General features: G+C 67.2%; 70 protein-coding genes, 2 tRNA genes and 1 pseudogene (1 of these 73 only partly in view). 5 read left to right on the top strand and 68 right to left on the bottom strand.

Annotated elements, in window-relative coordinates:
* From hpaB to QN163_08175, 54 genes and pseudogenes are all read right to left on the bottom strand, one after another.
* Positions 1–1,093, bottom strand: the 5' portion of a protein-coding gene (hpaB, locus tag QN163_08440; GenBank protein ID MDR5684037.1) for a 4-hydroxyphenylacetate 3-monooxygenase, oxygenase component. It extends 398 nt beyond the left edge of the window; 1,093 of the gene's 1,491 nt are visible here — the first part of the coding sequence; it begins with the start codon at positions 1,091–1,093; its stop codon lies beyond the left edge, outside the window.
* Between the two features lie 23 nt (positions 1,094–1,116).
* A complete protein-coding gene (gene hpaE, locus QN163_08435) occupies positions 1,117–2,637 on the bottom strand; it encodes a 5-carboxymethyl-2-hydroxymuconate semialdehyde dehydrogenase (GenBank protein MDR5684036.1) in 1,521 nt (506 codons plus the stop codon).
* Between the two features lie 2 nt (positions 2,638–2,639).
* Positions 2,640–3,410, bottom strand: a complete 771-nt coding sequence (locus QN163_08430; GenBank protein MDR5684035.1) for a fumarylacetoacetate hydrolase family protein — start codon at positions 3,408–3,410, stop codon at positions 2,640–2,642.
* Positions 3,407–4,348 (bottom strand): 2,4-dihydroxyhept-2-ene-1,7-dioic acid aldolase, encoded by a 942-nt coding sequence (hpaI, locus tag QN163_08425; GenBank protein ID MDR5684034.1) that lies wholly within the window; start codon positions 4,346–4,348, stop codon positions 3,407–3,409. The genes QN163_08430 and hpaI overlap by 4 nt, the downstream gene beginning before the upstream one ends.
* A 95-nt stretch (positions 4,349–4,443) precedes the next feature.
* The gene (locus QN163_08420; protein ID MDR5684033.1) at positions 4,444–6,111 is read right to left on the bottom strand and encodes a molybdopterin-dependent oxidoreductase; all 1,668 of its coding nucleotides are present in this window, start codon (positions 6,109–6,111) and stop codon (positions 4,444–4,446) included.
* A gap of 265 nt (positions 6,112–6,376) precedes the next feature.
* A complete protein-coding gene (locus tag QN163_08415; GenBank protein ID MDR5684032.1) occupies positions 6,377–7,069 on the bottom strand; it encodes an NADH-quinone oxidoreductase subunit C in 693 nt (230 codons plus the stop codon).
* A complete protein-coding gene (locus tag QN163_08410) occupies positions 7,066–7,530 on the bottom strand; it encodes an NADH-quinone oxidoreductase subunit I (GenBank protein MDR5684031.1) in 465 nt (154 codons plus the stop codon). The genes QN163_08415 and QN163_08410 overlap by 4 nt, the downstream gene beginning before the upstream one ends.
* A 40-nt stretch (positions 7,531–7,570) precedes the next feature.
* Positions 7,571–8,683: an NADH-quinone oxidoreductase subunit D gene (locus tag QN163_08405; GenBank protein MDR5684030.1), complete on the bottom strand. Its 1,113-nt coding sequence runs from the start codon at positions 8,681–8,683 to the stop codon at positions 7,571–7,573.
* A 5-nt stretch (positions 8,684–8,688) separates the two neighbouring features.
* On the bottom strand, positions 8,689–9,195 hold the full coding sequence (locus QN163_08400) for an NADH-quinone oxidoreductase subunit B family protein (GenBank protein ID MDR5684029.1): 507 nt from the start codon (positions 9,193–9,195) through the stop codon (positions 8,689–8,691).
* Positions 9,196–9,465: 270 nt separating this feature from the next.
* Positions 9,466–10,749: a UDP-N-acetylglucosamine 1-carboxyvinyltransferase gene (gene murA / locus QN163_08395; protein ID MDR5684028.1), complete on the bottom strand. Its 1,284-nt coding sequence runs from the start codon at positions 10,747–10,749 to the stop codon at positions 9,466–9,468.
* Positions 10,750–10,751: 2 nt separating this feature from the next.
* Positions 10,752–11,024, bottom strand: a complete 273-nt coding sequence (locus QN163_08390; GenBank protein MDR5684027.1) for an IreB family regulatory phosphoprotein — start codon at positions 11,022–11,024, stop codon at positions 10,752–10,754.
* Positions 11,021–11,830, bottom strand: coding sequence for a bifunctional demethylmenaquinone methyltransferase/2-methoxy-6-polyprenyl-1,4-benzoquinol methylase UbiE (ubiE, locus tag QN163_08385; protein ID MDR5684026.1), 810 nt, complete (start codon positions 11,828–11,830; stop codon positions 11,021–11,023). The genes QN163_08390 and ubiE overlap by 4 nt, the downstream gene beginning before the upstream one ends.
* A 10-nt stretch (positions 11,831–11,840) precedes the next feature.
* On the bottom strand, positions 11,841–12,143 hold the full coding sequence (locus QN163_08380; protein ID MDR5684025.1) for a LuxR C-terminal-related transcriptional regulator: 303 nt from the start codon (positions 12,141–12,143) through the stop codon (positions 11,841–11,843).
* A gap of 336 nt (positions 12,144–12,479) precedes the next feature.
* Positions 12,480–12,554 (bottom strand) — tRNA-Ile (locus QN163_08375).
* 70 nt (positions 12,555–12,624) lie between these two features.
* The gene (truA, locus tag QN163_08370) at positions 12,625–13,386 is read right to left on the bottom strand and encodes a tRNA pseudouridine(38-40) synthase TruA (GenBank protein ID MDR5684024.1); all 762 of its coding nucleotides are present in this window, start codon (positions 13,384–13,386) and stop codon (positions 12,625–12,627) included.
* An 85-nt stretch (positions 13,387–13,471) separates the two neighbouring features.
* A complete protein-coding gene (locus tag QN163_08365; protein ID MDR5684023.1) occupies positions 13,472–14,284 on the bottom strand; it encodes an energy-coupling factor transporter transmembrane component T in 813 nt (270 codons plus the stop codon).
* On the bottom strand, positions 14,268–15,263 hold the full coding sequence (locus QN163_08360) for an energy-coupling factor transporter ATPase (GenBank protein MDR5684022.1): 996 nt from the start codon (positions 15,261–15,263) through the stop codon (positions 14,268–14,270). The genes QN163_08365 and QN163_08360 overlap by 17 nt, the downstream gene beginning before the upstream one ends.
* Positions 15,260–16,093, bottom strand: coding sequence for an energy-coupling factor transporter ATPase (locus QN163_08355; GenBank protein MDR5684021.1), 834 nt, complete (start codon positions 16,091–16,093; stop codon positions 15,260–15,262). Before QN163_08355 ends, QN163_08360 begins: the two co-directional genes overlap by 4 nt.
* 66 nt (positions 16,094–16,159) lie before the next feature.
* Positions 16,160–16,516, bottom strand: a complete 357-nt coding sequence (rplQ, locus tag QN163_08350; protein MDR5684020.1) for a 50S ribosomal protein L17 — start codon at positions 16,514–16,516, stop codon at positions 16,160–16,162.
* Positions 16,517–16,526: 10 nt separating this feature from the next.
* Positions 16,527–17,462 carry a DNA-directed RNA polymerase subunit alpha gene (locus QN163_08345; GenBank protein ID MDR5684019.1) on the bottom strand — a complete coding sequence of 312 codons (936 nt, stop codon included), beginning with the start codon at positions 17,460–17,462 and terminating at the stop codon, positions 16,527–16,529.
* 72 nt (positions 17,463–17,534) lie between these two features.
* The gene (gene rpsD / locus QN163_08340) at positions 17,535–18,158 is read right to left on the bottom strand and encodes a 30S ribosomal protein S4 (protein MDR5684018.1); all 624 of its coding nucleotides are present in this window, start codon (positions 18,156–18,158) and stop codon (positions 17,535–17,537) included.
* Positions 18,159–18,283: 125 nt separating this feature from the next.
* Positions 18,284–18,673, bottom strand: a complete 390-nt coding sequence (gene rpsK / locus QN163_08335) for a 30S ribosomal protein S11 (GenBank protein MDR5684017.1) — start codon at positions 18,671–18,673, stop codon at positions 18,284–18,286.
* Between the two features lie 17 nt (positions 18,674–18,690).
* Positions 18,691–19,074 carry a 30S ribosomal protein S13 gene (rpsM, locus tag QN163_08330; GenBank protein MDR5684016.1) on the bottom strand — a complete coding sequence of 128 codons (384 nt, stop codon included), beginning with the start codon at positions 19,072–19,074 and terminating at the stop codon, positions 18,691–18,693.
* Between the two features lie 24 nt (positions 19,075–19,098).
* On the bottom strand, positions 19,099–19,212 hold the full coding sequence (gene rpmJ, locus QN163_08325) for a 50S ribosomal protein L36 (GenBank protein ID MDR5684015.1): 114 nt from the start codon (positions 19,210–19,212) through the stop codon (positions 19,099–19,101).
* Positions 19,213–19,271: 59 nt separating this feature from the next.
* A complete protein-coding gene (gene infA, locus QN163_08320) occupies positions 19,272–19,493 on the bottom strand; it encodes a translation initiation factor IF-1 (protein ID MDR5684014.1) in 222 nt (73 codons plus the stop codon).
* Positions 19,494–19,538: 45 nt separating this feature from the next.
* On the bottom strand, positions 19,539–20,321 hold the full coding sequence (gene map / locus QN163_08315; protein MDR5684013.1) for a type I methionyl aminopeptidase: 783 nt from the start codon (positions 20,319–20,321) through the stop codon (positions 19,539–19,541).
* Positions 20,322–20,323: 2 nt separating this feature from the next.
* Entirely contained in the window at positions 20,324–20,983 is a 660-nt protein-coding gene (locus QN163_08310) for an adenylate kinase (protein ID MDR5684012.1), read from the bottom strand.
* Positions 20,984–21,065: 82 nt separating this feature from the next.
* Positions 21,066–22,349, bottom strand: coding sequence for a preprotein translocase subunit SecY (gene secY / locus QN163_08305; GenBank protein ID MDR5684011.1), 1,284 nt, complete (start codon positions 22,347–22,349; stop codon positions 21,066–21,068).
* Positions 22,346–22,813 carry a 50S ribosomal protein L15 gene (rplO, locus tag QN163_08300; GenBank protein MDR5684010.1) on the bottom strand — a complete coding sequence of 156 codons (468 nt, stop codon included), beginning with the start codon at positions 22,811–22,813 and terminating at the stop codon, positions 22,346–22,348. Before rplO ends, secY begins: the two co-directional genes overlap by 4 nt.
* A 232-nt stretch (positions 22,814–23,045) precedes the next feature.
* Positions 23,046–23,210: pseudogene (gene rpmD / locus QN163_08295) on the bottom strand (50S ribosomal protein L30).
* 13 nt (positions 23,211–23,223) lie between these two features.
* On the bottom strand, positions 23,224–23,754 hold the full coding sequence (gene rpsE / locus QN163_08290) for a 30S ribosomal protein S5 (GenBank protein ID MDR5684009.1): 531 nt from the start codon (positions 23,752–23,754) through the stop codon (positions 23,224–23,226).
* A 39-nt stretch (positions 23,755–23,793) separates the two neighbouring features.
* The gene (rplR, locus tag QN163_08285) at positions 23,794–24,162 is read right to left on the bottom strand and encodes a 50S ribosomal protein L18 (GenBank protein MDR5684008.1); all 369 of its coding nucleotides are present in this window, start codon (positions 24,160–24,162) and stop codon (positions 23,794–23,796) included.
* 24 nt (positions 24,163–24,186) lie between these two features.
* Complete coding sequence (rplF, locus tag QN163_08280) at positions 24,187–24,738, bottom strand: 50S ribosomal protein L6 (protein ID MDR5684007.1); 552 nt, start codon at positions 24,736–24,738, stop codon at positions 24,187–24,189.
* 29 nt (positions 24,739–24,767) lie between these two features.
* Positions 24,768–25,169 (bottom strand): 30S ribosomal protein S8, encoded by a 402-nt coding sequence (gene rpsH, locus QN163_08275; GenBank protein ID MDR5684006.1) that lies wholly within the window; start codon positions 25,167–25,169, stop codon positions 24,768–24,770.
* 14 nt (positions 25,170–25,183) lie between these two features.
* Entirely contained in the window at positions 25,184–25,369 is a 186-nt protein-coding gene (locus QN163_08270) for a type Z 30S ribosomal protein S14 (protein ID MDR5684005.1), read from the bottom strand.
* A gap of 40 nt (positions 25,370–25,409) precedes the next feature.
* Positions 25,410–25,967, bottom strand: coding sequence for a 50S ribosomal protein L5 (rplE, locus tag QN163_08265; GenBank protein ID MDR5684004.1), 558 nt, complete (start codon positions 25,965–25,967; stop codon positions 25,410–25,412).
* 7 nt (positions 25,968–25,974) lie between these two features.
* The gene (gene rplX / locus QN163_08260) at positions 25,975–26,292 is read right to left on the bottom strand and encodes a 50S ribosomal protein L24 (protein ID MDR5684003.1); all 318 of its coding nucleotides are present in this window, start codon (positions 26,290–26,292) and stop codon (positions 25,975–25,977) included.
* 46 nt (positions 26,293–26,338) lie between these two features.
* Positions 26,339–26,707: a 50S ribosomal protein L14 gene (rplN, locus tag QN163_08255; GenBank protein MDR5684002.1), complete on the bottom strand. Its 369-nt coding sequence runs from the start codon at positions 26,705–26,707 to the stop codon at positions 26,339–26,341.
* Positions 26,708–26,725: 18 nt separating this feature from the next.
* Positions 26,726–26,980, bottom strand: a complete 255-nt coding sequence (rpsQ, locus tag QN163_08250) for a 30S ribosomal protein S17 (GenBank protein ID MDR5684001.1) — start codon at positions 26,978–26,980, stop codon at positions 26,726–26,728.
* A 12-nt stretch (positions 26,981–26,992) separates the two neighbouring features.
* Positions 26,993–27,187: a 50S ribosomal protein L29 gene (gene rpmC, locus QN163_08245; GenBank protein MDR5684000.1), complete on the bottom strand. Its 195-nt coding sequence runs from the start codon at positions 27,185–27,187 to the stop codon at positions 26,993–26,995.
* Positions 27,184–27,612: a 50S ribosomal protein L16 gene (gene rplP / locus QN163_08240; GenBank protein MDR5683999.1), complete on the bottom strand. Its 429-nt coding sequence runs from the start codon at positions 27,610–27,612 to the stop codon at positions 27,184–27,186. Before rplP ends, rpmC begins: the two co-directional genes overlap by 4 nt.
* 20 nt (positions 27,613–27,632) lie before the next feature.
* Positions 27,633–28,298: a 30S ribosomal protein S3 gene (rpsC, locus tag QN163_08235; protein ID MDR5683998.1), complete on the bottom strand. Its 666-nt coding sequence runs from the start codon at positions 28,296–28,298 to the stop codon at positions 27,633–27,635.
* A gap of 40 nt (positions 28,299–28,338) precedes the next feature.
* A complete protein-coding gene (gene rplV / locus QN163_08230) occupies positions 28,339–28,686 on the bottom strand; it encodes a 50S ribosomal protein L22 (protein ID MDR5683997.1) in 348 nt (115 codons plus the stop codon).
* Positions 28,687–28,741: 55 nt separating this feature from the next.
* Positions 28,742–29,026: a 30S ribosomal protein S19 gene (gene rpsS / locus QN163_08225; protein ID MDR5683996.1), complete on the bottom strand. Its 285-nt coding sequence runs from the start codon at positions 29,024–29,026 to the stop codon at positions 28,742–28,744.
* 28 nt (positions 29,027–29,054) lie between these two features.
* Positions 29,055–29,882 (bottom strand): 50S ribosomal protein L2, encoded by an 828-nt coding sequence (gene rplB, locus QN163_08220; protein ID MDR5683995.1) that lies wholly within the window; start codon positions 29,880–29,882, stop codon positions 29,055–29,057.
* A 34-nt stretch (positions 29,883–29,916) separates the two neighbouring features.
* A complete protein-coding gene (gene rplW, locus QN163_08215) occupies positions 29,917–30,204 on the bottom strand; it encodes a 50S ribosomal protein L23 (protein ID MDR5683994.1) in 288 nt (95 codons plus the stop codon).
* Positions 30,201–30,824 carry a 50S ribosomal protein L4 gene (rplD, locus tag QN163_08210; GenBank protein MDR5683993.1) on the bottom strand — a complete coding sequence of 208 codons (624 nt, stop codon included), beginning with the start codon at positions 30,822–30,824 and terminating at the stop codon, positions 30,201–30,203. The genes rplW and rplD overlap by 4 nt, the downstream gene beginning before the upstream one ends.
* A 41-nt stretch (positions 30,825–30,865) precedes the next feature.
* Complete coding sequence (rplC, locus tag QN163_08205; protein MDR5683992.1) at positions 30,866–31,486, bottom strand: 50S ribosomal protein L3; 621 nt, start codon at positions 31,484–31,486, stop codon at positions 30,866–30,868.
* Between the two features lie 26 nt (positions 31,487–31,512).
* Positions 31,513–31,818, bottom strand: coding sequence for a 30S ribosomal protein S10 (gene rpsJ, locus QN163_08200; protein ID MDR5683991.1), 306 nt, complete (start codon positions 31,816–31,818; stop codon positions 31,513–31,515).
* Positions 31,819–31,831: 13 nt separating this feature from the next.
* Entirely contained in the window at positions 31,832–33,049 is a 1,218-nt protein-coding gene (gene tuf / locus QN163_08195) for an elongation factor Tu (protein ID MDR5683990.1), read from the bottom strand.
* An 18-nt stretch (positions 33,050–33,067) separates the two neighbouring features.
* Complete coding sequence (gene fusA, locus QN163_08190; protein ID MDR5683989.1) at positions 33,068–35,155, bottom strand: elongation factor G; 2,088 nt, start codon at positions 35,153–35,155, stop codon at positions 33,068–33,070.
* A gap of 25 nt (positions 35,156–35,180) precedes the next feature.
* The gene (gene rpsG / locus QN163_08185) at positions 35,181–35,651 is read right to left on the bottom strand and encodes a 30S ribosomal protein S7 (GenBank protein MDR5683988.1); all 471 of its coding nucleotides are present in this window, start codon (positions 35,649–35,651) and stop codon (positions 35,181–35,183) included.
* Positions 35,652–35,666: 15 nt separating this feature from the next.
* On the bottom strand, positions 35,667–36,038 hold the full coding sequence (rpsL, locus tag QN163_08180) for a 30S ribosomal protein S12 (GenBank protein MDR5683987.1): 372 nt from the start codon (positions 36,036–36,038) through the stop codon (positions 35,667–35,669).
* A gap of 419 nt (positions 36,039–36,457) precedes the next feature.
* Positions 36,458–36,709, bottom strand: a complete 252-nt coding sequence (locus tag QN163_08175) for a ribosomal L7Ae/L30e/S12e/Gadd45 family protein (GenBank protein ID MDR5683986.1) — start codon at positions 36,707–36,709, stop codon at positions 36,458–36,460.
* A 298-nt stretch (positions 36,710–37,007) separates the two neighbouring features.
* Here QN163_08175 and QN163_08170 point away from each other — a divergent pair, with 298 nt between their 5' ends.
* From QN163_08170 to QN163_08150, 5 genes are all read left to right on the top strand, one after another.
* Positions 37,008–37,832, top strand: a complete 825-nt coding sequence (locus QN163_08170; GenBank protein ID MDR5683985.1) for a cytochrome c oxidase subunit II — start codon at positions 37,008–37,010, stop codon at positions 37,830–37,832.
* Positions 37,833–37,837: 5 nt separating this feature from the next.
* Positions 37,838–39,586 carry a cbb3-type cytochrome c oxidase subunit I gene (locus QN163_08165; protein MDR5683984.1) on the top strand — a complete coding sequence of 583 codons (1,749 nt, stop codon included), beginning with the start codon at positions 37,838–37,840 and terminating at the stop codon, positions 39,584–39,586.
* Between the two features lie 53 nt (positions 39,587–39,639).
* Positions 39,640–40,263, top strand: coding sequence for a cytochrome c oxidase subunit 3 (locus QN163_08160; protein MDR5683983.1), 624 nt, complete (start codon positions 39,640–39,642; stop codon positions 40,261–40,263).
* Between the two features lie 62 nt (positions 40,264–40,325).
* On the top strand, positions 40,326–41,189 hold the full coding sequence (locus tag QN163_08155) for a cytochrome c oxidase subunit 3 (protein ID MDR5683982.1): 864 nt from the start codon (positions 40,326–40,328) through the stop codon (positions 41,187–41,189).
* Positions 41,190–41,218: 29 nt separating this feature from the next.
* Positions 41,219–41,527, top strand: coding sequence for a cytochrome C oxidase subunit IV family protein (locus QN163_08150; protein MDR5683981.1), 309 nt, complete (start codon positions 41,219–41,221; stop codon positions 41,525–41,527).
* 46 nt (positions 41,528–41,573) lie between these two features.
* On the opposite strand, the gene QN163_08145 is transcribed toward QN163_08150, so the two are convergent.
* The 14 genes from QN163_08145 to tuf (QN163_08080) form a co-directional block, all read right to left on the bottom strand.
* Complete coding sequence (locus QN163_08145) at positions 41,574–42,374, bottom strand: cytochrome c oxidase assembly protein (protein ID MDR5683980.1); 801 nt, start codon at positions 42,372–42,374, stop codon at positions 41,574–41,576.
* A 97-nt stretch (positions 42,375–42,471) separates the two neighbouring features.
* Entirely contained in the window at positions 42,472–45,906 is a 3,435-nt protein-coding gene (gene rpoC, locus QN163_08140; GenBank protein ID MDR5683979.1) for a DNA-directed RNA polymerase subunit beta', read from the bottom strand.
* Positions 45,907–45,930: 24 nt separating this feature from the next.
* Positions 45,931–49,323, bottom strand: coding sequence for a DNA-directed RNA polymerase subunit beta (gene rpoB / locus QN163_08135; protein ID MDR5683978.1), 3,393 nt, complete (start codon positions 49,321–49,323; stop codon positions 45,931–45,933).
* Positions 49,324–49,803: 480 nt separating this feature from the next.
* The gene (gene rplL, locus QN163_08130) at positions 49,804–50,184 is read right to left on the bottom strand and encodes a 50S ribosomal protein L7/L12 (protein MDR5683977.1); all 381 of its coding nucleotides are present in this window, start codon (positions 50,182–50,184) and stop codon (positions 49,804–49,806) included.
* A 54-nt stretch (positions 50,185–50,238) separates the two neighbouring features.
* On the bottom strand, positions 50,239–50,766 hold the full coding sequence (gene rplJ / locus QN163_08125; GenBank protein ID MDR5683976.1) for a 50S ribosomal protein L10: 528 nt from the start codon (positions 50,764–50,766) through the stop codon (positions 50,239–50,241).
* A gap of 307 nt (positions 50,767–51,073) precedes the next feature.
* Positions 51,074–51,790, bottom strand: a complete 717-nt coding sequence (gene rplA, locus QN163_08120) for a 50S ribosomal protein L1 (protein MDR5683975.1) — start codon at positions 51,788–51,790, stop codon at positions 51,074–51,076.
* A 50-nt stretch (positions 51,791–51,840) separates the two neighbouring features.
* Positions 51,841–52,266 carry a 50S ribosomal protein L11 gene (rplK, locus tag QN163_08115; GenBank protein MDR5683974.1) on the bottom strand — a complete coding sequence of 142 codons (426 nt, stop codon included), beginning with the start codon at positions 52,264–52,266 and terminating at the stop codon, positions 51,841–51,843.
* A 48-nt stretch (positions 52,267–52,314) separates the two neighbouring features.
* A complete protein-coding gene (gene nusG / locus QN163_08110) occupies positions 52,315–52,818 on the bottom strand; it encodes a transcription termination/antitermination protein NusG (GenBank protein ID MDR5683973.1) in 504 nt (167 codons plus the stop codon).
* A gap of 114 nt (positions 52,819–52,932) precedes the next feature.
* Positions 52,933–53,196, bottom strand: a complete 264-nt coding sequence (secE, locus tag QN163_08105) for a preprotein translocase subunit SecE (protein ID MDR5683972.1) — start codon at positions 53,194–53,196, stop codon at positions 52,933–52,935.
* Positions 53,197–53,320: 124 nt separating this feature from the next.
* Entirely contained in the window at positions 53,321–53,950 is a 630-nt protein-coding gene (locus QN163_08100; GenBank protein ID MDR5683971.1) for a hypothetical protein, read from the bottom strand.
* A gap of 45 nt (positions 53,951–53,995) precedes the next feature.
* Positions 53,996–54,072, bottom strand: a tRNA-Trp gene (locus tag QN163_08095).
* 39 nt (positions 54,073–54,111) lie between these two features.
* Complete coding sequence (locus tag QN163_08090; protein MDR5683970.1) at positions 54,112–54,282, bottom strand: hypothetical protein; 171 nt, start codon at positions 54,280–54,282, stop codon at positions 54,112–54,114.
* Positions 54,283–54,291: 9 nt separating this feature from the next.
* Positions 54,292–54,444 (bottom strand): 50S ribosomal protein L33, encoded by a 153-nt coding sequence (gene rpmG, locus QN163_08085; GenBank protein ID MDR5683969.1) that lies wholly within the window; start codon positions 54,442–54,444, stop codon positions 54,292–54,294.
* 58 nt (positions 54,445–54,502) lie between these two features.
* Positions 54,503–54,630, bottom strand: a 128-nt coding sequence (gene tuf / locus QN163_08080) for an elongation factor Tu (GenBank protein ID MDR5683968.1), incomplete at its 5' end; no start/stop codon positions are given.

The following is a 54,630-nucleotide window of genomic DNA, read 5'->3' as shown; positions in this document are numbered from 1 at the left end:
GCCACGCCGGCTGCACGACGCCCCAGCGATTGACCTGCGCCTCGACCTCGCTCGTGCGCAGGAACGCCCGCATCGCCTCCAAATTGATGATGATCTCCGCGATCTTCTCCTGCACGTGCTGGTACTGCTCGATTGCGATCGTGTCCACGATCAGCGAGGCGACGCCGAGCAGGAACTCGGTCTTGGCGACGTTCTTCGTGACCACCTGGTGCGCCATGTGGGCGACCGCCCCCGTCATGGCGAACGCGCGGTTGCACTTGTCGACGTCGCGCAGCAGGAACACACGTTCCCACGGCACCTGTACGTCGTCGAAGATCACGACCGCGTCCATTTCCTCGAAACGCGATCCGAGGGGGTGATCGAAGGGCGACTTGCCGTAGTCGAACGTCTCCCGACACAGGAAGCGCAGGCCCGGCGTGTCGTTGGGAATTGCGATCGCGAACGCGTACGGCGCGTCCTCCTCGCCGACCTTCAGCAGCGTAGACGGGAAGACCATGATCTCGTCGGACACAGGCAGCGTCGCCAGCATCCGAGCGCCGCGCACCACCAGCCCTCGGGCATTCTCCTCAACGATCCGCGCTGCCAGGAACGGGTCCGCCTGGCGGGCGGGGCCGACGGACCGGTTCGCCTGCGGGTTGATCAGCGTGTGGGTCAGACACAAATCGTTCTCTCGGACGTACTCGTAGTACCTGAGGATGTTCTCACCGAACCGCGGATCGTTCTCGGCGCAGTAGTCGGCCGCCGATGCGTAGCCGACCAGCGCGCGGTTCAGGTAGTCGGGTGTCCGTCCCATGAACCCGCCGGAGTAGTCGGCCCAGTGCTTCATCATCCGCCGCACGCGGACGAGGTCGTCCGGGGTCTGCGGCATCAGGAACGACAGCCCCACCGGATGGCCGCTGGACGGCGACGTGTAGGTCATCTCGTCGCGCAGCTTCGGGTCGTGCTGCATGTCGTACAAAGCGGCGATGCTGCGGACGATGTTTCGGAACGCTGGGTGCTCGACCGGATCGGAGACCCGCTGCCCTTCGATCCACAGCTCGCGCGGCCGGTTGCGGATGCCGTCGAGGAACTGCGCGCCCGTCCTTGCGCCCATGTTCGATTCCCTCCCGTGGTCCGTCACGGTCGCGGCGGACCCGCCGGCCGGCCGAGGCCCATCCGCGGGATGCCGTGTCGCCCCAACGCCACGTGAACCGTCTGATACTCAGTGTAAAACTCGAACGAGAACACTCCACCCTCGCGCCCGATCCCGCTGTGCTTCATGCCCCCGAAGGGGGTGCGGAGGTCCCGCACATTGTGTGAGTTCACCCACACCATCCCCGCTTCAATGGCCTGGGCTACGGTGTGCGCACGCCGGTTGTCCCGGGTCCAAAGGTACGCTGCGAGACCGTACCGCACACCGTTGGCGATTCGGATGGCCTCCTCCTCCGTCCCGAACGGCAGCACCGCGAGTACGGGGCCGAAGATTTCCTCCTGTTCGATTCGGGTGCCGGGTCGCACGTCAGTGATCAAGGTCGGCTCGAAGTAGTTGCCCCGCTCCAGACCCGGCGGGCGGTCGCCGCCCAAGAGGATCCGCGCGCCCTCCTCTCGTGCCACGTCTATGTAGCCGCGCACCCGCTCCCAGTGGTCGGGATGGATCAGGGGGCCGACCTCCGTCTCGGGGTCGAACGGATCGCCCACCCGGAGGCTTGCCACGCGCTCTCGCAACTGCGACAGGAAGATGTCGTAGATCGGCCGCTCCAGCAGCAGCCTCGACCCTGCCGTGCACCGTTCCCCGTTCAAAGAGAAGATCATGAAGATGGCCGCGTCCAGCGCGCGCTCCAGATCGGCGTCCGCGAAGACAATCGTGGGGTTCTTCCCACCCAGTTCCATCGAAAACCGCTTCAGCGTCGCAGCACCGTTGCGCATGATCTCCATGCCGGTCCGGGTCTCGCCGGTGAACGAGATCAGCTGGACCATGGGATGGGCCACGAGAGCGGCACCCGCCGTCTCCCCGAAACCATGGACGACGTTGAACACACCGGGTGGAAGATCTGCCTGCTGGATGATCCGGGCGAGTTTCGTCGCCGAAAGCGGCGACCATTCGGCCGGCTTCAAAACGCAGGTGTTGCCGGCGGCCAGGCACGGTGCGACCTTCCAAGTCTCGAGCATGAACGGCGTGTTCCACGGCGTGATCAGCCCCGCCACCCCCACCGGGTGCCGGACGGTGTAGTTCAAGAACTCCCCGTCTTTCGGATAGGACTCGCCCTGGATGCGGGTGGCCATCTCGGCGAAAAAGTAGAAGTTCTCCGCCGCGCGCGGGATCTGCGCACCTCCGGACTGGGAGATCGGCAACCCGGTGTCCAAGGTCTCCAGCCACCCGATCTCCTCGACGTGGGCGTTGATGAGGTCGCCGATGCGCCGCAGGTACTTGGCCCGCTCAGCGGCCCGCATCCGTGGCCAGGGGCCCTCGTCGAACGCCGTCCGCGCCGCGCGCACCGCTCGATCGATGTCCTCCGCCGTCCCCTCGGTCACCTCCGTGATCGGTTCGTTCGTCGCGGGGTTCAGCGTCTCGAACACCCGCCCCGCGACGCCGTCGACGAACTCTCCGGCGATAAAGTGTCTGGCAGGTTCGAGCGACGCCGATGGCTGCCTGCGCACCGTCAAGCGGTCCTCCTCACTGGGCCCTGCGCGTCTTCCTCGGAGATCACGCGGTTCTCGAGGACCCCGATCCCCTCGATCTCCATCCGCATCACGTCCCCTGGACGGACGTGCGAGATCCCCTTCGGTGTACCCGTCAGGATGAGGTCGTCCGGTTCGAGCGTCATGATCGAGGAGATGAACTCCACCAGATCGGGAACGCGGTGGATCAGTTGGGCGGTCGTGCCCTCCTGGCGCAGCTCACCGTTCACGTACGCCCGCAGCGTCAAGCGGTGCGGATCCCCGATCTCCCCCTCGACGACCCACGGGCCGACCGGTCCGAAGGTATCGTATCCCTTCGCGCGCACCGGGGGGCGGTAGAAGTTCCGGACGAAATCCCTCGCGGTCACGTCGTTGAAGATCGTGTACCCGCGGACGACCTCGTACGCGTCGGCGGCCCGGACGCGCCGGCACGTGCGGCCGATCACGACTGCCAGCTCGACCTCGTAGTGCAGGTACTCGACCCCAGACGGGTAGACGACGGGCGCGCGATGCCCGATCAGCGCCGAGAGCGGCTTGAAGAACAGTGCCGGCTCTTCGGGCGGAGTCATCCCGAGTTCGACCGCGTGGTCGGCGTAGTTCAGTGCCAGCCCGACCACCTTCGTCGGCACCACCGGCGGCAGCCACACCACCGCGTCCGGGTCGTAGGCGCGGCCTCCACGGTCGAACAGCAACCCGTCGCGCAACTCCCCGACGTGAACCGTGCCCTCGGTCGCGAAGCGGACCTGCTTCATGACGATCGGTGTTGCGCGGCGGATGGCCAGTGGGGGGCTACAGGATCCCCCAGCAGCCCGTAAGCGCGCAGCGCATCCCGAATCCTCCCGCGGTTCTCCTCTGAGGGCATGACCAGCGGGAGCCGGATCTCGGGCGCGATGCGGCCGAGCAGGCTCAGAGCGTACTTCACGGGACCGGGGTTGGTCTCGACGAACAGCACGTCATTGAGCGGCATCAATTCGTAGTGCAGATCCAAAGCGGCCCGCCAGTCACCTTCCTGCCACAGCTCGTACATCCGGGCGACGCGATCCGGCACCAGATTCGCCGTCGCGCTGATGAACCCGGAGCCGCCGATCGTCAGCATCGGATAGCAGAGCAGCTCGATGCCGCTGAAAAGGAGGAAGTCACGCCCGCAGCGCAGCAGGACGCGGTTGACGTGCTCGAAATCCTTGTTCGACTCCTTCACCCCGACGATGTTGTCGCAATCCCGTCGCAGGCGCGCCAGCGTCTCGACCTCCAGGTTGACGGCCGTACGGCCCGGGATGTTGTAGACGATCACCGGCAGCCGGGTGGACCTGGCCACGGTCCGGAAATGCTCGTACAGTCCACGTTGGGTCGGGCGCACGTGGTAGGGGACGATGACGAGGACGGCATCGGCTCCGAGGCGCTCGGCGTGGGCGGTCAATCGCAGCGTCTCCTCGTGGTTGTTCGAACCCGTTCCCGGCACGACGGGAACCCGCCCTGCCGACGTCCGCACCGCGATCTCGATCACCCGTTCGCGTTCTTCGACCACCAGCGATGTCGGCTCCCCGGTCGTGCCCGTGACTGAGATCCCGTGGCTGCCGGACGCGATCTGCCACTCGATGAGAGCGCGCAACGCCTCCTCGTCTACACGCCCGTCTCGGAAGGGCGTCACGAGGGGGACGATCGAACCCCGCAACCGACTCAGATCCGCCATCGCCTGTCCACCGCAGCGACCCAGCCAGGGGCGCCAATCTAGCGTATCACGTACCCGAAGCACGATATCGGGCCGGCGCCTCCCCTCGGTACTCCCTAGCGAACCGTCACGCGGATCGTGTGGTAGCCCGTGGCCCCGTCGGGCAACGGCGGAGAGACCTTCGCTTCCTGGAGGGTGCCGACGCCGTCGCGTGCGCGAACCTTCAACGTGTAGCGGCCCGGCTTCGCGTCCCAGAACACTCCCCACAGTACCCAGGAGTGCTTGCCCATGGCCGGCTTCACCTCGGCGCGCCGCCACGTCCTGCCGTCGTCGAAGCTTACCTCCACCATCGAGATTCCGCGGTCGCCCGCGTACGCGACCCCGCCGACACCGATCGGACCCGCCGGGAGGGATGCCCCGTGGGTCGGGGTCGTGAACTTGGACATGGTCTTCACGACGGCTTCGTCCGACCAGCCCTGCGCCTCCCAATACCCGACATGGTCCTTGTCGGTCAGTTCCAGTTTCGTGATCCACTTGGGATTCTTCATCCCGAACAGTCCCGGAATCACCGCGCGTAGCGGAAACCCGTGCTTGCGGGGCAAGATCCCGCCGTTCATCTCGTACGCCAAGAACGCGTCGGGTTCCATCAGGTCCGCGAGCGGCACGGCCGTGTGGTAGCCGTCTGCGGATCGAAAGACCACCTTGTGCGCCTCCCGCTTGGGCCTCGCGCGAGAGAGGAGATCGCGAACCCGAACGCCCTTCCAGATCGTGTTGCCGATCAGGTCGCCGCCAACGGGGTTGCTGATGCACGCAAACGTATGGGGGCGAGAAAACGTCGGAAGGCTCTTGAGGTCGTCGATCGTCAGGCGCAGCGGGTTTTCTACCAGCCCGGAGACCTCCAGTGTCCAGTTCCGGATGTTGACGTCGGGGTCGAAGAAGTTCTTGCTCACCGTGTAGAAGCGGTCGTTCGGTGTGATCTCGGGTGGGATCCCCTGGATCCGTGAGATCACCGACTGCGCCCACGCCGCCGTGTGCGAGACGAGATGGGACAACCACGTCGCGAGCGCCGACCCGGCGGCCAGCCCACCGACGATAGCAAGGCATCGGGTCAGGATTTCACGCCGGCTCACGCGCTCGTCGCCGTCCGCGGTTGCTGCGCGGAACGGTGGCTGTCCCCCCTGTCCACCGGCCCTTCCCTGTTGGAGGCCACGACCCGGCGGCGTTGGCTCCGTCGGAGGGGCGCGCCGAGGTGAGGGCTTTCCCGCCACCAGATAGCCGATGCCGATACCGTACAGCGCGCTCCCGGCCAGCAGCATCGCCCACACCGACGGTACGGGTCCTGCACCCGTGCCCATCCAACCGCCTCCGAACAGCGGTACCAGGACGACGCCCCACGCGAGCCATGCGGCTGCCGCGACGAGCGCACCGGCCCGCAGACCCCGCAAGCCCCGCGCCGCGAGCACGCCGTGCGCCGCAAGCGCGCCGGCTCCTGCGATCCCCGCGATGACCAGGTTCGCCGACATCAGCGCGAAGAGCTTGCCGAAGTGCTCGATGCCGAAGTGGCGGCGGCCGAAATCCTCGAACGCATTCACGAGGATCGAGAACCACACGGGGGGCAGCATGCGAAACATCCGCTCGCCCAGCAATTCCACCGGGATGCGAACCCCCAGCGCGTCGCGCAGCCACAAGGGGACTCCCCACGGTGCGGATCCGATCGTGAATCCGCCGAAACCTGTCAGGCCCAGGACCACGCCGTAAACGAACCTCACCCCGGACGGGCGCATGCGACGGCCTCCTACCGCAAGCTTACTCCTACCGTGCGGCAACTGTGTAAAGATCCGGCTTCGACTTCTCAGCCGAGGACTTCGGGGTTACGTCGCCGCACGCGTCCGGGGTGGGGTGCGCAGCGAGCGTGCGCCGAGGACTGCGGAACGCAGGGTTCGTCGTCCGTCGAGCAACCCAGAGGGGACCGAAAACGAACCGATGCCCAGGAGGTGAACGTCTCAATCTTGTCGGAGGGGCTGGGCGATGCGGCGCCGAGGCCGTGCGTCAGGCGCGCTCGCCGATAGGCGTCTCGATGCCGGCGACCTCGCCCTGCCGGATCTTGGCGATCTGGACCAGCCACTCCGGCTCTTCGTAGACGTAATCCTTGCGCAGCGGGTGACCCTTCCAGTCGTCCGTCATCATGATGCGGCGCAGATCCGGATGGCCTTCGTAGACGACGCCAAACAGGTCGTAGGTCTCCCGCTCGTGCCACTCCGCAGTGATCCACAGGTCGCTGACCGTGGGGATACGCGGTTCGTCCCGATCCACCGGAACCTTGATCAGCACCTCGTGGTTGTGCTCCGTGGACCACAGGTGGTAGGTGCACTCCATCCGGTCCTTCCAGTCGATGGCGCTTGCGAAGGAAAGGTAGTCCATGCGGGACGCGGGGTCGTCCCGCAAGAAACGCATGATCTCCTTGAAGATCTCACGTGGGACTTCGAGCGTCGGTGTCTTGTAACGCGGGACCTGCGGCTCCTCCCTGCGCGGCGGGCGGGGAGCGGGTTTCCCCTCCGCCTTGGCCCGCTCGACCTCCTCCTGGTACTGCCGCTGCTTTTCCGCTTGCTCACGCTCGAACGCTTCCAGCGCTTCCCTAGCCGCCTGGGCGGCGTCGCGGACCTGTGGGAACCGTTCCCGCAGCCTGTTGACGAGTTCGTCGGGGAAGTGACCGCCTGCGGGGTTCCTGCTCGTCCCGATCATCCCACGATTCCCCTCGCGACCGGTTCCTTGGGCGCGGCGCGGTGCAGGTCTTCGAGGTCGTAGAGCAAGTTCGCCCGGTTGTAGGTGCTCCCCTCGTAGTGCGGGATGAAAACGATGGCCTCGGTCGGACAGACCTCCACGCACAACCCGCAGTACTGGCACTTGTCCATCTCGATGTCGAACCGTGTCAGTACCCGGTCCCTGCCCTTGCCCTGCGCCTCGATGTGGATGCAGCGACTGGGGCAGATACGCTCACACTGGAAGCAGATGATGCACTTGTCGTTGCCCGTCTCGGTGTCGATCGGCAGAGCCAGCAGCCCGTGCCACCGCGGCGACACGTTCGACTTCTCGATCGGGTACATCACCGTGACCTTGGGGCGCACGATGTTCTGCAGCGTGACCCCCAATCCGGTCACCAGACCGGTAACGGCCGCGGCCGCTTTCCTCACCAGTTGCGCCATCGAGACCTCCGAGAAACCGTCGACGTCGTGAGCGGATGCCTCAGCGATCCACGTCCGCAAGCACGATGTCGATGCTGCCAAGAATCGAGATGATGTCGGCCACCTTCCATCCGCGCATCATCTCGGTGAGCGCGTGCAGGTTCACGAACGACGGAGCGCGGATCTTCACCCGCCACGGGAACTCGCCCCCGGTGCTGACCAGGTAGATGCCCAGGTCGCCGCGCGGTGACTCCACGCGCGTGTAGACTTCGCCCGGCGGCGCCTTAAGATTCAACGACACGCGGGGAGCCCGAAAGTCCCCGTCGGGGAGTTGGTCGAGACACTGTAGGATGATCTTCGTCGCCTCCCGCATCTCGTCCATGCGAACCAGATAGCGCGCGTAGCAGTCGCCCTCGGTGTACACGGGCACCTGGAACTCGACCCGATCGTACATCTCATAGGGGTGACTCTTGCGAACGTCCCACTGCAGCCCGGAGGCGCGGGCCACCGGGCCACACGCACCGAACGCGATGGCCTGCTCGCGGGTCAGCACACCGATCCCCTGGGTCCGCATCTGCCAGATCGGGTTGCCGGTCAGCAGTTTGTGGTACTCGTCGAGGCGGTTGAGGAAGTACTGACAGAACTCCCGGCACCGGTCCGTCCACCCCGTGGGCAGGTCCTCGTTCACCCCACCCGGCCGGAAATAGACGTGGTGCAACCTTCCCCCGGTCACCGACTCGAAGAGATCCATGACGATCTCCCGCTCACGCATGCACCACAAGAACGCGGTGAACGCGCCCAGGTCGATCCCGTAAGTCCCTAGCCACAGCAGGTGGCTGGCCAGACGCTGCAGCTCCATGAAGATCGTGCGGATGTAGCGCGCCCGGTCCGGCACCGGGACGTCCGCAAGCGTCTCCACCGCCCGTAGGATGGCCATCTCGTTCACCAAGGCGGCCAGGTAGTCCATGCCACGGTCAGCCAGCGCGATGTTCTGTGTGTAGTTGCGGTGCTCCATCATCTTCTCGACGGACGAGTGCAGGTAGCCGATGTCGGGTACCGCCTCGACAATGTTCTCGCCGTCGAGGGTCACAATGAGCCGCAGCACGCCGTGCGTGCTCGGGTGCTGGGGACCCATATTGAGGATCAGTTCCTCCGTACGTAGGGTCTTCGCCATCGCGCCTATGCGCCGGACGCCACCGTGCGGCGGAGGAGGCGGCGTTCCTTGCGGATCTTTTCTTGCAGTTTCAGCACGCCCTCGATGAGCGCCTCGGGCCGAGGTGGACACCCGGGCACGTAGACGTCTACTGGGATCACCGTGTCGATGCCCTTCACGATGGAGTAGTTGTCGTAATAGAAAGGCCCTCCGCAGGTCGCGCAGCTGCCCATGCTGATCACGTACTTGGGCTCAGGCATCTGCTCCCACAGCCGACGCACGACCGGCGCCATCTTGATTGTGCAGCGCCCGGCGACGATGATGAGATCCGCCTGACGCGGCGTCGCCCGCGGGATGACCCCCATCCGGTCCAGGTCGAACCGGGTGCCCATCGCCTGCATCATCTCCATCGCGCAGCATGCCAGCCCGAACGTCAGTGGCCAAAGCGACGCCGCACGCGCCCAGTTCAGAACGTTCTCGATCGTGGTCAGCAGGATCTCACCGCCGGGGAACTTCTGGATGACGTCCGCCACCTGTTCGATGGGAGCGATCTTGGTGCCCTCCACCGGGACGTGCGCTACCTGTGTGACTTCAGGACCGCCCGAAGACACGCCACGCTCCTGGATTGAAGGTTCCGGGAAGTCGCCGGACCGCCCGCTTCACGCGGGATCCTGCCACGGTGATTCTCTCACAGACGCTCAAACCGGCTCAAGTCGACGCCGAGTGCCTGGCACCGGGACGGCCGCCGGACCGGCCCGCCGCCGCCCCCATCCTTCCCCCGCCCGCGTGCCTGGCACCGGGGGTCAGCCGACGGCCACGGGCTCAGCCTCGGAAGGAGACACCCGGCGGACGTCCGCGCCGAGGGCCCGCAGTTTGTCCTCCAGCCCCTCGTACTTCCGGTCGATGTGCTCGAGCCCAGTGATCTCGGTCGTGCCCTCGGCGACCAGCCCCGCGATCACTACCGCCGCCCCCGCCCGGATGTCCAGTGCCTGCAAGGGCGCCCCGGAGAGCCTGTCGACGCCGCGCAGGTAGGCGGTGTTCCCCTCGACCCGGATGTCGGCCCCCATCTTCTGGAGTTCGTAGGCGTAACCCATCCGGCCGTCGTAGATCGTCTCCCGGATGACGGCCTCACCCTCGGCGGTCGTCAGCATCGCAACGAACGGCGGGTGGAGGTCGGTGGCGAACCCGGGAAACGGAGCCGTGTCGATATCGACCGCCCGCAGTCGCCGGGGAGCCCGGACCCGGACGCTGTCGGTGTTGGCTTCGACCTCGCAGCCGGCTTCGCTCAGTTTGCTCAACAGTGCCGTGACGTGCTCGGGGATCAACCCGTCCACCTCGACGTCCCCCCCGGTCGCGGCTCCGGCGATCAGATAGGTCCCGGCCTCGATCCGGTCGGGGATGACCGTGTATCGGGCGCCGCGCAACCCCCGCACGCCCTCGACCGTGATCGTCGGCGTGCCGGCTCCCCGCACGCGGGCTCCCATCAGGTTCAAGAACACCGCCGTGTCGGTGACTTCGGGTTCGAGTGCAGCGTTCTGCAGCACCGTGGTGCCGTGGGCCAACGACGCCGCCAACATCATGTTGATCGTGGTGCCCACGCTCTTGCGCGGGACGAAGAACTCGGTACCCTGCAGCTGGGGGGCGTGGCCGAGCATGTATCCGTGCTCGGTCTGGACCGCGGCCCCCAGGGACTGGAAGCCCTTGATGTGGAAGTCGACCGGACGTCCCCCGATGGAGTCGCCGCCCGGGAGTCCGACCTCGAACCGGCGGGCACGGGCGAGCAGGATCCCCGCGGCGTAGTAGGATCCGCGGATCCGGCCGCAGAGTTCGGCAGGAGCGGTGACCCCCTGCAGGTTCCGCGCGTCTACGGCCAGACGCCCGCCCGGCGTCAGCTCGATGCGGCAGCCCAGCGCCCGCAGGATGTCGGACATCACCTCCACGTCCAGACAGCGCGGTACGTTCTCGATCACCGACAGATCCGGCGCGAGGGCTGCGGCCGCCATGATCGGCAGCACCGTGTTGACCGCGCCCGCGACCTTCACCGCTCCGTGGAGGGGGCGGCTTCCGCGCACCACCAGCCGGTCCACGGTCAGGGCTCCACCGCCGGCCGCAGCCGGCTGTCGAGGTAGTATCGCACGAGTTCTTCGAGGATGCGGTCGCGTTCCACCTTGCGGATCAGCGACCGCGCGCCGCGGTGGCTGGTGATGTAGGTCGGGTCTCCGGAGATCAGGTAGCCGACGATCTGATCCTTGGGGCTGTAGCCCCGCTCCTGGAGTGCTCGGTAGACTTCCAGCAGGATCTCGAAGACCCCGGGCTGTTCTTCGCCGAGCTTGTAGACGCCGGTTTTCTCCGACTCATTCACGGTACACCTCGATCCGCCAAGCGGCCTTGGGTTTTGTTCTCGGGGTGCGCTTTCGTTTCCTGGACTTCCCCGGGGACGGTGCCCTTCTCGCCGACGTGTACGGCCACAGCCCCCCACAGGAGGTTCTCATACCGCACGTGGGTGAATCCCACGGCCGCGAGGATGCGCGCGAACGCCTCCTGGTTGGGCCAGTGCCGGATGGACGTCGGCAGGTAGAGGTAGGCGTCGGGGTGGTGGGACAGCCGGCGCCCGACCCACGGGATCGCGGTGTACGAGTAGAAATCGTACAGTGCCCGGAAGAGCGCATTCCGAGGGCGGCTGAACTCCAGGATCACCGCGCGGCCCCCCGGCCGCAGCACCCGGTGCAGTTCGCGCAGCGCCACGTCGAGCCGGGCGACGTTGCGGACGCCGAAGCCGACGGTGACCGCATCGAAGGCGGCGTCGGGAAGCGGCAGCGACTCCGCGTCGCCCTGTACGAACCAGATCCGGCCCCGGCCGCCCGACCGTTGCCGCGCGATCTGGACCATCGGTGCGGCGAAGTCGATGCCCACCGCCCTCCCCTCCGCACCGATCCGCTCGTGGAGCAGGACTGCCAGGTCGCCGGTGCCGCAGCAGACGTCCAGCGCCCGCCCGCCGGGCACCAACCGCGCGAGGCGCGCCGCGTGGCGCTTCCACCGCCTGTGCAGACCGAAGCTCAGGAGGTTGTTGAGCAGGTCGTAGTGCCGCGCGATCTCGCTGAACATCTCGCGCACGTACGCCCGCTTCCGCTCCGGAGGCAGGGCACCCTTGCCGGCGTCGAGGGCCACGCAGACTAGTCTACAGGGTCAGGGTCGGGGATGGGTGCCCACCGAGAACAGGGCGCACCGGTCCGCGGCGCGCATCCGACCGCCCGGGAGCGATCCCACGGATCATCCGCCCACCAGCCCGCGGCGGGTCGCCCTCGCGGACCGCTTCGGCACGGCTGCGGACGCCCAGTTTCGACAGCACCGACGACACGTGGTGTTCGACGGTCTTGAGCGACAGGTGCAGCCGGCGCGCGATCTCCGCGTAAGCGCTCGCCGCCAGCCCAGCGCCAGTAGGCGAGTTCGCCGGCAAACCAGGGGTGTGCGCGGCTCGCAACTTGGGGATTGTCCCCGAAAAGAGACCCGATGAAGCCGGCTTCATCGCTTGCGCGACCGGTCGACGACAACGAGGAGGGAGACGGATGCCGAGATACCCGGTGGAGAGCACATTCCGCGACAGGTTGCACACCCCGGCAACCGACGAAGGGGCTGCGACCTGCCTGACGGTTGTGGGCAGCAACGCGGATCTCGGGGTCACGTGGGTGCACTCCTATACGTCACTGAGGACAAGCGAAAGACGTACTGCATCTACGACGGGCCACACCCCGAGGCCAGCCGCCGTGCCGCCTCGGTCGGCCGCGTGTGAGCAACAACGAGTGTCGGCACGAGACGTTGGTGGGCCCGCCTGGGCTCGAACCAGGAACCCACCGGTTATGAGCCGGGCGCTCTACCCTTGAGCTACGGGCCCCAACGGCCATTATAAGCCCCACGGGGACAACGGACAGTCTGCCGCGAGGACGTCCACCCACCAGCAGACCTCACCCGTGGGGCGGACGCCGGTCCTCTGGATAGGCGACCCGCATCAGGTACAACCCACAGGCGGCGACGACCGGTCCCGCGCGCTGGCTGTCGCCCGATCCCAGCAGGTCGGGGATGCTGTCGGGTGGCCGCTTCCCGCTGCCGACTTCCAGCAATGTCCCCACCATGATGCGGACCATGTGCCGCAGGAAGCGGTCCGCCTCGACGTCGACTATGACCAGAGAGCCCTGCCGCCGCAGCTCGATGCGGCGCACCTCACATACCGTCGAGTGCGGCCGGCTGCCAGTCGCATGCAGCGCCGCGAAGTCGTGTTGCCCCATCATGTGCCGGGCGGCCGCGCGCATGCGGTCGAAGTCCAGATCCCCATCCCAGAACAATGCACGGTCGCGCAAGAGCGGATTGCGGCCCGGCCGGTTCCAGACCAGGTATCGGTAGCAGCGTGCGACGGCATCCCGGCGCGCGTGGAATCCATCTGCGGCGTCTGCGGCCGCACGGACAGCGATCTGCGGCGGCAGGAAGTGATTCAAGGCCGCCACGAAGCTGGCACCCGGCAGGTCGGAGGAAGTGAGGAAGTGGGCCACCTGGCCGATCGCGTGCACCCCCGCGTCCGTGCGGCCGGCCCCGATCACCCGGGCATGGGATCCGGTAACCGCCCGGACCGCCCTCTCCAGTTCGCCTTGGATCGACGGGCGGCGCGGCTGCAGCTGCCAGCCCGCGTAGTCTGTGCCGTCGTAGGCTACGGTGAGCCGGATCGTTCGCATCGGACACAGGCCGCAGCGCCCCCGTCCCGGCAACCCGGGAGGTCACGCCCACCGGTCGTTCCCAACCTCAGCCCCCTGATCTCCCCTACACGCGGCCGGGCAGGAGCACGGCGACGCTCGCCAGCAGCACGACGAATCCGGCAGCCAGATCCGCCGGTCGATAGCGTAGTTGTTTCATCCGCGTCCGGCCCTCGCCCCCACGGTAGCATCGGGCCTCCATCGCCAGTGCGAGCTCGTCCGCACGCCGAAAGGCACTGACGAAGAGGGGCACCAGGATCGGAATCAGAGCCCGCGCGCGCCTGAACGGACCGCCGGTGTCGAGTTCGGCGCCGCGCGCCATCTGCGCCTTCATGATCTTCTCGGTCTCCTCCACGAGCGTGGGGATGAACCGCAGGGCGATCGTCGTCATCATCGCCAGCTCGTGCGCCGGCACCCCGATCCGCCGAAACGGGTTGAGCAGCCGCTCCATACCGTCGGCCAGTTCGACCGGCGAGGTCGTGAAGGTCAGCATCGACGTCGCGACGACGAGCAGCACCAGCCGTGCGGTCACGAACAGCCCCTGCATCAACCCCTCGTGGGTGGCGACAAACGGTCCCCACCGCGCCAGCACCGTGCCGCCCGACTGCCCACCGAAGAAGATCTGCAGGACCAGCGTCAGTAGCAACAGGAACCAGATCGGACGCAGTCCGCGCACGACGAACGCCGGTGGGATCCGAGAGACAGCGATCAACGCCACCAGCAGCACGGCGAAGACCCCGAAGCCGGCGAAGTCCCGGACGGCGAACACGACGACCATGACGGCGGTGGTGGCGAGGATCTTGGTGCGCGGGTCAAGTCGGTGTACCGCCGACGGGCGCGGGACGTACTGACCGATCGTGAGGTTACGCAGGAGTTCCATCGTCAGTCGACCGTCGGCGGCCGGAGCCCGGAGCGCGCCGCAGCGCCGAGGCGATCTCTTCGCACGCCTCCTCCAGCGTGAGCCGGTCGGCACGGACCGGCAGACCGGCCGAGCGCAGCCGCAGCAACAGGGCGGCGGCCCTCGGTACATCCAGGCCGATCTCCCGCAGGCGCTCCGCCTGGGAGAACGCCGTGCGGGTCGGGGCGTCCAGGAACACCCGACCCCCGTGCAGCACGACCACGCGGTCGCACAACCTTGCCACGTCGTCCATGCTGTGCGAGACGAAAATCACCGTGGTCGCCTCTCGCGCGCGGAAGGCCGCGATCCGCTCCAGGATCTCGTCACGGCCCACGGGATCCAGTCCCGCAGTCGGCTCGTCGAGGATCAGCACCTCCGGCCGCATCGCCAGCACCCCCGCGATCGCGACGCGCCGCATCTCCCCTCCGGAGAGGGAGAAGGGCGAGCGCTTCCCGAACGCGTCCGGGTCCAGGCCGACCAGGTGCAAGGAGTCGCGGACACGCCGTTCCACTTCCTCCGGGTCGAGGCCGAGGTTGCGGGGACCGAAGGCCACGTCGTCGGCCACCGTCTCCTCGAAGAGCTGGTGCTCCGGGTACTGGAACAGCAACCCGATCTTGCGTCGGACCTGCCGCAGGCTGACGCCGGGCCCGTGGATGTCGGCTCCGTCGACGAGCACCCGGCCGGCGGTGGGCCGCAGCAACCCGTTGAAGTGCTGGACCAGTGTCGACTTGCCCGATCCGGTCGGCCCCACGAGGCCGACGAATTCGCCCCGCCGCACCGCCAGTGTGACGTCCCGCAGGGCCACGGACTCCAGGGGCGTCCCCCTGAAGTAAACATGACTCAGGTTCTCGCACGCGAGCAGGGGGCGTGCATGCGGCTCCGCGAGTGTCGTAACCGGCGAGGTCTCCGTCGCCAGCGCACCGACCCTCCCCGATTTCCTGCGGGCGAACGAGGAAATCATTTCCACGCCCCGAGGATCTCGCGGGCCAGGCCGTCCACGTCGAGCGGGCGAGAGCGCAGCGCGACGCCCCGCGCCGCCAGACAGCCCGCCAGCTCGGCCATCTCCGGGGCGCGCAACCGCAACCGGCGAAGGCGGTCGGCGTCGGCGAACACCTCGGCCGGCGGCCCGTCCAAGACGACCTGTCCTGCGGCGAGCACGACGACGCGGTCGGCGGTGGCCGCCTCTTCCATGTTGTGCGTGATGTGCAGGATCGTGATGCCTTCGGTGCTGCGCAGCCGGTGGGCGGTCTCCAAGACCTCCCGGCGCCCCTCCGGATCCAGCATCGTCGTGGCCTCGTCAAAGACGATGCACGCCGGCCGCATCGCCAGGATCCCAGCGATCGCGACGCGCTGCTTCTGGCCGCCGGACAGCAGGTGCGGTTCCCGTCGCCGGAGATCCGCTAGGCCCACCGTGCGCAGCGCCTCCTCCACGCGACGGCCGATCTCCTCGGGGGGCAGCCCTAGGTTCTCGGGGCCGAAGGCCACGTCCTCCTCGACGACCGTCGCGACGATCTGGTTGTCGGGGTTCTGGAACACCATTCCGACGCGCCGCCGGATCTCCCACACCGACTGCGGATCGCGCGTGTCCAGACCCTCTACGAGGACGATGCCTTCGGTGGGGAGGAGGAGAGCGTTGAGGTGCTTGGCCAGTGTGGACTTGCCGGAACCGTTGCCTCCGACGATCGCCACGAACTCGCCCCTGTCGATGCGCAACGACACGTCGTGCAGCGCACGGACTTCCTGCGGGGTGCCCTTGTGGTAGACATGGGTGAGGTTGCGGACCTCGATCAGAGGAGGCGTTGCGCCGTCCGCCACCCGCTGTGCGTCCGGCCGCAGAACGCGCGCATCCACGGAAGCCTACTTCTCGACCAGCTCCAGATAGGCCATCGGCGCCGAGTCTCCACGCCGGGGGCGATCCTTCACCACGCGCGTATACCCGCCACGGTTAGGCTCGTAGCGCGGAGCCACGGTGTCGAACAGCTTTCGCAGTGCCTCCTCGTCCTGGATCAGCCGGGCAACTTGGCGCCGGGCGTGGAGGGTGTTCGCCCGCGCGCGGGCAATCAGCTTGTCGGCGATCTTCTTCGCCTCCTTGGCCTTCGGCTCGGTCGTCCGAATCCGCTCGTGCCGGATCAGAGCCGTCACGAGGTCGCGGAACAGCGCCCGGCGTTCCCCGGTGTCGCGGTTCAGCTTGCGCGCCTTGGCACCCGTCCCCATGTGATCCGCGCTACCCCCTCTTTTTCAGCGACAGCCCCACGGCCGCCAGCTTCTCGACCACCTCTTCCAGCGACTTGCGGCCGAAGTTCTTGACGTTGGCAATCTCTTCTTCGGTGCGCTGGACGAGATCGCCGATCGTATGGATGTTCGCCCGCTTCAGGCAGTTGTACGGACGCACCGACAGCTCGAGATCCTCGATCGGCGACGCCAAAAGCCGCGCCTGCTCGGGATCGCCGCTTGCCGCCTCCAGACTGCCATCCTCTTCGCCGATGCCGCTGATGAGCCGGAAATGGTCGATGAGGAGCTTGGACGACTGCGCGATTGCGTCATCGGGGCGCACCGCCCCGTTCGTCCACACTTCGAGCACCAGCCGTTCGAGCTCGCCCCCGATCCCGACGTGTGTGTCCTCGACGACGTAGTTCACCTTCTGAACCGGCGAGAAGATCGAGTCGACCGGGATCACGCCGATGACGTGCTCGCTCTTCCGATGCTTCTCGGCGGGCACATATCCCTTTCCGCGCTCCACGACGATCTCCATCGACAGTTTGGCGTCACGCTTGTCGATCGTAGCGATGGGGAGATCTGGGTTCAGGATCTCCACCTCGGCATCGGGCTGGATGTCGCCGGCGGTGACCTCACGCTTGCCCTTGGCTTCCAGACGGAGCAGTTTCGGCTTGTCGGTGTGCAGGCGGAGGGTGAGCTCCTTCAGGTTCAGGATGATCTGCGTGACGTCTTCGACCACGCCGGGCACGGTGCTGAACTCGTGCAGCACGCCCTCGATCTTCACCGAAGTGACGGCCGCACCGGGCACCGACGACAGCAGCACGCGCCGCAGCGCGTTGCCGATGGTGGTCCCGAAGCCCCGGTCCAGGGGTTCGACCACGAGCTTCCCGTACGTGTCGGACAACTCCGCGTACTCGACTCTCGGCTTGCTGAGTTCCCACAATTGGAAGATGCTCATCGCAAGAAACCTCCGGTGGGCGGTCGAGGCAGGCGTCGTCCCACCCGCGACGCGCCGTTATCTCGAGTAGTACTCGACGATCAACTGCTCTTGTACGGGCACATCGATCTCCTCACGTGCAGGCAGCGCCAGCACGCGACCCTGGAGCCGCTCCGGGTCGAACTCCAGCCAGGACGGGGGTTGGCGGGTACCGCCTTCCACCAGCGTGCGGATGCGCGTGTTCCGCGTGCCCCTCGGCGTCAGCGCGACGACCTGTCCGGGCCTAACCTGGTAGGAGGGAACCGTCACCCTGCGGCCATCGACGCTGACGTGCCCGTGCGTCACGGCCTGCCGTGCCTCCTTGCGCGACGATGCCAAGCCCAAGCGGTAGACGACGTTGTCGAGGCGCGTCTCCAGCAGCTGGAGCAGGCGGGTGCCGGTGACCCCCTTGGCCTTCGCCGCCTGCTGGAAGTAGCGCTTGAACTGCTCCTCGTACACGCCGTAAATGCGGCGCAGCTTCTGCTTCTCGCGCAGCCGTACGGCGAACTCCGACGCCTTGCGCCGCGATGGCGGGTGCACGCCCGGCTGCGTCGGTCGCTTGGCCACCGGGCACTTGTCCGTGAAACACTTGTCCCCTTTCAGGTACAGCTTCAGCCCCTCGCGGCGGCACAGCCGGCACACCGCGTCGTGGTACCTGCCCATCGAGACTGCCTCCGTTTCAGGCTACGTCCGCGGACGGATCCGCCCGGCGGTCTTCCGCCGGTCTCCTCTCTGTCCGCGACCCCGCCTCTCAGCCTGATTGCGGGGTGTTGCTGTTCGTCGGGGCACTAGACCCTGCGGCGCTTGGGCGGCCGACAGCCGTTGTGCGGCACCGGCGTCACGTCCTTGATCAGGCTGATGTCCAGCCCCGCCGCCTGCAGCGAACGGATCGCGGCTTCGCGGCCTGAGCCCGGGCCCTTCACGTACACCTCGACGTGGCGCACGCCGTGCTCCATGGCCTTGCGGGCGGCGGCCTCCGCCGCCAGCCCCGCGGCAAACGGGGTGCCCTTGCGCGACCCCTTGAACCCCTGGGTTCCAGCGCTTGCCCACGACAGCACGTTGCCCTTGGGGTCGGTGATCGTGACGACGGTGTTGTTGAACGTCGACTGGATGTGGGCCCGCCCCATCGGCACGTTCTTGCGCTCGCGGCGCCGTCCCCGCGTCCCTCTTTTCGCCATCCAGACCTCCCGGTCGCTTACTTCTTGGCCGCGACCCTCTTCTTGATGCCGACCGTCTTTTTGGGCCCCTTGCGCGTGCGCGCGTTCGTCCGGGTGCGCTGGCCGCGCACCGGCAGCCCCCGCTTGTGCCGCAGCCCACGGTAGCTGCCGATCTCGACCAGCCGCCGGATGCTCATCGCGACGTCCCGGCGCAGATCCCCCTCCACTTTGTAGTGGCGCTCGATCGTGTCGCGCAGGCGCGAGACCTCCTCCTCCGTCAGGTTCCGCACGCGCGTGTCGGGGCTGACGCCCGCCCGCATGATGACGTCGTAGGCGCGCGAACGTCCGATCCCGTAGATGTAGGTCAGCGCGACCTCTACCCGCTTGTCGCGCGGAAGGTCCACTCCCGCGATCCTCGCCATCCGAACCTCCGTCGTCGATCCCCGCTAGCCCTGCTTCTGCCGGTGCTTGGGGTTCTCGCAGATCACCCGTACCCGTCCATGCCGACGGATGATCTTGCATTTCTCACACATCTTCCTGACGGACGCGCGCACCTTCATGACCGCACCTCATCCACACCTCGCGACCGAGCAGAGGCGACCCCGCCCGCTCACCTTCGCTACCGATACCGATACGTGATGCGGCCGCGCGTCGGGTCGTAGGGCGACAGCTCCACCTTGACGCGGTCTCCGGGCGAGATCCGGATGAAGTGGATCCGCATCTTGCCCGAGATGTGGGCGAGGACCCGGTGGCCGCTGTGCAGCTCGACGCGAAACATCGCGTTCGGCAGGACCTCCACCACCGTCCCTTCGACCTCGATGACGTCTTCCTTGGCCGACATCCGCCCCCGCCGTGTCGTCTAGCGACCGCACAAACCAATATGTTATCAGGAACCGACTTCTTCGTCCAAACGGGTCAGCACCTCGCACCCGCCCTCGGTGACGGCGACGGTGTGTTCGAAGTGTGCCGACGGCCGTCCGTCGGCGGTGCGCACGGTCCACCCGTCGCCGTCCACCCTAGCCCGCCACGTCCCGGCGTTCACCATCGGCTCGATCGCCAGCACGATCCCCGGGCGGAGAACCAGGCCCCGGCCACGGGTCCCGAAGTTCGGCACCTGGGGGTCTTCGTGGAGGAAGCGCCCCACGCCGTGACCGGCGAACTCCCGGACGACCGAGTAGCCGTGCGACTCGACGAACGACTGGATCGTCCATCCGATGTCACCCAAGCGCGCCCCCGGCCGCACGACGTCGATCGCACGGTACAGGGCCTCCTCGGTGACCCCGAGCAACCTCCGCAGGCCGGGGTCGATCCGGCCCACGGGAAACGTAGCCGCCAGGTCGCCGTGGAACCCGTCCAGGTAGACCCCCAGGTCGACCTTGACGACGTCGCCCTCGCGCAAGACCCGGCGCCCAGGGATACCGTGGACGATCTCGTCGTTCACCGATACGCACGCGCTCGCCGGGAACCCCCGATAGCCGAGGAACGAGGGAACACCGCCCTCGGCGCGGATCGCTTCCTCCGCCACCGCGTCGAGCTCACCGGTCGTGATCCCCGGACGAACCGCCTGGCCCACCGCGGCGAGCGCTCGCGCCGCCACCTGGCCCGCCCGACGCATCCGCTCGAGTTCAGCGGGTGTCTTGATGTAGATGCCGGCTCCCACGGTTGCCACGGTTACCGTTTCTCCCGCAGGGGCTCGAGGACCGCCTGGATCTGCCGGAACACCTCCCCAGCCCCCAGCGCCCCATCAATCCGGTGCAACAGCCCTAGGCTCCGGTAGTATTCCAGGACCGGGGCGGTCTGCTCGTCGTAGACACGGAGGCGGCGTGCCACGGTCTCCGACTGGTCGTCTGGCCGCTGGTACAGCTCGCTGCCGTCCACGTCGCACCGCCCCCTTACGCGGGGCGGGTTGGACACCTCGTGGTAGATGTGCCCGGCCGCGCGGCAGATCCAGCGGCCGCTCAGGCGCCGGATCAGCACGTCGTGGGGCACGTCGAAGTACAGCACCGCATCGATGCGCCGACCCAGACGCCGCAACAGCGCCTCCAGGGCTTCAGCCTGTGGCACCGTCCGTGGGAAGCCGTCTAGGACGAACCCTTCCTGCGCGTCGGGGGCTGTCAACCGCTCCTCGATGACGTGCAGCATCACCTCGTCGGGCACGAGATCGCCGCGCTCGTAGTAGGTCCTCGCCTGCCTGCCCACCGGCGTCCCCGCGGCCATGGCCTCCCGCAGGATGTCTCCGGTCGAGATCTGGGGGATGCCGTAGTGTTCTTGCACCCGCCGGGCCTGGGTCCCCTTCCCCGCGCCGGGCCGCCCGAAGAAGATCAGGTTCATGCGCCGCCCGCCCACCGCGACGGCGCCCCTCCGACGCGACTCCCGCAGGCGGACGCAAGCCCCCGATCGCCGGTCGCCGTCTTCAACGCATGAACCCTTCGTAGTGTCGCATGAGGACGTACGCTTCCAGCTGGCGCATCGTCTCCAGAGCGACGCCGACGACGATGAGCAGCGACGTCCCCGCCAGATACAGCGTCAGACCGGCGGTCTGGAAGAAGAGCAACGGAAAGACGGCGATCACCGCCAAGAACAGCGCCCCCACAAACGTCAGCCGCTCTGTCACCTTCATCAGGAACTCCGTCGTCGGCCGGCCCGGCCGGATCCCCGGGATGAACCCGCCGTACTTCTTGATGTTGTCGCTGATGTCGTTGGGATCGAACTGCACCGACGTGTAGAAATAGGTGAAGAGGATGATCAGCAACGCGTACAGCGCCGTGCCCACCCAGTGCTGACCGGGCTGCAGACGGTTGCCCCACTCGACCAGTGGCTCCCACCGCACGAACGAGGCGACCGTGGCCGGGAATTGCAGCACCGAGATCGCGAAGATGATCGGGATCACACCGGCCTGCACGATCTTCATCGGGATGTGCGTCGTCTGACCCCCCATGACGCGGCGTCCGACCACGCGTTTGGCGTACTGCACGGGGATCCGACGGACGGCCTGTGTGATCATGACGACTGCCACGATGCTGAGCAGCACGACCACGATATCGGTGAGGAACCAGAAGAACGACGCCGACCCCACCCGGATGGTTGCCACCGTCGCGGCCAGCTGCTGCGGGATCCTAGCGACGATGCCCCCGAAGATGATCAGCGACATCCCGTTGCCCACGCCGTGCTCGGTCATGATCTCGCCCATCCAGGTGAGCATCATCGTGCCGGCGACCAGGGTCACGATGATCAGCGCCATGTTGATCGGGCTGAAGTCCGTGATGGCGCGGCCCTGCGAGAAGGTCTGGATGAGTCCGGTCTGTCCCCACGCCTGGAGCGCGGCGAGCGGGACGGTGAGGTACAGTGTGTACCACCCGATCCGGCGGCGGCCGGCTTCCCCCTCTTCCTGGACCATCTTTTTGAGGTTCGGAAACGCCACCTGCATCAGGCTCATGATGATCGACGCCGTGATGTAGGGGATCACGCCGAGGGCGAAGATCGAGAAGTTCTCCAGCGCGCCGCCCACCAGCAGGTTGAGGAAGCCGAACGCCGTCCCCTGAGCGGCCTGCTGAAACTGCGTCCGGACGGCTTCGACGTTGACGCCCGGGACCGGCAGGTGCGCGCCCAGCCGGAACAGCCCCAGCATCAGCGCTGTGAACAGCAGCCGGCGCCGCAGATCGGGAATCCGGAAGGGGTTGGCGATGGCGCCGATCATCCGATCACCTCGACCGTACCGCCCTTGGCCTCGATGGCCGCGCGCGCCGCAGCGCTGAACGCGTGCGCCTTCACCACCAGCGCGCGGTCCAGCGTCCCCTTGGCGAGGATCTTGATGCGCCCCCGGCGCGACACGACGCCGGACGACCGCAGGCGCTCGGGTGTGACCTCCGAACCGGGCTCGAAGCGCGCGAGATCGCGCAGGTTCACCTCGACGTAGCCCGGTCGCGGCCTGCCGCCCGTATGCACGCTCCCGTAGGCGCGCACGCCCCGGGCGAACGGCAACCGCTTGCCCAGTGGCGTCTGCCCGCCTTCGAAGCCCGCACGGGGACCCTTTCCGCTACGCGCCTTCTGCCCCTTGACGCCCCGACCGGCGTACGTGCCGCGGCCGGAGCCGTGCCCGCGCCCCACGCGCCGGCGGCGACGTTTGGAGCCCGCAGGCGGCGCAAGACCGTCGATTCGCAGTGGCATCGAACTCCTCCTGACGTTGCACGCGAACGCCGCGGCGTTACCCTCTCGCCTTGCGCGTCCTCGTCTTCGAGGCGGTGGCGTTAGGTCGCGCCCGGAGGCCGCGCGCCGACTTTCGCCCGTCCGCCCGTACCGGGGCGGCCGGCACCTCCGGCGCGACCCCGGTCCCCTCCGACGTGCCTGCCGAGGCCGCCGCAGCGTGCGCACCCTCGGGGACGATCGGCACGGCCTCGACCAGGTGGCGCACCTTGCGCAGCAGTCCCGCGGTACGGGCATTGTCCGGCCGCACCACCCACTGGCCGACCCTACGCAGACCCAACGTCGCCACGCAGGCGCGCTGGAGGGCCGTCGAGCCGATCAGGGAACGCCTCAGCGTGATCCGCAGCTGCTGCATCGCCCACCTGCCCCTACTGCGCGTCCGCCGCCCACCGCCGGCCGACCAAGTCCACCACGCTCTTGCCACGCGAGCGCGCGACCTCCTCGGGCGTGCGCAGGCTTTGCAAGCCGACCAGCGTGGCGCGCGCCATGTTGATGGGGTTGCTGCTGCCCAGCGACTTCGTCAGGACGTCCTTGATGCCGGCGGCGTCGAGCACGGCGCGAACCGGCCCGCCCGCGATGACGCCGGTGCCCTCGCTCGCCGGCTTCAGCAACACCTCGGCCGCGCCGAACCGGGCCACGACGTCGTGCGGGATGGTCGTCCCCCGCCGCGGGACGCGGATCAGGTTCTTCTTCGCGTCCTCGACCGCCTTGCGGATCGCATCGGGAACCTCTGCGGCTTTGCCCAGCCCCACGCCCACGGTTCCGGCCTCGTCGCCCACTACCACGAGGGCGCTGAAGTTGAAGCGCTTGGCGCCCTTGGTCACCTTCGCCACGCGGTTGATGAAGATCGTCTTCTCGAACGTGAGGTTGACCTCGTTGGGGTCCACTCTCGTCGCCATCTCAACTCCCCCGCTGCGTTCTGAATCCGCTCTCCGGGACTAGAACTCCAGTCCCCCCTCCCGGGCGCCCTCCGCGAGGGCCTTGACCCGGCCGTGGTACAGGTACCCTCCACGGTCGAAGACCACGCAAGAGATCCCGCGCTCGATGGCACGTCGCGCCAGAACCGCCCCCACGACCCGGCTGCGCTCGGTCGGCCGGAGCCCCGGCAGCTGCGGGACGATCTCCGGATCGAGCGTGCTGGCCGCCACCAGGGTGCGTCCGCGCGTGTCGTCGATCACCTGTGCGTAGATGTGCTTCAGACTCCGGTAGACGCTCAGGCGCGGGCGGTCCGGCGTACCGGCCAGCTTGCGGCGGAGCCGGATGTGCCGTACCTTTCGCAACGCGTTTCGATCGACCCTGATCTTCATCTCGCCCTCCGCACCGCAGCGCCTCTACTTCTTGCCCACCGCGCGCCCCGCCTTGCCTGGCTTCAGCTTCACCCGCTCGCCCGCGTACCGGATCCCCTTTCCCTTGTAGGGATCCGGGGGCCGGATGGCACGGACCTTGGCCGCCACCTGTCCCACAGCCTCCCGGTCGACCCCGCGCACCACGATCCGGTTCGGCTGCGGGACGTCGACTGTCACCCCCGCGGGCGGCGTGAAGGTCACCGGGTGCGAGTAGCCGACCTGAAACACGATGCCGTCGCCCTGCTTGGCGGCGCGGTATCCGGTGCCGATGATCTCCAGTTCCACCGAGAATCCGTCGGTAACGCCCCGAACCATGTTGGCCAGCAGTGCGCGGGACAGGCCGTGCAGTGCCCGGTGGCGCCGGGCGTCCGTGGGCCGGCGCACGATCGCCCTACCGTCCTCGACCGCGATCTGCACATCGGGGTGGAAGGTACGCGCCACCTCGCCCTTCGGTCCCTTGACGTGCACCCGCTGTCCTTCCACCCGGATCTCCACCTGCGGGGGGATGGCGACCGGCAGTCGTCCGATCCGACTCATCGTTCCTCTCCGCTCTCCGGCAACCCGAGCTACCAGACGTAGCACAGCACCTCGCCGCCCACACCGGCGCGTCGGGCCTCGCGGTCGGTCATGATTCCCTTCGACGTCGACAGGATCGCCAGCCCCAGACCGCCGCGCACCCTGGGCACTTCCCGCCGGCGCGCGTACACGCGCAAACCCGGCCGGCTCACGCGGCGGATGCCCAGCAGCACGCGCTCCTTGCGCGGGCCGTACCGCAGCGTCACTCGGATAACCCCCTGCGGGCCGTCCTGGACGACCCGGTAGTCCTGGATGAACCCCTCTTGCTTGAGGATGCGGGCGATCTCGAGCTTCATCTTCGATGCCGGAATGCTGACCTGATCGTGCCCTGCGGCGTTCGCATTGCGGATCCGCGTCAGCATGTCTGCGATCGGATCGGTGATCGTACCCATCGGGGCCTCCCGCCTCACCAGCTCGCCTTTGTCATGCCGGGGATCTCCCCGCGGTAGGCGAGTTCCCGCAGGCAGATGCGACACAGCCGGAAACGGCGGAACACCGCGCGCGGGCGTCCGCAGCGCTCGCAGCGCGTGTAGGCCCGCACCTTGAACTTCGGCGGTCGCTTCCACTTTTCGATCATGCTCTTCTTGGCCATGCCAACCTCCGGCGGGGTGCGGATCGGTACGGCTCGGATGTCAGCTCACCCCGCTGCTCTCGCGGAACGGGACGCCCAGCAGCCGCAGCAACTCCCTGGCCTCCTCGTCGGTGCGCGCTGTCGTCACGATCGCGATGTCCATCCCGCGCACCTTGTCCACCTTGTCGTAGTCGATCTCGGGAAAGATCAGCTGCTCGCGCACTCCGATGTTCAAGTTCCCGCGGCCGTCGAACGAACGCTCCGGGATTCCCCGGAAGTCCTTGATCCGCGGCAGGGCCACGCTGATCAGCTTGTCCAGGAACTCGTACATCCGTCGCCCCCGCAACGTCACAGCCGTGCCGATCGGGGCGCCCTGGCGCAGCTTGAAGGCCGCGATGGACTTGCGGGCCCGGGCGATCACGGGCCGCTGGCCGGTGATCGTCATCAGCTCCTCAACGGCCCGATCGACCTGTCGGGGGTCTTGGGCACCCTCGCCGACCCGCATGTTGACGACCACCTTTTCCAGCCTCGGCACCTGCATTGGGTTGCGGTAACCGAACCGCTCCCGGAGGGCCGGCACGGCTTCCTTCTCGTAGCGCTCCTTCAACCGTGTCGCCATCTCGTCCTCAGCTCTTATCCACCAGCTCGCCGGACCGCTTCGCGTAGCGTACCCGCCGGCCATCGGCCGCCTCCCGGATCCCGACCCGCGTACGCATCTTGGTATCCGGATCCACCAGCATGACCTTGGCTGCCGGGATCGGCAACTCTTTCCGCACGATGCCGCCCTGGGGGTTCTTCTGCGACGGTTTGGTGTGCCGCTTCACGGTGTTCACGCCCTCCACGATGACCCGACGCGTCTTCGGAAACACACGTAGGATCTTCCCGCGCTTGCCCCGGTACTTTCCCGAGATCACGATCACGAGATCGCCCTTGCGGACGTGCATCCGAACGCGTTGTGCCCCCGTTGTCGGCATGCTCCGCCCTCCCCGGTCACAGCACTTCCGGCGCCAGCGATACGATTTTCATGAACTGCCGCTCCCGCAGTTCGCGCGCGACCGGCCCGAAGATCCGCGTGCCCCGCGGGTTCATCTGTTCATTGATCAGCACGGCGGCGTTATCGTCGAACCTGATGTAAGAACCGTCAGGCCGCCGCAGTTCCTTCTTCGTCCGCACGACCACGGCCTTGACGATCTCCCCCTTTTTGACCGCGCTGTTGGGGATCGCCTGCTTCACCGTGCCCACCACGATGTCGCCGACCCGTGCGTACCGCCGACGGCTGCCCCCGAGCACACGGATCACCAGGATCTCGCGCGCTCCCGTGTTGTCGGCTACCCTGAGTCGGGACTCCTGCTGCACCATCCCCTGCAACCTCCCGTCCTACTTGGCACGCTCCAGGATCTCCACCACGCGCCACCGCTTCTCGCGTGACAGCGGCCGTGTCTCCATGATCCGAACACGATCGCCCACCCGGCACTCGTTGCGCTCGTCGTGCGCCTTGAAGCGCCTGTGCCGGCGCACCGCCTTCTTGTACACGGGGTGACGGGCCACCGACTCCACGCGCACGACGACGGTCTTGTCCATCTTGTCGCTGACGACGTCCCCGACCAGTGTCTTGCGGATTCTGCGCTCCATGCGTCGTCCTCCTCAGAGGCGCTCTCCCCGCTCGGCCAAAACGACCTTCAGGCGGGCGATGTCACGGCGCACCTCGCGCAGGCGTGACGGGCTTTGGGCCTTGCCGGCGGAGATCTGCACCCGAAGGTTGAACTGCTCCTGCAGCGCCTCATCCAAACGCCGGCGCAGTTCGTCCAGCGACATCTCCCGCAGCTCGGCCGCCTTCAACGCGCTTCACCCCCTACCTCGTCTCGCTTCACGAACTGGACCTTGACCGGCAGCTTGTGGGCCGCCAGCAGCATCGCCTCGCGCGCCACGTTCTCGCTCACGCCCGCCAGTTCGAACAACACCCGACCGGGCTTGACGACGGCGACCCAGAACTCCGGGTTCCCCTTCCCGCTGCCCATACGCGTCTCGGCCGGTTTCTTCGTCACCGGCTTGTCGGGGAACACACGGATCCACAACTTGCCCCCTCGCTTGATGTAGCGGGTGATCGTACGGCGGGCCGCCTCGATCTGCGCGCTCGTCATCCACGCCGGGCTCATCGCGCGCAGCCCGTATTCCCCGAACGCGACGGTCGATCCCCTCAGCGCCAGCCCCTTGCGACGGCCTCGGTGCTGCTTGCGGTACTTGACGCGCTTTGGCATCAGCATCGCGATCGCTCCCCCATCCGCTAGCGCGCCGCCCGGATCGCGCGCGTCTCGCGGCGGTGCTCGGGGAACACCTCCCCGCGGTAGATCCACACCTTGACGCCGATGCGCCCGTACGTCGTCAGGGCTTCGGCGACGCCGAAGTCGATGTCCGCGCGCAGCGTGTGCAGCGGCACGCGGCCCTCACGGTACCACTCGTAGCGCGCGATCTCCGCACCCCCCAGACGGCCGGAGCACGAGATGCGGATGCCCTTCGCGCCCGCGCGCAGCGTGCGCTGGACGGCCTGCTTCATGGCCCGCCGATGCGCGATGCGCCGTTCCAGCTGCTGGGCCACGTTCTCGGCGACCAGCTGCGCTTCGAGTTCCGGGCGACGCACCTCTTGAACGTTGAGATGGATCTCCTTGCCGGTCAGCTCGGCGAGCTCCTTTCGCAGCGCGTCGATGCCGGCGCCCCCGCGACCGATGATGATCCCTGGCCGCGCGGCGTGCACCGTGATCTTGACCGCCTTGGACTGCCGCTCGATCTCGATCCGCGAGATCCCGGCTCGGTAGAGCTTCTGCTTGATGTACTTGCGCAGCCGCAGATCCTCGTGCAGGTTGTCCGCGAACGACTTCTCGCTGTACCAGCGGGACTCCCAATCGCGGATGATCCCCAGCCGCAGCCCGACCGGATGCACCTTCTGTCCCACGCCTGCACCTCCGCGCTCTGGACGGAACCTGACGAACCCCCTAGTACTCCCGCTCGGCGACGACGACCGTGATGTGGCTGGTGTGCTTGGTGATGATATCGGCACGGCCACGCGCACGCGGCATCAGACGCTTCCACATGCTGCCGCCAGGACCCCGGTCGACGGCGATCCGGGCGACGATCAGGGTATCGCGGTCCAAGTCCAGGTTGTGCTCCGCGTTGGCCGCCGCCGACTTCACGCACTTCTCGACGACCCGGGCGGCCCGGTGGGGCATCGCACGCAGGATCGCCAGCGCCTCATCCACACCGCGCCCGCGCACCGCTTCGGCCACGCGCCGCACCTTGAGCGGCGACATCCGGATGTACTTGGCAACCGCCCGCGCTTCCATCGCAACCCCCACGACTCGCCGTCGGCGTCCTGGCCGACCCGTCGCCGAAGACCGATCAGCCCTTCACACCCGTCGTCCGCTCCGATCCCCCGTGACCCTTGAACGTGCGGGTGGGGGCGAACTCGCCCAGCTTGTGACCGACCATCTGCTCGGTGATGTAGATCGGCACGTGCTTGCGGCCGTCGTGCACGGCGATCGTGTGGCCGACGAAGTCCGGAAGGATCGTCGACCGCCGCGACCAGGTCCGGATCACGCGCTTCTCCCGCTTCTGGTTGAGCGCCTGGATCTTCTTCAACAGGTGCTCGTCGACGAACGGCCCTTTCTTCTGAGAACGTCCCATGTGCAACCCCGCGTCCGTGGTCGTATGCTCACTTGCGCCGCTTCACGATGTACTTGTCGCTGGGCTTGGCCGGTCTGCGCGTCTTCTTGCCCAGGGTGGGTTTGCCCCACGGCGACACCGGGCCGGGCATGCCGATCGGCGACTTCCCCTCACCGCCCCCGTGGGGGTGGCTGCGGGGGTCCTGAGCGACCCCACGCACCGTCGGCCGGATGCCCAGCCACCGCTTGCGCCCGGCCTTGCCCAGCTTGATTGCCTCGTGCTCAAGGTTGCCGACCTGCCCCACGGTCGCCCGACAGCGCACGGACACCTTGCGCATCTCGCCGGAGGGCAGACGCAGCGTCGCCCACTCGCCCTCCTTAGCCATGATCTGCGCGGCACCTCCGGCCGCGCGGACCATCTGCCCGCCCCGCCCCGGCTGCAACTCGATGTTGTGGACCATGGTGCCCACCGGGATGCTGCCCAGGGGCAACGTGTTGCCGGGACGGATCTCCGCCTCCTCGCCCGATACCACGGTGTCGCCCACCGCTAGTCCGACGGGCGCCAGGACGTAGCGCTTCTCACCATCGGCGTAGTGCAGCAACGCAATCCGCGCCGAGCGGTTCGGATCGTACTCGATGGCCGCGACCCTAGCCGGCACGCCGTCTTTGTCGCGCCGGAAGTCGACCACCCGGTATCGCCGCTTGTGACCGCCCCCGCGGTGGCGCGTCGTAACCCGCCCCTGGTTGTTCCGGCCCGCGTGCCTCCGCAACGGGCGGAGCAGGGACTTCTCGGGCCTGTCCTTCGTGATCTCGTCGAAGGTGTAGGCCGTGGCGAACCGCCGGCCTGGGGTCGTCGGTTTGAAGCGCTTGATGCCCATCGGTTGCCTCCGGGCGGCCAGACGTCAAACCGCCCTACATCATCTTCTCGAGATCGATCTTCTCGCCCGGACGCAGCGTCACCACCGCCTTCTTGCGGTCCGGCGTCCGGTACGTGTGGCGCCCGCGCTTCTTGACCCGCCCGGGGATGTTGATCACGTTCACCTTCGCGACCTGGACGTCGAAGATCCGCTCGACGGCCTCCCGGATCGCGGGTTTCGTGGCGTCGCGCGCCACCTCGAACGTGTACTTGCCCGCCTCCACACCGCGCATCGACTTCTCGGTGATGTGCGGGCGGCGCAGGATGTCACGGGGGTCCCTCATGACAGAACCCTCTCCATCGCCGCCAGCGCGGCCCGGTCGATCACGACCCGTTGTGCGGCCAGCAGCGGTGCCAGGCTCAGGTCGTCGGGGCTGAGGACCGTCACATCCGGCAGATTCCGGGCCGCCCTCCGCACCAGGCGGTCCTCAGACGCGGCGATGAGCGCCGTTCGGCCTTCGACCTCCAGGCCATCGAGGAGGTCCACCAGCTCCCGTGTCCTCCCCTCTGTTATCCCGAAGCCTTCGACGACGATCAGACGGCCATCGCGGACCGCATCCGAAAGCACGGACCGGACTGCCAGGCGGCGCATTGCCTTCGGCAGGCGTTGGGTGTGGTCACGCGGTCTGGGGCCGAACACGATCCCGCCCCCCACAAAGATCGGGGCCTTGCGGCTGCCGTGCCGCGCGCGTCCCGTGCCCTTCTGTCTCCAGATCTTCCGCGTGCTCCCCGCCACCTCGCCGCGCGTCTTGGTCGAAGCCCCCCTGGCGCGCTCGCCCGCCAGTTCCGCCACGAGGGCCTGGTGGACGACGGCCTTGTGGGGACGGATCCCGAACACCGCCTGGGTCAACTCTACCTCGTCGATGCGCTCCCCCAAGGCGCTGTAGACGGGTGCTCTCGGCACCGTCCCGGCCGTCTGTGCCGTCCTCGAGCGATCCCCGCCCTTCATCGCGCCTTCCTCACCATCACGAGCGCCCCGCGGCGCCCCGGCAGACCGCCTCGGATCAGCAGCAGGTTGCGCTCCGGATCCACGCGGACGACCGACAGCCCGCGGATCGTCACCCGCTCTGCGCCCATGCGACCGGGCATCCGTTTACCCGGCCACACCCGACCCACGCCGGATGTTCCCAGCGATCCCACTGCGCGGTGCATCAGCGACACGCCGTGTGAATCGCGCTGACCGCCGAACCCATGGCGCTTCATTGCGCCGGCGAACCCCTTGCCCTTGCTCGTGCTCGTTACGTCCACCCGGTCGCCGTCCTGGAAGATCCTCACGGAGATCTCCTGCCCGATCTGGAACTCCTCGCCGTTGCGCAGCCGCACCTCGCGCACCACTCGACGCGGCCGCACGCCGGCCCGCGCGAACACACCGCGCATCGGCTTGTTGACCCGCCGCTCCGGGATTTCCTCGAATCCAACCCGGATCGCCCGGTACCCGTCGCGCTCGGGCGTCCGCACGTCGACCACCACATTCGGCTCGGCCTGGACCACCGTCACGGGAACCAGATTTCCGGCGGCGTCGAAGACCTGCGTCATTCCGATCTTGCGCCCAAGGATCGCTGTCATCGGCCATCCCTCCCGGGGAACGGCGGCTACAGTTTGATCTCGATGTCCACGCCCGCGGGTAGATCCAGCGTCATCAGGGAATCCACCGTCTTCTGCGTCGGTTCCAGGATGTCGATCAGACGCTTGTGTGTCAGTACCTGGAAGTGCTCCATGGACTCCTTATCCGTGTGCGGTGATCGGATCACCGTGTAGATCCGCCGGTCGGTCGGCAGGGGGATCGGTCCCGAGATGCGCGCGCCGCTGCGGCGCACGCTGTCGACGATGGTCGCCGCCGACTGGTCGAGTACGCGGTGATCGAACGCCTTCAGCTTGATCCGGATCTTCTGCGCCACCGGTCACCTCCGGTTAGTCGACCACCTTCGTCACGACCCCCGCGCCCACCGTCCGGCCACCCTCTCGGATCGCGAACCGCAGCCCCTCCTCCAGCGCGATCGGGCTGATCAGCTCCACCTCCATCTGGATGTTGTCCCCCGGCATCACCATCTCCACCCCATCCGGCAACTTCACCGTCCCCGTCACGTCCGTCGTCCGAAAGTAAAACTGCGGCCGATACCCCGTGAAAAACGGCGTGTGCCGCCCCCCCTCCTCCTTCGTCAAGACGTACACCTCAGCCAAAAACTTCACGTGTGGCTTGATGCTCCCAGGCTTCGCCAGCACCATCCCCCGCTCAACCTCGTCCCGCTCAACCCCACGCAGCAAAACCCCAATGTTGTCCCCCGCCACCGCCTCGTCCAGTACCTTCCGAAACATCTCCAGCCCCGTCACCACCGTCCGCTGCGCCGCCGGACGCAACCCCACAATCTCTACCTCTTCCCCCACCTTCACCCGCCCACGCTCCACTCGCCCCGTCGCCACCGTCCCACGCCCCGTGATCGTAAATACGTCCTCCACACTCATCAAAAACGGCTTGTCCACATCCCGCTGCGGCGTCGGTATGTAACTGTCCACCGCGTCCATCAACTCGTAGATCGCATCCACCCACCTGTCCTCCCCACGCCGCAACTGCGGATTCCCCTGCAACGCCTCCAACGCCCGCAACGCACTTCCACGTACCACCGGAACCTCGTCCCCAGGAAACTTGTACGTGTTCAGTAAGTCCCGAACCTCCACCTCCACCAACTCCAACAACTCCGGATCATCTACCATGTCCACCTTGTTCAAAAACACCACAATGTACGGAACGTTCACCTGCCGCGCCAACAAAATGTGCTCCCGCGTCTGCGGCATCGGCCCGTCCGCAGCACTCACCACCAAAATCGCCCCATCCATCTGCGCCGCGCCCGTAATCATGTTCTTCACATAGTCCGCATGCCCAGGACAATCCACGTGCGCGTAATGCCGCGCCTCCGTCTCGTACTCCACATGACTGATGCTGATCGTCAGCCCACGCTCCCGCTCCTCAGGCGCATTGTCAATGTCGTAATACCCCTTCGGCTGCGCCATCCCATAGTGCGCCAACGCATGCGTGATCGCCGCCGTCAACGTCGTCTTCCCATGATCTACATGCCCAATCGTCCCAATGTTCACGTGCGGCTTCGTCCGCTCAAACTTCGGCTTGGCCATCCCATCCCTCCGTGTCGGTCACGCTCTCGCCACAGCCATCCGCGTCTTCGTGATGTCCTCCGCGACTCCGCCGGGTACTTCTTCGTAGTGCGAGAACTCCATCGTGTAGACGCCGCGCCCCTGGGTCCGGGATCGCAGGTCCGTCGCGTACCCGAACATCTCCGCCAGCGGCACCAGCGCCAGGATCACCCGCAGGTTTCCGCGCTGCTCCATCGCCTGGATGCGCCCACGGCGCGCATTGAGGTCGGCGATCACATCACCCATGTACGGCTCCGGCGTGGTGACTTCGACCTTCATCACCGGCTCCAGCAGGACCGGTCGGGCCTTCTGCACGGCGTCCTTGAGTGCCATCGACCCGGCGATCTTGAAGGCGACCTCCGACGAGTCCACTTCGTGGTAGGAGCCGTCCACGAGGATCGCCCGGATGTCGACCATCGGGTATCCGGCCACGACCCCGGTCTCCAGCGCCTCGCGGATTCCCTCTTCCACGGGTCGGATGAACTCCCGAGGGATCGCCCCACCCGTGATCCTGTCCACGAACTCGAACCCGCCCCCGCGCGGCAGCGGTTCGATCTCGATCACGGCGTGCCCGTACTGCCCACGCCCACCGGTCTGCCGCACGAACCGGCCCTCGCCGCGCGCACCCTGCCGGATCGTCTCCTTGTAGGCGACCTGGGGTCGCCCGACGTTCGCCTCGACCCGGAACTCGCGCACCAGCCGGTCGGTGATGATCTCCAGGTGCAGTTCCCCCATCCCGGCGATGATCGTCTGCCCGGTCTCGTTGTCGAAGCGCACTCGGAACGAAGGGTCCTCCTCGGCGAGTTTGGCGAGCGCCGTGCCGAGCTTGTCGGAATCGGCCTTCGTCTTGGGTTCAACGGCGACCGAGATCACGGGTTCGGGAAACTGCATCGCCTCGAGGAGGATCGGGGCGCTCTCATCGCACAGCGTATCGCCGGTCGTCGTCTCCTTCAGGCCGACGGCGGCGACGACGTTGCCGGCGGTCACTTCGGGGATGTCCTCCCGGTGGTTCGCGTGCATCTGCAGCAACCGGCTCACGCGCTCACGCACGCCTCGAGTGGCGTTGAAGACGTACGAGCCAGCCTGCAGCGTTCCCGAGTACACGCGAAAGTACGTGAGCTTCCCGACGTACGGGTCGGTCATGATCTTGAACGCCAGGGCGGCGAACGGCGCGCTCGGGTCCGTCGGACGCTCCTCGATTTCGCCGGTCTTCGGATTCGTCCCGCGGATGGCTGCGACGTCCGCGGGGGACGGCAGGTAATCGACTACCGCGTCCAGCAGGGGCTGTACGCCCTTGTTCCGGAACGAAGAGCCCGCCAGCACAGGGATGAGCTTGCCGCTCACCGTACCGCGGCGGATCGCCCGGCGCAACTCGTCCTCCGTGGGTGGCTGTCCCTCCAGATACTTGTGCATGACCTCATCGTCGAATTCCGCGGCAGCTTCCACCAGTTGTTCGCGGTAGCGGGCCGCCAACTCCGCCATGCTGTCGGGAATCGCCGTCACGTCGGACCGTGTGCCCAGGTCGTCCAGGTAGATGATCGACTTCATGCGCACCAGGTCGACGACGCCCTCGAATCGCTCCTCCGCGCCGATCGCCAGCTGGATCGGAACGGCCGGCGCAGCGAGCCGCTCGCGTACCATCTCGACGACGCGGAGGAAGTCCGCGCCGGTGCGATCCATCTTGTTGACGTAGAGGATGCGGGGCACGCCGTACCGGTCCGCCTGCCGCCACACCGTCTCGGACTGCGGCTGAACGCCCTCCACACCACTGAGCACCACGACGGCACCGTCCAACACGCGCAGGGAGCGCTCGACCTCGATCGTGAAGTCCACGTGGCCGGGCGTGTCGATGATGTTGATGCGGTGATCCCGCCACATGCAGGTCGTAGCGGCGGATGTGATCGTGATCCCCCGCTCGCGCTCCTGCACCATCCAGTCCATCGTCGCCGACCCCTCGTCCACCTCGCCCAGACGGTGCACCCGGCCCGTGTAGAAGAGGATGCGCTCGGTCGTCGTCGTCTTGCCCGCGTCGATGTGGGCGACGATGCCGATGTTGCGAATCTTGCTCAGCGGAACTCTCCCTGCCACTACGCCACCTCGACCGGCGGTGCGCTCACCACCGGTAATGCGCGAAGGCCTTGTTCGCCTCTGCCATCTTGTGCACTTCCTCACGCCGCTTCACGGCGCCGCCTTGGCCCTGGGAGGCATCGAGGATCTCCTGCGCCAGCTTGTCCATCATCCCCCGGCCCGGGCGCTGCCGTGCGTACTGCACCAACCACCGGATGCCCAGCGACGTTCGCCGGTCGGGTCGCACCTCGACCGGGACCTGGTAGTTGGCGCCGCCCACGCGCCTGGCCTTGACTTCGAGCACGGGCATGATGTTGCTCAGCGCCTTGTCGAGCACGCGCACGGGATCTTGCCCTGTCTTCTCCTCGACGCGCTTCAGCGCACCGTACACGATGCGTTCCGCCAGGCTCTTCTTGCCCCGCTGCATCACCTTGTTGATGACCCGCGCCACGCTCACGCTTCGGTACGTCACGTCTGGCGCGATCTTACGGCGAGGAACCGGTCCCTTCCTCGGCATTGCCCGCCTCCGCCATCACTTGGGTCGCTTCGCTCCGTACTTGCTGCGGCCGCGGCGACGGTTCGCCACACCCGCGGCGTCGAGCGCGCCGCGGATGATGTGGTAGCGGATGCCCGGAAGATCCGGAACACGACCGCCGCGAACCAAAACCACCGAGTGCTCCTGAAGGTTGTGGCCGATCCCGGGGATGTACGCCGTCACCTCGATGCCGTTGGTCAACCGCACACGGGCGATCTTCCGCAGCGCCGAGTTCGGCTTCTTGGGCGTCATCGTCTTGACCTGGATGCACACGCCCCGCTTGAACGGGTTGCGCTGGAGCGCTGGGGACTTGCTCTTGTGCCCCAGCGGCTCCCGGCCCTTGCGAAGCAACTGGTTGATCGTCGGCATCCGCCCCTCCCGGCAAGACCCTGCTTGTAACCCTGACGAACCGACGCGCATTCCGCTGCCAGCCGGCCGCACCCCTTCGCGCGCCGCGCTGCCGCCAGCCTTCGCGTGCGAAGACCCAGCTGCGGGGTGGACGCAACCGCGGCCGGTCGTCGCTACGAGTTTGTCGCGACTCGGTTTTGCGCCCGCGCCATACGGTCCCCGATCGTCCTGCCAGAGGAGCCCCGGTGGGCCCGAAGCTCGTGGCGATCGGATTCCTGCGGCGCGTTCAGCCGCCACGCGGCCGGGTCGATGCGGACGGCCCGCCGGCCGTGCAGACCCGGCCACCGCGTGCACGCTTGGGACCTTGTGGCCCCGAGAGAGCAGTACACCCCGGTTCGCGGCACTCCCACCGGCCGCGTCGCCGGGGGCGTGTACAACCCTTACGACCGCAGGATGGCGGCCGCCGCTGCACCGACCGCAATCCCGCAGGCCCGACCGAGCTCCCTGCCGGTTTCGACCTCGACCACCGGCAGGCCCCGTTCTTCGGCGGCACGCACGACCGGCTCTGTGATCCTGCGGGCCGCATCCCGGGATACGAACACGACCACCGCGCGGCCTCGCGCGATGGCCTTGGCCGTCTGATGCGCTCCGACAACCCGCTTAGGCGCTTCCTTCAGGGCGTCCAGCGTCACGGTTCCCAGTCTTCCCTACCCGAGTCCGGCCCGCCGCCAGACAACCTTTCCGAGCATAGACGCTCGGCTGCACGTTGTCAATGCGTGCGCCACGCAGCTCCCAGCGTCGCTGTGATCGCACGGCTTGCCCGCAATCCTATAGTATTAGACGGAGGGAACGGCCGGCGACGCCGGGGCGGCGTCGGGGCGGTTCCCGTTTTTGCGACACCGGGCAGGGGTTTGCGCACCGATCCCAGAACGCTGTCTAGGGGCGCGACATTCCGCTCCTGGGTCAGAACGTCTGGAGGGTCAACTCCCCGTGGAAGATCGCTCTGAGCACGCTGCGCTCGAGCGCACGCAGCGGTCCGGCCTCGGTCTGGGTCTGCTGTTCTGGTTGTTCATGCTCGCAGGTCTGGTCGGTACGCTGTACGCCCGGCGCGCGTGGTGGTTCCCGCCGCTGGCGTCGCGCGAGGGGGCCGATCTGGACTGGTTGTTCGACGTGACCCTGTGGACGACCGGACTGGTCTTCATCCTCATCCACGTCCTGCTTGGCTACTTCGTCATCCGCTACCGCGCGCGTCCGGGCGCCCGCGCCCACTACTTTCCGTTCCACCTCAAATTGGAGCTGACCTACACGATCATCCCGGCAATCGCCATGGTCGCGCTCAGCGTGGCCGGGCTCGTGCTGTGGTTGCGGATCACACTCGCCTCCCCCGCCGACGCGCACGTCGTGGAAGTCCGCGGCGAACAGTTCGCCTGGACGGCCCGCTACCCGGGGCCCGACGGCCAGCTCGGTCGAACGGATCTGCGCGTGCGCGAACCGTTCAACGTTGACCCAACGGACCCGGCAGCCGCCGACGACATCGTCAGCCCGGAGATCCTGTTGGTCGTCGATCGCCCGGCCCGCGTGTTGCTGCGGACCCGGGATGTGCAACACAGCTTCTTCGTGCCGGCGTTCCGCATGAAGAAGGACCTGGTGCCTGGCGCGACCACCGAGATCGTGTTCACTCCGACGCAGACCGGGACCTTCGACCTGGCCTGCGCCGAGCTGTGCGGCGTCGGGCACTACACGATGCGGGGCCAGGTGCGCGTCGTGACACAGGAGGAGTTCGACCGCTGGATGGCCGAGCAGGCGCGGAGGTGACACCGATGGCGACCGCCCAAACCCACGCGGCCCATCCGGAAGTACACGTCGAACAGAGCTTCTGGCGAAAGTACGTCTTCAGTCAGGACCACAAGGTCATCGGCATCCAGTACCTGCTGACCTCCCTGTTCATGCTGCTGGTCGGAGGCGCCCTCGCGATGCTGATCCGGACCCAGCTCGCCTGGCCGGACGCCGGCGTCCTGCAGGCCGACCAGTACATCGCAGTGGTCGGGATGCACGGGACGATCATGATCTTCTTCGTGTTGACTCCCGCGCTCGTGGGGGGCTTCGGGAACTTCCTGATCCCGCTAAAGATCGGGGCGCGCGACATGGCCTTCCCGTTCATCAACATGCTCTCGTACTGGACGTACGCGCTGTCGATCGTGCCGCTGCTGGCCAGCTTCTTCGTGCCCGGGGGCCCGATCAGCGCCGGCTGGACCGCATATCCGCCGCTGAGCGCCCTGCCGCAGGCCGCTCCCGGCTCGGGCATGGGCCAGACGCTGTGGATCGTGGCGATCGCCATCTTCATCGTCTCTTCGCTGTTCGGATCGCTGAACTACATCACGACGATCCTCCAAATGCGGACCCCGGGGATGACCCTGAGCCGCATGCCGCTGACGGTGTGGGGCCTGTTTTTGACCTCGATTCTGGCCCTCTTGTCGTTTCCGGTGCTGCTGGCCGCGGGCATCTTGTTGTTGTTCGACCGGGTCGCCGGGACCAGCTTCTTCGTGCCCGCCGGCCTGGTGGTTGGCGGACAGGTGATCGACCACACGGGCGGCAATCCCCTCCTGTGGCAGCACCTCTTCTGGTTCTTCGGCCACCCCGAGGTCTACATCGTGATCCTGCCTCCCATGGGGATCGTCTCCGACGTGCTCGCCAACTTCTCGCGAAAGCCGATCTTCGGATACACGGCGATGGTCGCCTCCATGATGGCGATCACGCTGCTGAGCTTCCTCGTGTGGGCGCACCACATGTTCGTGAGCGGGATGCATCCGCTGCTGGGTACCGCGTTCGCCGTCACGACGCTGCTGATCGCTGTGCCATCCGCGGTGAAGACGTTCAACTGGCTGGCGACGCTGTGGCGGGGGAAGATCTACTTCTCGTCAGCGATGCTGTTCGCCATCGGGTTCATTTCGCTGTTCGTCGCCGGCGGACTGACCGGCATCTTCTTGGGCAATGCGCCGCTGGACATCCCGCTGCACGACACGTTCTTCGTCGTCGGCCACTTCCACCTCGTGATGGGCGCGGCGTCGCTGTTCGGGATCTTCGCCGGCATTTACTTCTGGTTTCCGAAGATGTTCGGCCGCATGCTCGACGAGCGGTTGGGCCGACTGCACTTCTGGTTGACCATGATCGGGATCTACGGAACGTTCTTCCCCATGTACTACTTGGGCACCGCGGGGATGCACCGCCGGATCTTCTCCACGGAGGCCTTCCCGTATCTCGCCAAGCTGCAGCCGTTGAACGTGTTCATCACCCTCAGCGCGTTTTTGATCTTCATCGGCGGGTTGGTGCTCGCGTACAACATCCTGTGGGGCCTGGCGAGCGGCCCCCGCGCCGGCCGGAACCCGTGGCGGGGCACGACGCTCGAGTGGCACGCCGACAGCCCGCCCCCGCACGGCAACTGGCACGGCGAGATCCCCTCCGTCTACCGCGGACCGTATGAGTACAGCGTGCCGGGCGCCAAGGAGGACTTCGTGCCGCAGTGGCTCACGCCGGAGGAAGCCGGGGTGGAGGAGGCGAGGCACCACTAGCATCGGAAGGGTAGGACCGATGGGTGGGAACCATCCGCTGGTGAGCAACCGACGTGACGATCACCGTCCGTGAGATCAAGCCGCCGGCACCGCCGCGCCGTCGACCTCCCGGCGATGGCGACGGTTCGGGGCACGGGTTGGCCTGGACGCCGCCGCGCGCCGTGCCGATGGCGACGTGGCTGCTGGTCGGCGCGATAGCGATGTTCTTTGTCGCGCTCACCAGCGCGCTGCTGGTCCGCAGGGCCTCCGGAGAGTGGGCCGCGATTTCGGCTCCGCCGATGCTGTGGCTGACGACCGTGGCGATCGCCGCCAGCAGCCTGGCGGTCGAACGGGCCCGCGCGGCGCTGCGATTTGGCGACACCGCGGCCCTCGGCCGCCGGCTTCGCTGGGCGGTGGGGTTCGGAGTGGCGTTCGTGGTCGGCCAGTTCGCCACCTGGCAGACCCTGGCGGCTGCGGGCGTCTACCTCGCAACCAACCCGCACAGCTCGTACTTCTACCTCCTGACGGGTGCGCACGTTGTGCACCTGCTCGGGGGGTTCGCGGGGATGGCTCTGGTCGCCGGGCGGGCTGCTCGGCACGACAGGACGCTGCGGGCGGCCGCGGACGGGCTTGCCATCTACTGGCACTTCCTCGCCGGCCTGTGGATCTACCTGTTCACCGTACTCTTCTGGATCTGATGCCGATCCACCGCCTACCCGACCGCCGTCGGCGGGCCGGGTGCGGGTTCAGGAGGTTCTAGATGGCACAGGCGGTCGCACAACGCCGGCCCGCAGGACAGTGGGGCGGCGGCGTCTCCCCCTTCGGCATCGGGTGGGGAAAGCTCATGATGTGGGTCTTCATCCTCTCCGACGCCTTCACGTTCGGCGGCCTGCTGGCCGCCTACGGCGCCGCGCGGGCGGTCGCCGGGACCTGGCCGCACCAGGCCGAGGTGTTCGGACTGGAGCTGGTTGGCACGATGACGTTCATCCTGATCACTAGCAGCGCGACGATGGCCGTCGCGGTGCACGCCGCCAAGCGCGGCGACCACCTCCTCGTGGAGCGGTTCCTGTTGCTGACGATCCTGGGCGGCCTAACCTTCTTGGGCATGCAGGCCTACGAGTGGACGCACTTCATCCACGAGGGAGCGCGGCTGGGATCCAATCCCTGGGGCGTTCCGGCGTTCAGTGCCACGTTCTTCATCATCACGGGGTTCCACGGCAGCCACGTCACCAGCGGCGTCATCTACCTCATGTACGTCTTTTTGCGGGCGCGGCGCGAACGGCATGAACTCGAGGCGTGGCGCCACCCCCTGCGCGACCACGCCGGCCGCCGCATCGACCCCGGCGCGAAGGTCCGCCTGCTCACGCAGCCGGATCGGGCGGAGACGACGGTCGAACGCGTGCACCCATCGTGGGGCAAACTCGTCGTCCTCGTTCCCGGCAAGACCACCAACAACGCCGCGATGCTGCCCGCCGAAGCGGTGGAGGTCGTCGAAGAGGGCTCCCCACAGCCGATCCCCGTGGACCTGCAGACGCGCGCCGACCGCGTCGAGAACGCAGGGCTGTACTGGCACTTCGTCGATCTGGTGTGGGTGTTCGTGTTCACGTTGATGTACCTGATCTAGCGGCGGAAGACGGAGGAGCGGAGGGGTCGATGGAACCGCAGGCACATCCGAGCGGGCCGCACGCCGAGGATCACGGCTATCGCGTCTACGGCACGACGTGGTTCTGGCTGCTGATCATCACGATTGCCGAGGTCGGGATCACCTTCCTCCACATCCCGCGGGTGCTCATGGTGCTCGGGTTGGTGGGCATGGCGATCGCGAAGGCGGTGCTCATCATGGCCTACTTCATGCACCTGAAGTTCGAGCGCCGGACGCTCACGTACATGATCGGTCTGCCGATGATCCTGATCGTCGTCCTGTACTTCGCCCTCTGGCCGGACGCGCTGCTGTTGTTCTGACTCGACTCATCCAGGCACCGGTCACCTCCGTCGGGGCACCTTCCCTTCATGCGTGGTGGGCGCCGCGGCGTGTGCCCTCCTGGCGCAGGGCGGGGACGAGCAGGGCAAGCGCCGCGGTCACGTACGCGAGGTTCATCAGCACCCACATCAGTGCCCCGCCGAACCGCTGGTCGTCCAAGGCCGACCAACCCCACAGGCGCGGGGCGTCCGCGTATGCATAGAGCACGCGGTCCGACAGTGCGATCACGAAGGCGGGGATGAACTGCACCACCGCTGTGGCAACCACGACGGCGATCCGAACCCCGTAGGGGATCCGACGGGGCGCCGACCCCAGCACGACGCCCCAGAAGACGACCGCCGATGCCAAGAACGTCAGATGCTGTACGACGTGCACCGCGTTGCTGTGCAGCGTGAGGTTGTACGCGGGCGGGAGGTGCCAGAACAGGAAGACCGCATTGTACCCGACCAGCGCCGGCCAGGGTGCCCACAGGAAGTCCAGCACCGCACCGACGAGCGGACGTCGCGACAGCCACCCCAAGAACCCCACCGGCGTGGCGAGGACGAACAGCGGTGCCGCAACAAGGGTCAGGATCAAGTGCTGCAGCATGTGCAGCCAGAACAGGTAGGCCGCCCCCACCTCCAGCGGCGAGAGCAGCGCGACGACCAAAGCGGCCTGGGCCGCCCAGAACGCCACGACGTGACCGTGGCGCGGCTGGATCCTCGGATGCAGGTGGTACAGGAGGGTGATGGCAGCCAACCCGAGGACGACCAGGGGGTCTGGGTTCCAGTCGTGCCACCCCAGCGTGGCGATGCCTTCGGCGGGGACGTGAGCGAAGACCGACCGCATCAGTTCACCGCCCTCGGGGCAACGGGGTGCACCCGAGAGCAGGGGGCCACGGGTCCTCTGCGGATCCGGGCCCCCTCGTGTGCGTTGTCCGACGGGCTCAGAGCTGTGCCGCCACCTTGATCTGACGGTAGCGGGCCATCCCCGTGCCGGCCGGGATCAGCTTGCCGATGATGACGTTCTCCTTCAGCCCGATCAGCGGATCCACCTTGCCCCGGGTCGCCGCATCGGTGAGCACCCGGGCCGTCTCCTGGAACGACGCGGCCGACAGGAACGATTCGGTCGCCAGCGACGCCTTCGTGATCCCCATCAGCACCGGGTCGTAGGTCGCCGGCCGGCCGCCCCGCTCCTCCACGCGGCGGTTCTCCTCGCGCAGGGTGAACAGGTCCACCACCTCGCCTGGCAGCAGCTCCGTGTCGCCCTCGTCGCGGACCTTCACCCGACGCAGCATCTGGCGGACGATCACCTCGATGTGCTTGTCGTTGATCTCGACGCCCTGCGACCGATAGACGCCCTGGATCTCCTGTACCAGGTACCGCTGCACCGCCTCCACGCCCTGGATCCGCAGGATGTCGTGCGGGTTCGCCGACCCCTCGGTCAGGCGCTGCCCGGCCTCCACCCGGTCGCCGTCCTGGACGAGCAACCGTTGCCCGAACGGCACGTTGTACTCCACCCTGCGATCCTTGGTCGCGATCACGATCTTGCGCACCCTCGCTTCCTCGATCGAGACCTTCCCGGAGATCTCCGCGATGAGTGCCTGCCCCTTGGGCTTGCGCGCCTCGAACAGCTCCTCCACGCGCGGCAGACCCTGCGTGATGTCGAACCCGGCCACCCCGCCCGTGTGGAACGTCCTCATCGTGAGCTGGGTGCCCGGCTCGCCGATGGACTGAGCGGCGATGATGCCCACCGCCTCTCCGATCTCCACGGGCTTGCCGGTCGCCAGGTTGCGGCCGTAGCACTTGCTGCACACCCCGTAGCGCGTCTCGCAGGTGAGCACCGACCGCACGGGCACCGCGGTGATGCCGGCCTCTTCGATCGCTTCGGCGAGTTCTTCCGTGATCTCTTCGCCGGCGGCCACCAGCGGTTTGCGGTGCCGAGACGGCACGACGTCGTCCGCCGCCACACGCCCAGTGATCCGATCGCGCAGGGGAACGGTGACCTCGTCGCCCTCGCGGATCGGCTCCATGATTACATAGCGAGCCGTGCCGCAGTCCTCCTCGCGGATGATGACGTCCTGGGCGACGTCGACCAGGCGCCGGGTCAGATATCCGGACTCGCTCGTACGGATCGCGGTGTCCGCCAGCCCCTTGCGCTGCCCGTGCATCCCGATGAAGTACTCGAGGACGGTGAGGCCCTCGCGGAAGTTGCTCTTGATCGGGATCTCGATGATCCGACCCGACGGATCGGTGAACAGGCCCCGCATCCCGGCGAGCTGCCGGATCTGCTGGATGTTTCCCCGCGCACCGCTGAGCGCCATCATGTACAGCGGGTTGAAAACGTCGAAGTGCTTGAGCATCGCATTCGTGACCGCCTCGGTCGCCTCGTTCCAGACGTCCACCGTCCGGAGGTAGCGCTCCTCGTCGGTGATGAGCCCCCGCCGGTACTGGGTATCGATCGTGTCCACGCGCCTTTGCGCTTCGGCCAGCAGGCGCTCCTTTTCGGGGGGCGGGACGATGTCCGCCATCGCGATGCTCAGACCCGACTGTGTGGCGAACCGGAATCCGAGGTCCTTCAGCGCGTCCAAAAGCTGGGCGGTCTTCGTCGGCCCCAGCCGCGTGTAGGCGTCGGAGACGATCTGCGACAGGATCTTTCGGTCGCAGACCTGGTCCACGAACCGCAGTTCCTCGGGGATCGCCTCGTTGAAGATGATGCGTCCGACGGTCGTCTCGATGGGCTCCGTTCCCGGGGCCAGCCGAACCTTGACCCGAGCGTGCACGTCCACGGTGCCGTGTTCGTAGGCCAGCACGGCCTCGGCGGGGGTGGAGAACACCTTGCCCTCTCCGCGCACGCCCTCTTTCTCCTGCGTCAGGTAGTAACAGCCGAGGATGATGTCACGCTGCGGACTCGCGACGGCCTTCCCGGACGCCGGCAGCAGGATGTTGTACGCGGACAGCATCAGGATGCGCGCCTCGGCCTGCGCCGCCGCCCCCAGGGGCACGTGCACGGCCATCTGGTCTCCGTCGAAGTCCGCGTTGTACGCGGTGCACACCAGCGGATGGATCTGGATCGCCTTGCCCTCGATCAGCACGGGCTCGAACGCCTGGATCCCGAGCCGGTGGAGCGTCGGAGCACGGTTCAGCAGCACGGGGTGCTCGCGCACCACGTCCTCCAGCACGTCCCACACCTCCGGCCGCTGCCGCTCCACCATGCGCTTGGCGTTCTTGATGTTCTGGGCCAGGTTGCGCTCGACGAGCTTCTTCATGACGAACGGCTTGAACAGCTCGATCGCCATCTCCTTAGGCAGACCGCACTGGTGCAGCTTGAGTTTGGGTCCGACGACGATCACCGAGCGCCCGGAGTAGTCCACCCGCTTGCCCAGCAGGTTCTGCCGGAATCGGCCCTGCTTGCCCTTCAGCAGATCGCTCAGCGACTTCAGGGGGCGGTTGTTCGGACCGGTCACGGGCCGGCCGCGGCGCCCGTTGTCGATCAACGCGTCCACCGCCTCCTGCAGCATCCGCTTCTCGTTGCGGACGATGATCTCGGGCGCCCCCAGGTCCAGCAACCGCTTCAGCCGGTTGTTCCGGTTGATCACCCTTCGGTACAGGTCGTTGAGGTCGCTGGTCGCGAACCTCCCTCCGTCCAGCTGTACCATGGGCCGCAGATCCGGTGGGATCACGGGGATCACGTCGAGGATCATCCACTCTGGACGATTGCCGCTCTTGCGGAATGCCTCTACGACCTCCAGTCGCTTGAGGATCTTGATCCGCTTCTGGCCGGTGCTGCTGGCGATCTCCGCACGCAGGCGCTTGGCCTCCTGATCGAGGTCCATCTCCACGAGCAGCTCCTTGACAGCCTCGGCCCCCATGGCAGCCCGGAAGGCGTTGCCGTACTTCTCGCGCAGCTCGCGGTACTCGTTCTCGGTCAGCAGCTGCTTCTTCTGCAGCTCCTTCACCGAGCCGGGGTCGATGACCAGGTAGGCGGCGAAGTAGACGACCCGCTCCAGCGACCGCGGGGAGATGTCCAACAGCAGCCCGATCCGGCTGGGGACGCCCTTCAGGTACCAGATGTGGCAGACGGGCGCGGCCAGCTCGATGTGGCCCATCCGCTCCCGGCGCACCTTGGCCCGGGTCACCTCCACCCCGCACCGGTCGCAGATGATGCCCTTGTAGCGAATGCGCTTGTACTTGCCGCAGTGGCACTCCCAGTCCTTCTGCGGCCCAAAGATCCGCTCGCAGAACAGACCGTCACGCTCGGGCTTCAGCGTGCGGTAGTTGATCGTCTCCGGCTTCTTGACCTCGCCGCGGGACCACATCCGGATCTGTTCGGGCGAGGCGAGGCCGATTTTCACCGCATCGAAGTTGTTGACGTCCTGCACTGGACTCCTCCAGGACGGTTCTGACTAGATCGGCTCCTCCAGCAGCGCTTCCTCGCCTTCGAGGTTGATCCCCAGCGAGCGCTGCGTCTCGACGACGTCCTCTTCGATCTCCTTGAGTTCGATCTCCCGCTGGTCCTCGCTGAGGACCTTGACATCCAGACACAGGGCCTGCAGCTCTTTGATGAGGACCTTGAACGACTCTGGCACGCCGGGCTCCTGGATGTTCTCCCCCTTGACGATCGCCTCGTAGGTCTTCACCCGGCCGACAACGTCGTCGCTCTTGACGGTCAGCAGCTCCTGCAGCGTGCTCGCCGCGCCGTAGGCCTCCAGCGCCCAGACCTCCATCTCCCCGAACCGCTGACCGCCGAACTGCGCCTTGCCCCCCAGCGGCTGCTGGGTGATGAGGCTGTAGGGTCCGGTGGACCGCGCGTGGATCTTGTCCTCGACCAGGTGCAGCAGCTTCATCATGTAGATCTGTCCGACCGTGCACGGCTGGTCGAACAGCAGCCCGGTGCGGCCGTCGCGCAGGTGGATCTTCCCGGAGCGCGGAAGATCCGCGCGCTCCAGGAGGTTCTCGATCTCCGACTCGCGGGCGCCGTCGAACACCGGCACCTCCGCGTAGAAGCCGATCTGCTCGCATACCCAGCCCAGGTGCGTCTCAAGGACCTGGCCGACGTTCATCCGGCTCGGCACACCCAGCGGGTTCAGGACGATGTCCACCGGCGTCCCGTCGGGCAGATACGGCATGTCCTCCTCAGGGACGATGCGGGAGATGACGCCCTTGTTGCCGTGGCGGCCGGCCATCTTGTCGCCGACCGTGATCTTGCGCTTCTGGGCGACGTAGACGCGGACCAGCTGATTGACGCCGGGCGACAGCTCGTCTCCGTTCTCACGGCTGAACACCTTGACGCCGACGACCTTCCCCTTCTCCCCGTGCGGCACCTTCAGGGAGGTGTCGCGCACCTCGCGCGCCTTTTCTCCGAAGATCGCGCGCAGCAGCCGCTCCTCGGCGGTCAGCTCCGTCTCGCCCTTGGGAGTCACCTTCCCGACGAGGATGTCGCCGGCACGTACCTCGGCGCCGATGCGCACGATCCCCCGCTCGTCCAGGTCGCGCAAAGCGTCCTCGGCGATGTTGGGGATGTCCCGGGTGATCTCCTCGGGCCCCAGCTTCGTGTCGCGGGCCTCGACCTCGTACTCCTCGATGTGGATGCTGGTGAACAGGTCTTTCTTCACCAGCCGCTCGCTGATTAGGATCGCGTCCTCGTAGTTGTATCCTTCCCACGGCATGAACGCGACCAGGACGTTGTGGCCCAGCGCCAGCTCGCCCCCGTCGGTCGACGGCCCGTCGGCGAGGATCTCGCCCGCGTGGACTTCCTGCCCGGAGCGCACGATTGGGCGCTGGTTGATGCACGTCCCCTGGTTGCTGCGCCGGAACTTTGTCAGCCGGTACGCGATGCGCCGGCTGCCCCGGACCACGATCTCATCGGCCGACACCGACTCGACGACCCCGTCTTCCTCGGCGACGACGACCGCGCCGGAATCGGTGGCCACGCGGTGCTCGACCCCGGTGCCCACGAGGGGTGCCTCTGGCCGAATCAGCGGTACGGCCTGGGTCTGCATGTTGGACCCCATCAGAGCCCGCGTGCCGTCGTCGTGCTCGAGGAACGGGATCAGTGCGGTCGTCACCGACACGATCTGCTTGGGCGAGACGTCCATGAAGTCCACTTCCTCGCGGGCCACCTGAACGGGGTGGCCGTGCGCCTGCCGCGCGACGACGCGCGGCGCAAGCATCCCGTGCTCGTCCACCTCAGCGTTGGCCTGGGCGATGGTGTACCGCTCCTCGTCGTCCGCGGTCAGGTAGACGATCTCGCGGGTGACCTTCCCGCCCCGAACCCGTCGGTACGGCGTCTCGATGAACCCCAGCTCGCTGACGCGGGCATAGGTCGCCAGCGAGGAGATCAGCCCGATGTTCGGTCCTTCCGGCGTCTCAATCGGGCACATGCGGCCGTAGTGGGAGGTGTGGACGTCGCGCACCTCGAATCCGGCACGTTCGCGGCTCAGCCCGCCCGGTCCGAGCGCGCTCAGCCGCCGCTTGTGCCGCAGCTCAGACAGCGGGTTGGTCTGGTCCATGAACTGGGAAAGCTGGCTGGACCCGAAGAACTCCTTAATCGCCGCGGTCACCGGCCGGATGTTGATCAGCACCTGGGGGGTGATCTGGCCGATCTCCTGGATCGTCATGCGCTCCCGGATCACGCGCTCCATGCGGAGCATACCGATGCGAAACTGGTTCTGCAGCAGCTCACCCACCGACCGCACGCGGCGGTTGCCCAGGTGATCGATGTCGTCGACCTCCCCCTCGCCGTTGTTCAGCGCGATGAGGTAGCGGACGATCTGCGCGATGTCTTCCGGGGCCAGGACCCGCTGGTCCGCTGGGACGTCCAGGTTGAGCTTCTTGTTCAGCTTGTAGCGCCCCACCCGCCCGAGGTCGTAGCGCCGCGGTTCGAAGAACAGCGTGTGCAGGAGGTTGCTGGCCGATTCGATCGTGGGCGGATCCCCCGGCCGCAGCCGCTTGTAGATCTCGATGATCGCGGAGTTGCGATCCCGGGTGGGGTCCTTCTCCATCGTGGCCACGATGGCCTTGTCGTCGCCGTACAGCCGGCGCAGCATCTCATCGGTCTCATATCCCACCGCACGCAGCAGAACCGTCGCCGGCAGCTTGCGCGTGCGGTCGATCCGAACGAACACGCCGCCGCTGGCATCCATCTCGAACTCCAGCCACGCACCGCGGCTGGGGATCACCGTCGCGGCGGGCAGCCGACGCCCGTTGCTGTCTGTGATGTAGCTGTAGTAGACACCCGCCGACCGCACGAGCTGGCTGACCACGACCCGCTCCGCGCCGTTGATCACGAAGGTGCCGTCGCGGGTCATGAGCGGGAAGTCGCCCATGAAGACGTCCTGTTCCTTGATCTCCCCCGTCTCCTTGATCACCAGGCGGACTCGGACCTTCAGCGCGGCACTGTAGTTGGCGTCGCGCTCGCGGCACTCGTCGGCGCTGTACTTGGGCGCTTCGAAGTAGTAGCCGCCGTAGTCGAGCGTGCCCTCCGTGAACCGGAAGATGTCGGGGTTGTCAGCCGACCTGCGCCGCCGCTTCTCGTCCGGCACCGCAAAGTGCAGCTCGAGGTTGCCGGTGAAGTCCTGGATCGGCGAGACCTCGGCGAAGACCTCGCGGATGCCTTCCTCGATGAACCAGCGGAACGATCGACGCTGGACCTCCACCAGATCCGGGAGGTCCAGCACGTCCGGTAGCTTTCCGAAGGAGATCCGTTCGCGGCGGCCGCGCCTGACGATGCGGCCCGTCCCCAGACGCGGGACACGGTCGAACGCGAACCGGCCGTTGGGCTGCTTGCGCACTTCCATGGACGCTTTCGTGGCGGTCACCTCCATCCGTGGATCCGGCGAGCGCCGGGATGTGGAGACGGTCGCGGAACGGTCACAGACACACGAAACCCACGCACGACGCCACCCGGCCGCAGTCGCGGCCAGACGGACGATCGTGCCGGGTCAGCACCAGAGAACCCAATCTGGCGTCTGTGTCAAACTCCCCCCGGGGGCGAAGCCGCCGTCGACCCGTCGGAAATCGGCCAGTCCGGAAACAACGAGAAGCGGGGCTTGAACCGGACAGCCTCGCTCCTCCTGTGAATCCACAACTCCTCGGCCCGTTCCTCCTCCGACGGATCCACCGGCGACGGCAACGCGGGAAAAGATAACCGTACGTCCGGCCCCTAGCCGAAACGCACCTTCGAAAAATAGCACACGGGGGATTTTCCCGTCAACCGGCAAGACTCACCCTTCCCACCGGTTCGGGACGGACAGCGTACCCGGCGGTACCGGGCCCGCTCACTTGACTTCGACCTCTGCGCCTACCTCGGTGAGTTTCGCCCGGATCGCCTCGGCCTCCTCCTTTGTGACCTTCTCTTTGACCGGCTTGGGCGCGCCGTCCACCAGGTCCTTGGCCTCCTTCAGTCCCAGGCCCGTCAACTCGCGGACCACCTTGATGACCTGGATCTTGTTGGACCCCGCGCCCTTGAGGATGACGTCGAACTCGGTCTGCTCTTCTACCGCCGCGCCCGGGGCCGCCGCCGGAGCGGCTGCGACGGCGACCGGCGCTGCGGCGGTCACGCCGAACTTCTCCTCCAGCGCCTTGACCAGGTCCGCCAGCTCCAACACCGTCAGGTTGCCGATCACGTCCACGATCTCCGCCGTGCTCATCTTTGCCATGGCTACCCTCCTGTGGCCGTCCGCCGTTCTCCCTTAGAATGCCTGCTCCATCTGCTACGCACCACCTGCCGCCCGCTTCTGCCGAATCTGATCCAGGGCCCCCACGAGGCTGCGCTGCAGCCCGGTGAGCACGCCCACGAGTCCATACAGGGGCGCCCGCGCGCCGCCCACGACCCTCGCGATCAGTTCCGGACGGGCGGGAAGGTCGGCCAGGGCCTTGATGGTGTCCGCATCGACCACCTTCCCCTCAACGACGCCCCCTTTGACTTCGAGCTTGCGGTACTGGCGGATGAACTCGTGGACGACCCTCGCCGGCGTGACGGGATCGTCGTATCCGATCGCAATCGCAGTCGGTCCGACCAGGTAACGTTCCAGCCCCTCCAGCCCGAGCTCGTCCGCGGCGATCGCCAACAGGGTGTTCTTGACGACGCGGTACTCCGCGCTCGTCTTGCGCAGCCCGTCCCGCAACGCCTCCAGCTCGGGCACGTTGAGGCCCCGGAAATCGGTCAGCACCAGGCCCTGGGCCCGGCGGATCTTCTCCTTGATCCTCTGGACTGCCTCGACCTTCTCGGGTCTGGGCATCTCGACCCTCCGCACGATCGGGGCGGCACCGACGCCGCCAAACGAAATCGGCGCCCCGCAGACGGGCACCGACGGATCCCGCGCGGACCGCCTCCTCTCGATTGACGAGCGGCGACCCACGCCCTGGGTGTTCCGACGGTCCTCGGCAGGCGCTCGCGCTTTACCCCTGCCCCCGTCCGGGGCAGCGTCCTGCGGTCTGCGGACCTATTCGATTCGCGGCTGATCCTAACCAATCCGCACCGGGCACGTCAAGCCCGCACACCCGCCCGCCGGCGGTGGTCGATCCCGGCTGCTAGCAGGCGACGGTCTACGCCGCGCGGCCGGCGGCCAGCGCCTGCGCCTGCGCCGCGTCCACCCGAGCCGCCGGACCCATGGTCGACGACAGCGCGATGCTCTTCAGGTACGTCCCCTTGGCCGCGGCCGGTTTGGCCTTGAGGATCGCGTCGGTCAGGGCGGCGAAGTTGTCCCGCAGAGCCTGCTCGTCGAACGATGCCTTTCCGATGGGCGCGTGGACGATCCCGAACTTGTCCACCCGGAACTCGATCTTCCCGGCTTTGATCTCCCTCACAGCCCTGGCGATGTCTGGGGTGACCGTGCCGGCCTTCGGGTTGGGCATCAGGCCTCGCGGGCCCAGGATGCGCCCCAGCCGGCCCACCTGCCCCATCATGTCCGGCGTCGCCACCGCCACATCGAAGTCGATCCATCCCCCCTGAATCTTCTCGATGAGGTCTTCGGCGCCCACGAAGTCCGCCCCAGCACCCTCCGCCTCCTTCGCCTTCTCCCCCTTCGCGAACACGAGAACCCGCACGGGCCTGCCGCTGCCGTGGGGCAGAACGACCGTGCCCCGCACGAGCTGGTCGGCGTGCTTGGGATCCACGCCCAGACGGAACGCCGCCTCGATCGTCTCGTCGAACTTCGCGCGGGCACCGTCCTTCACGAGCCGGATGGCTTCTTCCGGATCGTACAGTCTCGTTCGGTCGATGCGCTTGGCGGCTTCGAGGTACCGCTTACCTGCCTTGGCCATGATCGTCCTCCCGCTGCTGCGCCCGGGGACCGCCGGGCCAATCCGAGATCCTAGCCCACGACCTCGATGCCCATGCTGCGTGCCGTTCCCTCGATCATCCGCATCGCCGACTCGATCGAGGACGTGTTGAGGTCGGGCATCTTCAGCTTCGCGATCTCCTCCACCTGCTTGCGGGTTACCTTCCCGACCTTCTTCTTGTTGGGTTCCGCGGACGCCGTCTCGATGCCGGCCGCTTTCTTCAGCAGCACGGACGCCGGCGGTGTCTTCGTCACGAAGGTGAACGAGCGGTCCGCGTAGATCGTGATCTCCGCAGGTACGACCATGCCGGCCTGGGAGGCGGTTCGCTCGTTGTAGGCCTTGCAGAACTCCATGATGTTGATGCCGTGCGGGCCCAGCGCCGTCCCCACGGGCGGCGCCGGCGTGGCCTTACCGGCCTGGATCTGCAGTTTGACGCGCGCGACGACCTTCTTGGCCATGACCAGACCCCGGAGGGCAGCAGACCAAATGCCCGCTGCCTCTGTCGACTAGGTTCTCTCCACCTGCGCGAAGTCCAACTCGACCGGCGTCTCGCGACCGAAGATCGAGACCAGGACCCTCACCTTCTCCTTTTCGGGCTGGATCTCATCCACGACGCCGGTGAATTCCTGGAACGGCCCGGAGGTGATCCGGACCGTGTCCCCCTTGTGGTAGTTGATCCGCAGCTTGGGCACCTCGTCCGTCACCTGGCCCAGGATCACCTTGACCTCGTTCTCGTCCAGCGGAACCGGACGGGCCCCCGACCCCACGAACCCGGTGACGCCCGGCGTGTTCCGAACGACGTACCAGGAGTCGTCGTCCATGATCATCTCAACCAGAACGTAGCCAGGGTAGATCTTCCTCTTGGCAATCCGGCGCTTGCCTTCCTTGACCTCGATCTCGTCCTCGGTGGGGATGAGGACCTCGAAGATCTTGCTCTGCATGTTCATCGATGCCACGCGGCGCTCCAGGTTGGTCTTGACCTTGTTCTCGTAGCCCGAGTACGTGTGGATGACGTACCAGCGCCGGCGCGGGTCCTTCGGCTCCGCCGTGGCGACGGCCGCCTCGGCTGCGGTCTCGGCGTCACCGGTCGGTTCGGTACGCGGTTCCTCGTGCACGGATCTCTCCTAGCGGACGAGCACTCTCTGGAACAGCCAGGTGAAGACAGCGTCCCACGCGCCGAGGTACAGCGCCATGATCGTGACCACGACGATCACGACCAACGTGGACGCGATCAGCTCCTGGCGGGTCGGCCAGGTCACCCGGTTCAGTTCGGCACGGATCTCCCGGAAATACCGGCCGATCCGTTCGGCCACCGAAGGCCCGCGGCGAGGGGCAACCCTCGCTGCCGGTCTGTCCTGCCGTCTGAGCAAGTCGCTGACCCGGGCCATCGCGCAGCTCCCCCGAAAACGTCCCAACGCAGAAGAACGCCCCGGAGGGCGCTTCGCTGATTATAGGAACCGCCCGCGGGGGCTGTCAAACGATCGCCTTCGACCCGACTTGGTGGGTGTCAGGCTACATGCGCGCGATGCGGTCGGCCGCAAGCGCCAGGACCCGCTCAGCGGCATCCCAGAGGGCGTCCAGCCCGTGCCACCCATCCGACGCCGCCCAGAACGTCTCCTCCAGGAGCACGCGACGCGACGACGCATCGAGCACACGGATCTCCAGCACCGCCTGTCCGATCACGCGCCGCGGGGGTGGGGGGATCGCAGACTCAGACGCGCGCACCTCGATCTCCTGAATGTCCAGGTGCGTCCAGCGCCCGGTCACGATCCAGTGCGCACCCACGGTCTGCGCCAACTCGCTCGCCCGCGCCGGCGAGTACAGGTCGGCGGGGCGATACCCACGGGCGCGCATGGCGGTGCGCACTTCAGAACTCGGGACGACTTGGATGGCCGGCGAACGGCTGGCCAGTTCCCGGGCCAAACGTTCGCTCAGGCGCTCCGCTCCGATGTGAAACCCGCCGGTGCTGGCGTCCCAGAAGTCGGCCACCGCGACCACGCGCGGCGTGGGCTGGGCAAAGACCGGAGCCGGAGCGGCCGCGAGCACCGCCGCCAGGAAGAGACCAACCGTCCTGACGAGGAAGACACCTACGCCGGCCCGCATGGCTTCATTGTAAGTCTGCGCGCGGGAAACGTTGAGCATTGGGCCAGACCGTCAGCTTCCGGTCGGCGTCGAGGGATCCCTTCCTGGCAGGGGCGGCGGGATTCGAACCCACAACCTCTGGTTTTGGAGACCAGCGCTCTAGCCGTTCGAGCTACGCCCCTGCGGCGCATCCCCCGACGGAGCGGCCAAAGCGAATTGTACTACAGGTAGCGCTGAAACTGCTGGTAGTTCCACGGGGCAAGCTTGGAGGCCGTGCGCACCAGACGCTCCTTTTCGCTGCGCGTCTGGGCCCGCTCCAGGCGTGAAATCAGCTTTGCCAGCTTCTCCCGGCGGTGGCGGCGGCGCCGGATCTCTCGATCGCGTTCCCGCATCGCGCCCTCCTAGCGTGTCTCGCGGTGCGGCGTGTGTTTGCGGCACCACTTGCAGTACTTGGAGAGCTCGATCCGGTCCGGATCGTTCTTCTTGTTCTTGTTCGTCACGTAGTTCCGCCGCTTGCACACCGTGCACGCCAGCGTGATGATGTCGCGTGGCAACGTCAACCTCCGTCTGGCTCAGTCGCCTGTCGAGGCATGCCGGACCTTGCGCCGATGGCTAGTCGACCACCTTCGTCACGACCCCCGCGCCCACCGTCCGGCCACCCTCTCGGATCGCGAACCGCAGCCCCTCCTCCAGCGCGATCGGGCTGATCAGCTCCACCTCCATCTGGATGTTGTCCCCCG

The sequence above is a fragment of the Armatimonadota bacterium genome, from assembly GCA_031432545.1.
Lineage (GTDB): Bacteria > Sysuimicrobiota > Sysuimicrobiia > Sysuimicrobiales > Sysuimicrobiaceae > Caldifonticola > Caldifonticola tengchongensis.
Note: the sequence above shows the minus strand (reverse complement) of the source record. Positions and strands in the feature narration are given on the sequence as shown.

Coding starts and splice junctions, on each gene's coding strand:
- QN163_08150 (MDR5683981.1), top strand. CDS start 41,219: ATGGAACCGCAGGCACATCCGAGCGGGCCGCACGCCGAGGATCACGGC.
- rplJ (MDR5683976.1), bottom strand. CDS start 50,766: ATGCCCAGACCCGAGAAGGTCGAGGCAGTCCAGAGGATCAAGGAGAAG.
- QN163_08310 (MDR5684012.1), bottom strand. CDS start 20,983: ATGAACCTGATCTTCTTCGGGCGGCCCGGCGCGGGGAAGGGGACCCAG.
- rplR (MDR5684008.1), bottom strand. CDS start 24,162: ATGAAGATCAGGGTCGATCGAAACGCGTTGCGAAAGGTACGGCACATC.
- rplL (MDR5683977.1), bottom strand. CDS start 50,184: ATGGCAAAGATGAGCACGGCGGAGATCGTGGACGTGATCGGCAACCTG.
- rplP (MDR5683999.1), bottom strand. CDS start 27,612: ATGCTGATGCCAAAGCGCGTCAAGTACCGCAAGCAGCACCGAGGCCGT.
- rpsG (MDR5683988.1), bottom strand. CDS start 35,651: ATGCCGAGGAAGGGACCGGTTCCTCGCCGTAAGATCGCGCCAGACGTG.
- rplF (MDR5684007.1), bottom strand. CDS start 24,738: ATGAGTCGGATCGGACGACTGCCGGTCGCCATCCCCCCGCAGGTGGAG.
- rplE (MDR5684004.1), bottom strand. CDS start 25,967: ATGGCGACACGGTTGAAGGAGCGCTACGAGAAGGAAGCCGTGCCGGCC.
- QN163_08100 (MDR5683971.1), bottom strand. CDS start 53,950: ATGCTCAACGTTTCCCGCGCGCAGACTTACAATGAAGCCATGCGGGCC.
- QN163_08360 (MDR5684022.1), bottom strand. CDS start 15,263: ATGATTTCCTCGTTCGCCCGCAGGAAATCGGGGAGGGTCGGTGCGCTG.
- rplV (MDR5683997.1), bottom strand. CDS start 28,686: ATGGAAGCGCGGGCGGTTGCCAAGTACATCCGGATGTCGCCGCTCAAG.
- QN163_08270 (MDR5684005.1), bottom strand. CDS start 25,369: ATGGCCAAGAAGAGCATGATCGAAAAGTGGAAGCGACCGCCGAAGTTC.
- rplB (MDR5683995.1), bottom strand. CDS start 29,882: ATGGGCATCAAGCGCTTCAAACCGACGACCCCAGGCCGGCGGTTCGCC.
- rpsD (MDR5684018.1), bottom strand. CDS start 18,158: ATGGGCAGGTACCACGACGCGGTGTGCCGGCTGTGCCGCCGCGAGGGG.
- rplK (MDR5683974.1), bottom strand. CDS start 52,266: ATGGCCAAGAAGGTCGTCGCGCGCGTCAAACTGCAGATCCAGGCCGGT.
- rplW (MDR5683994.1), bottom strand. CDS start 30,204: ATGAGGGACCCCCGTGACATCCTGCGCCGCCCGCACATCACCGAGAAG.
- QN163_08405 (MDR5684030.1), bottom strand. CDS start 8,683: ATGGCGAAGACCCTACGTACGGAGGAACTGATCCTCAATATGGGTCCC.
- rplC (MDR5683992.1), bottom strand. CDS start 31,486: ATGACAGCGATCCTTGGGCGCAAGATCGGAATGACGCAGGTCTTCGAC.
- QN163_08090 (MDR5683970.1), bottom strand. CDS start 54,282: ATGCGGGAACGCGATCGAGAGATCCGGCGCCGCCGCCACCGCCGGGAG.
- rpsL (MDR5683987.1), bottom strand. CDS start 36,038: ATGCCGACGATCAACCAGTTGCTTCGCAAGGGCCGGGAGCCGCTGGGG.
- hpaI (MDR5684034.1), bottom strand. CDS start 4,348: ATGGCGGATCTGAGTCGGTTGCGGGGTTCGATCGTCCCCCTCGTGACG.
- rpoB (MDR5683978.1), bottom strand. CDS start 49,323: ATGGAAGTGCGCAAGCAGCCCAACGGCCGGTTCGCGTTCGACCGTGTC.
- rpsQ (MDR5684001.1), bottom strand. CDS start 26,980: ATGGAGCGCAGAATCCGCAAGACACTGGTCGGGGACGTCGTCAGCGAC.
- QN163_08410 (MDR5684031.1), bottom strand. CDS start 7,530: ATGGCGCAACTGGTGAGGAAAGCGGCCGCGGCCGTTACCGGTCTGGTG.
- rpsH (MDR5684006.1), bottom strand. CDS start 25,169: ATGGGTACGATCACCGATCCGATCGCAGACATGCTGACGCGGATCCGC.
- QN163_08415 (MDR5684032.1), bottom strand. CDS start 7,069: ATGATCGGGACGAGCAGGAACCCCGCAGGCGGTCACTTCCCCGACGAA.
- rpsM (MDR5684016.1), bottom strand. CDS start 19,074: ATGGCGAGGATCGCGGGAGTGGACCTTCCGCGCGACAAGCGGGTAGAG.
- QN163_08145 (MDR5683980.1), bottom strand. CDS start 42,374: ATGCGGTCGGTCTTCGCTCACGTCCCCGCCGAAGGCATCGCCACGCTG.
- QN163_08420 (MDR5684033.1), bottom strand. CDS start 6,111: ATGCGCCCGTCCGGGGTGAGGTTCGTTTACGGCGTGGTCCTGGGCCTG.
- QN163_08155 (MDR5683982.1), top strand. CDS start 40,326: ATGGCACAGGCGGTCGCACAACGCCGGCCCGCAGGACAGTGGGGCGGC.
- rplX (MDR5684003.1), bottom strand. CDS start 26,292: ATGCACGTCCGCAAGGGCGATCTCGTGATCGTGATCTCGGGAAAGTAC.
- secY (MDR5684011.1), bottom strand. CDS start 22,349: ATGATCGGCGCCATCGCCAACCCCTTCCGGATTCCCGATCTGCGGCGC.
- rpsK (MDR5684017.1), bottom strand. CDS start 18,673: ATGGCGAAAAGAGGGACGCGGGGACGGCGCCGCGAGCGCAAGAACGTG.
- truA (MDR5684024.1), bottom strand. CDS start 13,386: ATGCGAACGATCCGGCTCACCGTAGCCTACGACGGCACAGACTACGCG.
- secE (MDR5683972.1), bottom strand. CDS start 53,196: ATGGCCCGGGTCAGCGACTTGCTCAGACGGCAGGACAGACCGGCAGCG.
- QN163_08165 (MDR5683984.1), top strand. CDS start 37,838: ATGGCGACCGCCCAAACCCACGCGGCCCATCCGGAAGTACACGTCGAA.
- rpsS (MDR5683996.1), bottom strand. CDS start 29,026: ATGGGACGTTCTCAGAAGAAAGGGCCGTTCGTCGACGAGCACCTGTTG.
- rplQ (MDR5684020.1), bottom strand. CDS start 16,516: ATGGGGACGGGTGCCAAGGCGCGCAAGCTGAACCGCGACACCGGGGAA.
- tuf (MDR5683990.1), bottom strand. CDS start 33,049: ATGGCCAAGCCGAAGTTTGAGCGGACGAAGCCGCACGTGAACATTGGG.
- rpsE (MDR5684009.1), bottom strand. CDS start 23,754: ATGGCGACGAGAGTGGACCCCAACGAGGTCAACCTCACGTTCGAGAAG.
- rplN (MDR5684002.1), bottom strand. CDS start 26,707: ATGGTGCAGCAGGAGTCCCGACTCAGGGTAGCCGACAACACGGGAGCG.
- QN163_08430 (MDR5684035.1), bottom strand. CDS start 3,410: ATGAAGCAGGTCCGCTTCGCGACCGAGGGCACGGTTCACGTCGGGGAG.
- QN163_08365 (MDR5684023.1), bottom strand. CDS start 14,284: ATGGAACTCCTGCGTAACCTCACGATCGGTCAGTACGTCCCGCGCCCG.
- infA (MDR5684014.1), bottom strand. CDS start 19,493: ATGTCGGCCAAGGAAGACGTCATCGAGGTCGAAGGGACGGTGGTGGAG.
- rpmJ (MDR5684015.1), bottom strand. CDS start 19,212: ATGAAGGTGCGCGCGTCCGTCAGGAAGATGTGTGAGAAATGCAAGATC.
- rplA (MDR5683975.1), bottom strand. CDS start 51,790: ATGGCCAAGGCAGGTAAGCGGTACCTCGAAGCCGCCAAGCGCATCGAC.